63 protein-coding genes and 2 tRNA genes (1 of these 65 running past the window's edge) are annotated in these 54881 nt (G+C 64.2%); 44 read left to right on the forward strand and 21 right to left on the reverse strand.

The genetic code is table 11. From position 1 onward, the window contains the following. The first annotated feature begins 62 nt into the window (after window positions 1-62). The 8 genes from IE122_RS03755 to IE122_RS03790 all read left to right on the forward strand — a co-directional run bounded on the left by IE122_RS03755 (window position 63) and on the right by IE122_RS03790 (window position 6471). Entirely contained in the window at window positions 63-1136 is a 1074-nt protein-coding gene (locus IE122_RS03755; RefSeq protein WP_268249006.1) for a type ISP restriction/modification enzyme, read from the forward strand. Between the two features lie 11 nt (window positions 1137-1147). After that, entirely contained in the window at window positions 1148-1948 is an 801-nt protein-coding gene (locus IE122_RS03760) for a hypothetical protein (RefSeq protein ID WP_189619784.1), read from the forward strand. Between the two features lie 100 nt (window positions 1949-2048). Then, on the forward strand, window positions 2049-2237 hold the full coding sequence (locus tag IE122_RS03765) for a helix-turn-helix domain-containing protein (RefSeq protein WP_189619785.1): 189 nt from the start codon (window positions 2049-2051) through the stop codon (window positions 2235-2237). Between the two features lie 5 nt (window positions 2238-2242). Further along, complete coding sequence (locus IE122_RS03770) at window positions 2243-2722, forward strand: helix-turn-helix domain-containing protein (protein ID WP_189619786.1); 480 nt, start codon at window positions 2243-2245, stop codon at window positions 2720-2722. A 3-nt stretch (window positions 2723-2725) separates the two neighbouring features. Beyond that, complete coding sequence (locus IE122_RS03775) at window positions 2726-3847, forward strand: tyrosine-type recombinase/integrase (RefSeq protein WP_189619787.1); 1122 nt, start codon at window positions 2726-2728, stop codon at window positions 3845-3847. A 39-nt stretch (window positions 3848-3886) separates the two neighbouring features. After that, window positions 3887-4498 (forward strand): SOS response-associated peptidase family protein, encoded by a 612-nt coding sequence (locus IE122_RS03780; protein WP_229813734.1) that lies wholly within the window; start codon window positions 3887-3889, stop codon window positions 4496-4498. A 402-nt stretch (window positions 4499-4900) separates the two neighbouring features. Next, window positions 4901-5650, forward strand: coding sequence for a phosphatidylserine decarboxylase (locus tag IE122_RS03785; RefSeq protein ID WP_189619788.1), 750 nt, complete (start codon window positions 4901-4903; stop codon window positions 5648-5650). Window positions 5651-5682: 32 nt separating this feature from the next. Next, window positions 5683-6471 carry a CDP-alcohol phosphatidyltransferase family protein gene (locus tag IE122_RS03790; protein ID WP_189619789.1) on the forward strand — a complete coding sequence of 263 codons (789 nt, stop codon included), beginning with the start codon at window positions 5683-5685 and terminating at the stop codon, window positions 6469-6471. A 419-nt stretch (window positions 6472-6890) separates the two neighbouring features. Here IE122_RS03790 and IE122_RS03795 read toward each other — a convergent pair whose 3' ends face one another. Beyond that, window positions 6891-7184, reverse strand: a complete 294-nt coding sequence (locus IE122_RS03795; RefSeq protein WP_189619790.1) for a hypothetical protein — start codon at window positions 7182-7184, stop codon at window positions 6891-6893. Window positions 7185-7601: 417 nt separating this feature from the next. On the opposite strand from IE122_RS03795, the gene rpsB reads away from it, so the two are divergent. Next, on the forward strand, window positions 7602-8357 hold the full coding sequence (rpsB, locus tag IE122_RS03800; protein ID WP_189619791.1) for a 30S ribosomal protein S2: 756 nt from the start codon (window positions 7602-7604) through the stop codon (window positions 8355-8357). A gap of 123 nt (window positions 8358-8480) precedes the next feature. Next, a complete protein-coding gene (gene tsf, locus IE122_RS03805; protein WP_189619792.1) occupies window positions 8481-9404 on the forward strand; it encodes a translation elongation factor Ts in 924 nt (307 codons plus the stop codon). Between the two features lie 73 nt (window positions 9405-9477). On the opposite strand, the gene IE122_RS03810 is transcribed toward tsf, so the two are convergent. Further along, on the reverse strand, window positions 9478-9873 hold the full coding sequence (locus tag IE122_RS03810; protein ID WP_189619793.1) for a hypothetical protein: 396 nt from the start codon (window positions 9871-9873) through the stop codon (window positions 9478-9480). A gap of 172 nt (window positions 9874-10045) precedes the next feature. On the opposite strand from IE122_RS03810, the gene pyrH reads away from it, so the two are divergent. From pyrH to rpmE, 10 genes are all read left to right on the forward strand, one after another. Beyond that, window positions 10046-10768, forward strand: a complete 723-nt coding sequence (gene pyrH / locus IE122_RS03815; RefSeq protein WP_189619794.1) for a UMP kinase — start codon at window positions 10046-10048, stop codon at window positions 10766-10768. A gap of 3 nt (window positions 10769-10771) precedes the next feature. Further along, on the forward strand, window positions 10772-11329 hold the full coding sequence (gene frr / locus IE122_RS03820; RefSeq protein ID WP_189619795.1) for a ribosome recycling factor: 558 nt from the start codon (window positions 10772-10774) through the stop codon (window positions 11327-11329). A 34-nt stretch (window positions 11330-11363) separates the two neighbouring features. Then, window positions 11364-12053 carry a polyprenyl diphosphate synthase gene (gene uppS / locus IE122_RS03825; RefSeq protein ID WP_189619796.1) on the forward strand — a complete coding sequence of 230 codons (690 nt, stop codon included), beginning with the start codon at window positions 11364-11366 and terminating at the stop codon, window positions 12051-12053. Further along, the gene (locus tag IE122_RS03830; RefSeq protein WP_189619797.1) at window positions 12040-12759 is read left to right on the forward strand and encodes a phosphatidate cytidylyltransferase; all 720 of its coding nucleotides are present in this window, start codon (window positions 12040-12042) and stop codon (window positions 12757-12759) included. The genes uppS and IE122_RS03830 overlap by 14 nt, the downstream gene beginning before the upstream one ends. Further along, window positions 12759-13913, forward strand: a complete 1155-nt coding sequence (locus IE122_RS03835; RefSeq protein WP_189619798.1) for a 1-deoxy-D-xylulose-5-phosphate reductoisomerase — start codon at window positions 12759-12761, stop codon at window positions 13911-13913. Before IE122_RS03830 ends, IE122_RS03835 begins: the two co-directional genes overlap by 1 nt. Before the next feature lie 30 nt (window positions 13914-13943). Next, on the forward strand, window positions 13944-15326 hold the full coding sequence (gene rseP, locus IE122_RS03840; RefSeq protein WP_189619799.1) for an RIP metalloprotease RseP: 1383 nt from the start codon (window positions 13944-13946) through the stop codon (window positions 15324-15326). Between the two features lie 215 nt (window positions 15327-15541). Continuing rightward, window positions 15542-18232, forward strand: a complete 2691-nt coding sequence (gene bamA / locus IE122_RS03845; RefSeq protein WP_373299106.1) for an outer membrane protein assembly factor BamA — start codon at window positions 15542-15544, stop codon at window positions 18230-18232. Then, window positions 18232-18942 carry an OmpH family outer membrane protein gene (locus tag IE122_RS03850; RefSeq protein ID WP_189619801.1) on the forward strand — a complete coding sequence of 237 codons (711 nt, stop codon included), beginning with the start codon at window positions 18232-18234 and terminating at the stop codon, window positions 18940-18942. Before bamA ends, IE122_RS03850 begins: the two co-directional genes overlap by 1 nt. A 17-nt stretch (window positions 18943-18959) precedes the next feature. Continuing rightward, the gene (gene fabZ, locus IE122_RS03855) at window positions 18960-19409 is read left to right on the forward strand and encodes a 3-hydroxyacyl-ACP dehydratase FabZ (protein ID WP_189619802.1); all 450 of its coding nucleotides are present in this window, start codon (window positions 18960-18962) and stop codon (window positions 19407-19409) included. A 114-nt stretch (window positions 19410-19523) separates the two neighbouring features. Then, on the forward strand, window positions 19524-19751 hold the full coding sequence (rpmE, locus tag IE122_RS03860; RefSeq protein ID WP_189619803.1) for a 50S ribosomal protein L31: 228 nt from the start codon (window positions 19524-19526) through the stop codon (window positions 19749-19751). An 89-nt stretch (window positions 19752-19840) separates the two neighbouring features. Here rpmE and IE122_RS03865 read toward each other — a convergent pair whose 3' ends face one another. Beyond that, complete coding sequence (locus IE122_RS03865; RefSeq protein WP_189619804.1) at window positions 19841-20173, reverse strand: PilZ domain-containing protein; 333 nt, start codon at window positions 20171-20173, stop codon at window positions 19841-19843. A 291-nt stretch (window positions 20174-20464) separates the two neighbouring features. On the opposite strand from IE122_RS03865, the gene IE122_RS03870 reads away from it, so the two are divergent. Further along, window positions 20465-21022, forward strand: a complete 558-nt coding sequence (locus IE122_RS03870; protein WP_189619805.1) for a superoxide dismutase family protein — start codon at window positions 20465-20467, stop codon at window positions 21020-21022. Here IE122_RS03870 and IE122_RS03875 read toward each other — a convergent pair. Further along, on the reverse strand, window positions 21019-21663 hold the full coding sequence (locus tag IE122_RS03875) for a prolyl hydroxylase family protein (RefSeq protein WP_373299107.1): 645 nt from the start codon (window positions 21661-21663) through the stop codon (window positions 21019-21021). The two genes, IE122_RS03870 and IE122_RS03875, sit on opposite strands and share 4 nt — an antisense overlap. 198 nt (window positions 21664-21861) lie before the next feature. Between IE122_RS03875 and IE122_RS03880 the strand changes: the two genes are divergently transcribed. The 9 genes from IE122_RS03880 to IE122_RS03920 all read left to right on the forward strand — a co-directional run bounded on the left by IE122_RS03880 (window position 21862) and on the right by IE122_RS03920 (window position 29109). Continuing rightward, a tRNA-His gene (locus tag IE122_RS03880) sits at window positions 21862-21938 on the forward strand. A gap of 137 nt (window positions 21939-22075) precedes the next feature. Then, the gene (ccmC, locus tag IE122_RS03885; RefSeq protein WP_189619806.1) at window positions 22076-22807 is read left to right on the forward strand and encodes a heme ABC transporter permease CcmC; all 732 of its coding nucleotides are present in this window, start codon (window positions 22076-22078) and stop codon (window positions 22805-22807) included. A gap of 5 nt (window positions 22808-22812) precedes the next feature. After that, window positions 22813-22953: a hypothetical protein gene (locus IE122_RS03890; RefSeq protein ID WP_189619807.1), complete on the forward strand. Its 141-nt coding sequence runs from the start codon at window positions 22813-22815 to the stop codon at window positions 22951-22953. Continuing rightward, window positions 22953-23423: a cytochrome c maturation protein CcmE gene (ccmE, locus tag IE122_RS03895; RefSeq protein WP_189619808.1), complete on the forward strand. Its 471-nt coding sequence runs from the start codon at window positions 22953-22955 to the stop codon at window positions 23421-23423. The genes IE122_RS03890 and ccmE overlap by 1 nt, the downstream gene beginning before the upstream one ends. Next, window positions 23420-25390, forward strand: coding sequence for a heme lyase CcmF/NrfE family subunit (locus IE122_RS03900; protein ID WP_189619809.1), 1971 nt, complete (start codon window positions 23420-23422; stop codon window positions 25388-25390). Before ccmE ends, IE122_RS03900 begins: the two co-directional genes overlap by 4 nt. Then, on the forward strand, window positions 25387-25944 hold the full coding sequence (locus IE122_RS03905) for a DsbE family thiol:disulfide interchange protein (protein ID WP_189619810.1): 558 nt from the start codon (window positions 25387-25389) through the stop codon (window positions 25942-25944). Before IE122_RS03900 ends, IE122_RS03905 begins: the two co-directional genes overlap by 4 nt. Beyond that, the gene (locus IE122_RS03910) at window positions 25941-26375 is read left to right on the forward strand and encodes a cytochrome c-type biogenesis protein (RefSeq protein WP_189619811.1); all 435 of its coding nucleotides are present in this window, start codon (window positions 25941-25943) and stop codon (window positions 26373-26375) included. Before IE122_RS03905 ends, IE122_RS03910 begins: the two co-directional genes overlap by 4 nt. Further along, on the forward strand, window positions 26372-27004 hold the full coding sequence (locus tag IE122_RS03915) for a tetratricopeptide repeat protein (RefSeq protein WP_189619812.1): 633 nt from the start codon (window positions 26372-26374) through the stop codon (window positions 27002-27004). Before IE122_RS03910 ends, IE122_RS03915 begins: the two co-directional genes overlap by 4 nt. Before the next feature lie 134 nt (window positions 27005-27138). Next, a complete protein-coding gene (locus IE122_RS03920; protein WP_229813735.1) occupies window positions 27139-29109 on the forward strand; it encodes a potassium transporter Kup in 1971 nt (656 codons plus the stop codon). Between the two features lie 74 nt (window positions 29110-29183). Here IE122_RS03920 and IE122_RS03925 read toward each other — a convergent pair whose 3' ends face one another. The 7 genes from IE122_RS03925 to IE122_RS03955 form a co-directional block, all read right to left on the reverse strand. Beyond that, on the reverse strand, window positions 29184-29756 hold the full coding sequence (locus IE122_RS03925; protein WP_189619813.1) for a urate hydroxylase PuuD: 573 nt from the start codon (window positions 29754-29756) through the stop codon (window positions 29184-29186). Window positions 29757-29879: 123 nt separating this feature from the next. After that, window positions 29880-30533, reverse strand: coding sequence for an inner membrane-spanning protein YciB (locus IE122_RS03930; RefSeq protein ID WP_189619814.1), 654 nt, complete (start codon window positions 30531-30533; stop codon window positions 29880-29882). After that, a complete protein-coding gene (ftsY, locus tag IE122_RS03935) occupies window positions 30533-31510 on the reverse strand; it encodes a signal recognition particle-docking protein FtsY (protein ID WP_229813736.1) in 978 nt (325 codons plus the stop codon). The genes IE122_RS03930 and ftsY overlap by 1 nt, the downstream gene beginning before the upstream one ends. Further along, on the reverse strand, window positions 31507-32685 hold the full coding sequence (locus tag IE122_RS03940; RefSeq protein ID WP_189619815.1) for a MiaB/RimO family radical SAM methylthiotransferase: 1179 nt from the start codon (window positions 32683-32685) through the stop codon (window positions 31507-31509). The genes ftsY and IE122_RS03940 overlap by 4 nt, the downstream gene beginning before the upstream one ends. Continuing rightward, the gene (gene dapF / locus IE122_RS03945) at window positions 32682-33503 is read right to left on the reverse strand and encodes a diaminopimelate epimerase (RefSeq protein ID WP_189619816.1); all 822 of its coding nucleotides are present in this window, start codon (window positions 33501-33503) and stop codon (window positions 32682-32684) included. The genes IE122_RS03940 and dapF overlap by 4 nt, the downstream gene beginning before the upstream one ends. Before the next feature lie 55 nt (window positions 33504-33558). Beyond that, window positions 33559-35265, reverse strand: coding sequence for a putative bifunctional diguanylate cyclase/phosphodiesterase (locus tag IE122_RS03950; protein WP_229813738.1), 1707 nt, complete (start codon window positions 35263-35265; stop codon window positions 33559-33561). 107 nt (window positions 35266-35372) lie between these two features. Beyond that, window positions 35373-36308: an isopenicillin N synthase family dioxygenase gene (locus IE122_RS03955; RefSeq protein WP_189619817.1), complete on the reverse strand. Its 936-nt coding sequence runs from the start codon at window positions 36306-36308 to the stop codon at window positions 35373-35375. A gap of 64 nt (window positions 36309-36372) precedes the next feature. Between IE122_RS03955 and IE122_RS03960 the strand changes: the two genes are divergently transcribed. From IE122_RS03960 to IE122_RS03970, 3 genes are all read left to right on the forward strand, one after another. Beyond that, window positions 36373-36786: an EVE domain-containing protein gene (locus IE122_RS03960; RefSeq protein WP_189619818.1), complete on the forward strand. Its 414-nt coding sequence runs from the start codon at window positions 36373-36375 to the stop codon at window positions 36784-36786. A gap of 85 nt (window positions 36787-36871) precedes the next feature. Next, on the forward strand, window positions 36872-37054 hold the full coding sequence (locus IE122_RS03965) for a CsbD family protein (protein WP_189619819.1): 183 nt from the start codon (window positions 36872-36874) through the stop codon (window positions 37052-37054). Between the two features lie 129 nt (window positions 37055-37183). After that, entirely contained in the window at window positions 37184-37399 is a 216-nt protein-coding gene (locus IE122_RS03970) for a hypothetical protein (protein WP_189619820.1), read from the forward strand. 12 nt (window positions 37400-37411) lie between these two features. Here the strand turns inward: IE122_RS03970 and IE122_RS03975 are convergent, their stop codons facing one another. After that, complete coding sequence (locus IE122_RS03975; protein ID WP_189619821.1) at window positions 37412-38725, reverse strand: MFS transporter; 1314 nt, start codon at window positions 38723-38725, stop codon at window positions 37412-37414. Window positions 38726-38846: 121 nt separating this feature from the next. On the opposite strand from IE122_RS03975, the gene pgsA reads away from it, so the two are divergent. Further along, window positions 38847-39440 carry a CDP-diacylglycerol--glycerol-3-phosphate 3-phosphatidyltransferase gene (pgsA, locus tag IE122_RS03980; RefSeq protein WP_189619822.1) on the forward strand — a complete coding sequence of 198 codons (594 nt, stop codon included), beginning with the start codon at window positions 38847-38849 and terminating at the stop codon, window positions 39438-39440. Between the two features lie 588 nt (window positions 39441-40028). On the opposite strand, the gene IE122_RS03985 is transcribed toward pgsA, so the two are convergent. The 3 genes from IE122_RS03985 to IE122_RS03995 form a co-directional block, all read right to left on the reverse strand. Further along, window positions 40029-40925: a hydrogen peroxide-inducible genes activator gene (locus IE122_RS03985; RefSeq protein ID WP_189619823.1), complete on the reverse strand. Its 897-nt coding sequence runs from the start codon at window positions 40923-40925 to the stop codon at window positions 40029-40031. 58 nt (window positions 40926-40983) lie between these two features. Next, on the reverse strand, window positions 40984-42162 hold the full coding sequence (gene rnd, locus IE122_RS03990) for a ribonuclease D (protein ID WP_189619824.1): 1179 nt from the start codon (window positions 42160-42162) through the stop codon (window positions 40984-40986). 83 nt (window positions 42163-42245) lie between these two features. Continuing rightward, a complete protein-coding gene (locus IE122_RS03995; RefSeq protein ID WP_189619825.1) occupies window positions 42246-42533 on the reverse strand; it encodes a hypothetical protein in 288 nt (95 codons plus the stop codon). A 216-nt stretch (window positions 42534-42749) separates the two neighbouring features. Here IE122_RS03995 and aspS point away from each other — a divergent pair, with 216 nt between their 5' ends. From aspS to mltG, 5 genes are all read left to right on the forward strand, one after another. Next, on the forward strand, window positions 42750-44540 hold the full coding sequence (gene aspS, locus IE122_RS04000) for an aspartate--tRNA ligase (RefSeq protein WP_189619826.1): 1791 nt from the start codon (window positions 42750-42752) through the stop codon (window positions 44538-44540). Window positions 44541-44634: 94 nt separating this feature from the next. Then, window positions 44635-45054: a VOC family protein gene (locus IE122_RS04005; protein ID WP_189619827.1), complete on the forward strand. Its 420-nt coding sequence runs from the start codon at window positions 44635-44637 to the stop codon at window positions 45052-45054. A gap of 101 nt (window positions 45055-45155) precedes the next feature. Then, the gene (locus IE122_RS04010; RefSeq protein WP_007013838.1) at window positions 45156-45392 is read left to right on the forward strand and encodes an acyl carrier protein; all 237 of its coding nucleotides are present in this window, start codon (window positions 45156-45158) and stop codon (window positions 45390-45392) included. Between the two features lie 166 nt (window positions 45393-45558). After that, window positions 45559-46821, forward strand: a complete 1263-nt coding sequence (gene fabF / locus IE122_RS04015; RefSeq protein ID WP_189619828.1) for a beta-ketoacyl-ACP synthase II — start codon at window positions 45559-45561, stop codon at window positions 46819-46821. 13 nt (window positions 46822-46834) lie between these two features. Continuing rightward, window positions 46835-47809, forward strand: coding sequence for an endolytic transglycosylase MltG (gene mltG, locus IE122_RS04020; protein ID WP_189619829.1), 975 nt, complete (start codon window positions 46835-46837; stop codon window positions 47807-47809). Between the two features lies 1 nt (window position 47810). On the opposite strand, the gene IE122_RS04025 is transcribed toward mltG, so the two are convergent. Beyond that, entirely contained in the window at window positions 47811-48143 is a 333-nt protein-coding gene (locus IE122_RS04025) for a sugar transporter (protein WP_189619830.1), read from the reverse strand. Between the two features lie 94 nt (window positions 48144-48237). Between IE122_RS04025 and IE122_RS18530 the strand changes: the two genes are divergently transcribed. Beyond that, on the forward strand, window positions 48238-48432 hold the full coding sequence (locus IE122_RS18530; protein WP_189619831.1) for a KTSC domain-containing protein: 195 nt from the start codon (window positions 48238-48240) through the stop codon (window positions 48430-48432). Between the two features lie 204 nt (window positions 48433-48636). Here the strand turns inward: IE122_RS18530 and IE122_RS04035 are convergent, their stop codons facing one another. The 5 genes from IE122_RS04035 to IE122_RS04055 all read right to left on the reverse strand — a co-directional run bounded on the left by IE122_RS04035 (window position 48637) and on the right by IE122_RS04055 (window position 50889). Then, the gene (locus IE122_RS04035; protein WP_229813740.1) at window positions 48637-48789 is read right to left on the reverse strand and encodes a hypothetical protein; all 153 of its coding nucleotides are present in this window, start codon (window positions 48787-48789) and stop codon (window positions 48637-48639) included. Continuing rightward, window positions 48773-49090 (reverse strand): hypothetical protein, encoded by a 318-nt coding sequence (locus IE122_RS04040; RefSeq protein ID WP_189619832.1) that lies wholly within the window; start codon window positions 49088-49090, stop codon window positions 48773-48775. The genes IE122_RS04035 and IE122_RS04040 overlap by 17 nt, the downstream gene beginning before the upstream one ends. Window positions 49091-49108: 18 nt before the next feature. Beyond that, a complete protein-coding gene (locus tag IE122_RS04045) occupies window positions 49109-49639 on the reverse strand; it encodes a Panacea domain-containing protein (RefSeq protein WP_189619833.1) in 531 nt (176 codons plus the stop codon). Between the two features lie 101 nt (window positions 49640-49740). Continuing rightward, window positions 49741-50673: an IS1595 family transposase gene (locus IE122_RS04050; protein WP_189619834.1), complete on the reverse strand. Its 933-nt coding sequence runs from the start codon at window positions 50671-50673 to the stop codon at window positions 49741-49743. Window positions 50674-50733: 60 nt separating this feature from the next. Then, window positions 50734-50889 (reverse strand): hypothetical protein, encoded by a 156-nt coding sequence (locus IE122_RS04055; protein WP_189619835.1) that lies wholly within the window; start codon window positions 50887-50889, stop codon window positions 50734-50736. Here IE122_RS04055 and IE122_RS04060 point away from each other — a divergent pair. The 4 genes from IE122_RS04060 to IE122_RS04075 form a co-directional block, all read left to right on the forward strand. Next, the gene (locus tag IE122_RS04060) at window positions 50882-51436 is read left to right on the forward strand and encodes a 2'-5' RNA ligase family protein (RefSeq protein WP_189619836.1); all 555 of its coding nucleotides are present in this window, start codon (window positions 50882-50884) and stop codon (window positions 51434-51436) included. The genes IE122_RS04055 and IE122_RS04060 overlap by 8 nt on opposite strands. Window positions 51437-51558: 122 nt before the next feature. Beyond that, window positions 51559-51635, forward strand: a tRNA-Met gene (locus IE122_RS04065). 299 nt (window positions 51636-51934) lie between these two features. Further along, window positions 51935-53443: a flavin-containing monooxygenase gene (locus IE122_RS04070; protein WP_189619837.1), complete on the forward strand. Its 1509-nt coding sequence runs from the start codon at window positions 51935-51937 to the stop codon at window positions 53441-53443. Between the two features lie 49 nt (window positions 53444-53492). After that, window positions 53493-54881, forward strand: partial view of a PQQ-dependent dehydrogenase, methanol/ethanol family gene (locus IE122_RS04075; protein ID WP_229813742.1) — the 5' portion only. 756 nt of this gene lie beyond the right edge of the window; 1389 of the gene's 2145 nt are visible here — the first part of the coding sequence; the start codon lies at window positions 53493-53495; its stop codon lies off the right edge, out of view.

A 54881-nucleotide genomic window follows, 5' to 3' on the forward strand; every position in this document is an offset into this window, starting at 1 on the left:
TGAACGGCTTCAGCCCCTCCGCATGATCCTACCGGCGTCAGCCGGTATGTCATTCAGTAGGCATCGTGACCGCCCGCGATGAACTGACGATCGACATGGATCGCGGCGCACTGTGGCTGCGTGTGCAGGACTTCACCAAGCTTGCCGCAGAGGCCCTGCGCGATAAGTATAAGTTGGGCGAGGACGCACGGGATTGGACCGTCGAAGGGGCTAAGGCCGATGTAACGGTGAACTTTGGTCAAAACTATCTAATGCCAATTGCCTACCGCCCGTTCGATACGCGCTGGACCTATTACACTGGCAATTCGCGTGGTTTTCTCTGCTATCCGCGTGAAGAAGTCATGCGCCATTTGGCAGACCACGAGAACATCTCAATGATGTTGCCGAAGCAGACCAAGGACGGTCTGGGTGCATTGGTATGCGCCCACATTGCCGGACACAAAGCTTTCAGCGGATTCGATATTACATCAAATCTCCCGCTTTACCTCTACCCCCACCCTAATTACCCAAGATATACTGATACCGGCCATTTGGACGAATCCATCCACGTTAATTTCGATCTCGAGCTATATGCCCAAATCCGCAAGGCGGCTGGCCTCACATCCCCGCTGACCAAACCCGATGGCACCGATACCTTCCGCAAGGCCACCGGCAATGCCCGCCCCGATGAGGTCAAGGTATTCGATTACATCTATGGCGTGCTGCACAGCCCCGCCTATCGCGCGCGCTATGCCGAGTTCCTGAAGATCGGCTTCCCCCGCATCCCTTTCCCGGCCAGCCCGGAGAGCTTCCGCGCGATCAGCGAAAAGGGCGAGGCGCTGCGCCGCCTGCATCTAATGGAAGATGCCGCCATCGGCGCAACGCCCTATCCCTTCCACGGCGATGGCGACAGCGTGCTGGACAAGCCGCGCCATGAAAACGGCCAAGTCTGGATCAATGCGGACCAGTATTTTGACGGCGTGCCCGCGATTGCGTGGGACTTCCACATCGGCGGCTATCAGCCCGCGCAAAAGTGGCTGAAAGACCGCAAGGGCCGCGCCCTGACCTATGACGACATCCGCCACTATCAGCGAATTATCAAAATTTTGGCCGAAACCGACCGCATCATGCGCACCATTGAAGTGCCACTGGATTGAGCGGCAGCGCCATGGATAAGCGCGCCGAAGCCGCCACTGCCGCACTGGACATCATGCGCGAATGGGACTGGCAACACTGGTATGATGATGCTTGCGATTACAACGCCCCAAAGAGCTTGAGCTTGATAGTAAACCGGCTGGCTTTGGAAGGCATCGTCAGGCCCGCCGAGGCAGTCCTGACGCTGTTGTGCAGAGGCGAGCTTACGGCATGGGGAGACTACCAGTGGCGGAAATATCAACATGGCGATTTCTATCATCTTGAAGGCACTCAAGAGATTTTGAAGCCACTGCGCTGGCAAGCCCTCGCTGACTCAATCGCCGAGGAATTTCGGAGTTTGGCGGGGAATGAGTGGCCGAGCCACACAGTGGACCTAGAGCGACTCGGCATAAAGGCGTGCGCCCGTTATGAATGGGAGTTTGGCGATAATCGCTTCAGTATCGCCGTTTGTCCGCCGGACACGGACACGTGGTCATCGAATTATCTGGAAGAGTGGTACTCGGCTTGGAATATCGATGTCCGTCTGAGCAATCCGAAGCCGATTCTAAGCGAGAATTTGCCAGAGCCGGAAACCGTCCAGTTCACGCCCAACACTAATAAGGGCGGACGTCCACCCGCTGCCGATTGGGAATTGGCGGCACTGGAAATGGCCGGCCGCTACTATCGCGGCGACTTTAAACCCCATACTATTGCCGACGTGGGCCGCGAGCTTGCCTCATGGCTTGCCAGTCAGGACTTGCACCCGTCTGATTCCGTTGTCCGGACCCACGCCAAGCGCATTTTCGATGCCTTTCGGGCTTGGGAGAAGGAGTAATAAAAACCCGGTTTCAGGCAGTTTTTGCGGGTAACCGGCGGACCAGCCGTCCGCATCCAGAGCAGGTTAGCCCCGTTCGCAAATGAACGGAGACTTTCCCATGAATACCGCAAGCCCGACGATTGAACCGCTGGCCTATTCCGTCCGCGAAGCCTGCCGCATTTCGTCGCTAGGCCGTACCCGGTTGTACCAGTTGATCGGCGAAGGGCGGCTGGAAGCGCGCAAGATCGGCAGGCGCACCCTGATCCCCGCCGCCAGCCTGCGCGCGCTGATTGAAGGGCAGAGCTGATCGCCATGGCCCCGCAACGGGCCAAGCTGCACCGGGTCAAGCTCCACCGCATCTACAGTGCGGCGGAACTGGCAACCTGCCTTGGCGTCCACAAGAACACCGTGCTGCACTGGCAGGCCAACGGGCTGGTCCCTGTCAGCAAGGGCCGCCCCACGCTGTTTGACGGGGCGACGGTTCGCGCTTTCCTTGCCAAGCGTAAAGCCAGCCGCAAGCGGCCCTGTCCACCCGGCACGCTCTATTGCTTCAAGTGCCGCCAGCCGCGCGCGCCAGCTATGGGCATGGTCGAAGCCACCCGCCAGAATGCCACCACGGGCAACCTGATCGCCCTTTGCGAGGCCTGCGGCACCATGATGCACCGCCGCACCCGATTGGCCGCAATTCCGGCGATCATGCCCGATTTGGACGTCCAAATCAGGGAGGCAGGCCCACGCATATGTGAGCGCACCGAACCTTCCCTGAATTGTGACAACCGAAAGGACCGTTAGACCATGGCAAAACACAATGCCGCGAACGCCCGGATCAAGCGCGAATACTTCATCTATCTGAAGGAGGCGCAGCGCCGCGACGAAGGATCGATCGATGCCGTTGCCAAGGCGCTGGCGCGTTTTGAAGAGGCGAACGGGCATAGGGACTTCAAGACCTTTCACCGGGCGCAGGCGGTGGCCTTCAAGAGCAAGCTGGACAAGGAAACCGCTGTCCGCACCGGCAAGCCGCTGAGCCGGGCGACGGTTCATTCCACGCTGTCCGCCCTGCGCGCGTTCTTCGTCTGGCTGGCGGGCCAGCCCGGTTACAAGTCCCGCCTGTCCTATGCCGATGCCGACTATTTCAACCTGGCCGAAAAGGACGTGCGGATTGCCAAAGCGGCGCGGCACAAGGCGTTTCCGACGCTGGAACAGGTCCACCACGTCATCGCCACCATGCCGACCGGCGATTCCATCGAACTGCGCAACCGGGCGCTGGTGGCTTTTGCCCTGCTGACAGGCGCACGCGACGGGGCGCTGGCTTCGTTCCGGTTGAAGCATGTCGATCTGGTGCAAGGTCGCGTCGATCAGGACGCGCGCGACGTGCGGACGAAGGCCAGCAAGACCTTTGCGACATGGTTCTTCCCGGTTGGCGGTGACGCGCTCCAGATAGTGCGGGACTGGTGCGATCACCTGCGCAGCACCATGCTTTGGGGCGACGATGACCCGCTGTTCCCGCCCACGCAAATGGGGCTGGGCGAAAATGGCGGCTTTGCCCCGGTTGGCCTGCGCCGGGGAGAGTGCTGGCAGGGGGCCGGGCCGATCCGGGACATTTTCCGCAAAGCCTTTACGGCCGCTGGCCTACCCTATTTCAACCCGCATTCGCTGCGCGATACGCTGGTGCAGCTTGGCGAACAGGTCTGCACCACGCCGGAGCAATTCAAGGCATGGTCCCAAAACCTTGGGCACGAGCGGGTGATGACGACGCTTACGAGCTATGGAACCGTTGCCCCACACCGGCAGGCGGAATTGATCCGGGGCTTGGGAGCTGCGAAAGGCGCGGCTGGCAGGTTTGCATCCGGAGTTGATCCAGCCTTTGCCGCGCAATTCATGGCGATGATGCAAAATGTTGTCGGCGGGCAAAGTTAGAAGTCAGCTTGGCGTCCAGCCGCTCACTGCCTTTGCTCGATGATCGCAAGCCGCTATCATTTCTTGATGTGCAATCACTACCGCAACAATCCTGAAGCAATTTCGACCTGGCGCGAGTATATCGGCTGGGATTTGTATGATGGATTGCCGGAACCGGACCTCTGGCCGAAACGGCAGGCGCTGGTTGCCCGGACGGTGGAAGGCCGGAAGGCTTTGGATAAGATGGCGTGGGGGGTGCCGCTGGCGCTTGCCGGTAAACGCCCCGGCACCACGATAACCAAGCACGTTACCAATGTTCGCAATCTGGCCAGTCCGTTCTGGAAGGCGATCTTGGCGGAACCATTGCAGCGCTGCCTTGTGCCGTTCTCATCCTTTGCAGAACCACAAACCGGAGCGGGCAGGGCCGAACACTGGTTTACGGTAAACGACGCGCTGTTGTCTGCGTTCGCGGGGATTTGGCGGGCGAGCGATTCGGGCAACGTGTTCGCCTTCCTGACGTGCGAACCCAACCCGCTTGTTGCAGCGCTGCATCCCAAGGCGATGCCGGTGATCCTACATACGGATGATTATGACGAATGGCTTTCGGCTGACTACGCCGGGGCCTGTGAACTGGCAGTCCCTTATCCATCGCAAATGATGAAGGTGGAATGACGCTTCGCGCCCCTTAGCGTCCAGCCATAAGCTGCTGTTCCTTATGGCGGTCAAGCGCGATGCGGCTGGCCGTGGTGTGATAGAACAAATCCTGCACAAGATCGGTTTGGGCGGTTAGCGGGGGCTGGGGAATGTGGGGGCAGTCAACATTCCGTCGCGGCTATCTCGATCTTGTCGCTTTCGGCCTGTCCTCGCCCCAATAGTGTGGGGGAGAATGTGGGGGCGGAATTTTCCAGTCAATAAATTCACAAATAAATCAATTGATTGTGTCGGTAGTTCGATACAAGCCCTGGCCCTTCAACCCGACATCGCGGTTGCGGCCCGATCGACAGGGCCGGGCCACTGCCGGGGAATTTGGCCGGTGCCATTGCCCTCATGCCGGGCGGGGCCTAGATGGACCCGATGACGGACGATATTTTCAACAATCAGGGGCGCGGCGAAGCGTCGTGGAGCTGGCCTTCGGTGCATCCCGAAGGACGCAAGTTCGGGGCCATCGCCGGGGCGGTCGCGCTGGCGGGGTGGCTGGTGTTCGGCCCCTGGGTGGGCTGGCCGCTGACGGTGCTGACCTATTGCGTCTGTGCGTTCTTTCGCGATCCGGTGCGGGTCACCCCGCGCGACGACCGCGCGATCGTGGCCCCGGCCGACGGGCTGGTGACGCTGATCCGCAAGGTTGCCCCTCCGCGCGAACTGCTGGTCGATGACGGCAGCGGCCATGCGCCGATGAACCCCGAGCCGCTCACGCGCGTTTCGATCTTCATGAGCGTGTTCGATGTCCACATCAACCGTGCCCCGATCGGCGGATCGGTGCGGCGCGTGGTCTATATCCCCGGCAAGTTCGTCAACGCCGACCTCGACAAGGCGAGCGAGGAGAACGAGCGCCAGCATATCCTGATCGAGCGGGGCGATGGCCTGCGTGTCTGCTTCACGCAGATCGCCGGGCTGGTCGCGCGCCGCATCGTGCCGTTCGTCAAGCCGGGCGATATCGTTGCCGGAGGGCAGCGCATCGGGCTGATCCGCTTCGGCAGCCGGGTTGACGTCTATCTTCCCGCCGGGACCGAACCGCGCGTGCTGATGGGCCAGCGGATCATCGCCGGCGAAACCGTGCTCGGCATGGTCGGCGATGCGCCGGTGATCGAGGGCATCGCCCAGTGAGGCCGCGGCCGCGCCTTGCGTCCAGTCTGTCGATGCGCGCGGTCGTTCCCAACGCCATCACCGCCGCCGCGCTCTGTTCGGGGCTGACCGGCATCCGCTTTGCCATCGGCGGCGATTTCGACCGGGCGGTGCAGGCCGTGATCCTGGCGGGGGTGCTCGACGGGCTGGACGGCCGCGCCGCGCGCCTGCTCAAGGCACAGACGCGGTTCGGTGCCGAGCTGGACAGTCTGGCCGATGCGATCTCGTTCGGCGTTGCACCTGCGCTGATCGTCTATCTGTGGACCCTGCACCAGTTGCCCAGCCTGGGCTGGATCGCGGCGCTGGCTTTCGCGATTTGCTGCGTGCTGCGGCTGGCGCGGTTCAATTCGCGGCTCGACATCTTCGATCAGCCGCACAAGGCCGCCGGCTTCCTGACCGGGGTTCCCGCGCCGCTGGGGGCGGGCATGGCGTTTCTGCCGATGTACCTTTGGATCGCCAGCGGCCGACCCGAATTCGCGCAGCCGCTGATCGTGGCCGCCTGGGTTGCGCTGGTGGCGGTGCTTATGATTTCGAGCGTTCCGACCTTGAGCTGGCAACGGCTGCGTCCGCCACCGGGAATGCGCATCGCCGTGATCGCACTGGCCGGGCTGGTGGTCGCTGCGCTGCTGACCGAGCCCTGGCTGACGCTGGTGGCAGTCACGCTGGTCTATATCGCCTTGATCCCGGTCGGCCTTGCCACTTATGCCAGGGTCAAGCCGCGCATGAGGGCTGCGGCCACGCCAGCATCGGCCGATCCATATGGCGACGTCCTTCCGGCAAGCGACGAGCCGACACAGCCCTGAGCGAGGCGAGAGGAGCGGCACCGATCCGCTCGACTACGGCCCATTCTACCGTCAGCTCTCCGGAACAGCCTGCAAGCTGGTGGCGCAGGGCCAAGGCTTCACGTCCGCTTGCTGTCCAGGCCCGGATGATCGTGGCCAGCGCGGCGATAGCGGCAAGAGCGAACAGGGTGCTGGCGAACACGGTCATCGGGCTACCTCGCGAAAGGGATTGCCCGCCCCAAGGGGCAAGGCTGTTGACGGGCTGTGGACAACTTGTGGGAAACGCCGATTTGTTCTATCGATGTTCCTCTGCTCCATCTGTTCGCTGTTTGTTCTGTCGCTGTCAAGCGCGAATTTGCGCTTGGCATATGTGTAGCAAGAAGAGACCGCGCTCGCGTTCATCCATAACATCGGAAATGCGCCCGTTGCCCGCGTGACGTTCAGGCAAAGTGGACCACCTGATTCTGGCGTACCGCCGCGCGCATTGGCTTCGTCGCAAGGCTGCGCTGGGTCGCAATAGCAGGAAACGGGCCGAAGCTGCGCTTGCGGATCGGCGGCAGCGTCAGCCGGGTGCGGACCGGCAGGGTTTCCGGCACACCGTCAAGTTCGGCGCGCAGGGCGCGGTAGGCGGGGATGAGGGCGGTCCAGCAGCGCCACAGGATCATGATTGCCGTGGTCAGCGCGGCCATGAACAGGGCCGTGAACAGCAAGTTGGGCAGGGTCATGATGCTCATGCTTCGTCGCTCCGGTTGTCGTGCCCCCTTTGCTGACTTTGTGTGCCGGCTGTGCCGATCCTGATGTGGCGCGCCGCTGAACAGTCTTGTCTGTTGATCGGCTTAACCTATCGCAAAATGCGCCGCGCTGGACGCTGGTTCCGCCCTATCTGGTCCGTTTCGACGCAAACGCCGCGCTGTCCGGCGAAACTTCCCGCAAATCGGCGATGCAACCTTGCGCCAAAATGCTGGATTTCGCGGCGGAGGGGGGCTAAGGGCACCGGCGCAGGCGAATCGCAGGCTCCATGCGGGGCCGGCGGCGCGTCGATACAAATCCACATGGAAAGCACACATCCCGGTGCCGATCGTGGCCGGAGCTTTCGGGCTCTTGCGCGCGGTTCCAGCTTTCCAGAGGTCGAACCGGAAAGGAATTGAATTATGGCGGCTCCCGTCGTCACCATGTCGCAGCTTATCGAAGTCGGCGCTCACTTCGGCCACCAGACGCATCGCTGGAACCCGCGGATGAAGCCCTACATCTTCGGTGCCCGCAACGGCATCCACATCATCGATCTGTCGCAGACCGTGCCGCTGATGGCCCGCGCGCTCGACTTCATCGCGTCGACCGTCCAGGCCGGTGGCAAGGTGCTGTTCGTCGGCACCAAGCGCCAGGCGCAGGAGCCGATCGCCGAAGCCGCCCGTTCGTGCGGCCAGCACTTCGTCAACCACCGCTGGCTGGGCGGCATGCTCACCAACTGGAAGACCATCTCGGGCTCGATCAAGCGCTTCAAGTCGCTCGAAGAGCAGCTTTCGGGCGACATGTCGGGTTTCACCAAGAAGGAAATCCTGCAGATGACCCGCGAGCGCGACAAGCTTGAGCTGTCGCTGGGCGGCATCCGCGACATGGGCGGCATCCCGGACGTGATGTTCGTGATCGACGCCAACAAGGAAGACCTCGCCATCAAGGAAGCGAACGTGCTGGGTATCCCGGTCGTCGCCATCCTCGATTCGAACGTCTCGCCCGATGGCATCGCTTTCCCGATCCCGGCCAACGACGACGCCAGCCGCGCCGTGCGCCTCTATTGCGAAGCCGTTGCCCAGGCAGCGACCAAGGGCGGCCGCGAAGCGGTCATCACCAGCGGTGCCGATCTCGGCGCCATGGACGAGCCCGTCGCCGAGGCTGCTGTCGAAGCCTGAGCGCCCCGGCGCTGACGACACTTTCGTCATGGAATTGTCGCGCGCCGGGTCCAATGGGCCTGGCGCGCACCCATTTTGAGCATCCCTGCCAAGGGGGCTTTTCTAGCCAGAAGGATTTGAGCGATGGCTTACACCGCCGCTGACGTGAAGAACCTGCGCGAGCGCACCGGCGCCGGCATGATGGACTGCAAGAAGGCGCTGACCGAAACCAACGGCGATCTCGAAGCCGCGGTCGACGCGCTGCGCGCCAAGGGCTTGGCCGCCGCTGCCAAGAAGTCGAGCCGCACCGCGGCAGAGGGCCTGGTCGGCGTGGCCGTGACCGGAACCCGGGGCGTTGCCGTCGAGGTCAACTCGGAAACCGATTTCGTCGCCAAGAACGATCAGTTCCAGGATTTCGTGCGCAACACCACCGAAGTCGCCCTCAGCGTTTCGGGCGATGACGTCGAAGCGCTCAAGGCCGCTGCCTACCCCGCCGGCGGCACCGTCGGCGAGGCGCTGACCAACAATGTCGCCACCATCGGCGAAAACCAGCAGGTCCGCCGCCTCAAGACCGTCGAAGTCTCGGAAGGTCTCGTGGTGCCTTACATGCACAACGCCGCCGCCCCGAACCTCGGCAAGATCGGCGTGCTCGTCGCGCTCGAATCGGCCGCTCCCGCTGCCGCCCTTGAAGCGCTCGGCAAGCAGATCGCGATGCACATCGCCGCCGCTTTCCCGCTGGCGCTGACCGCTGACGACCTCGACGCCGAGCTGATCGAGCGCGAACGCAAGATCGCGCAGGAAAAGGCTGCCGAATCGGGCAAGCCCGAAGCGGTCCAGGCCAAGATGGTCGATGGCGCGATCGCCAAGTACGCCAAGGAAAACGCACTGCTCTCGCAGGTCTTCGTGATGGACAACAAGACCCCGATCCAGCAGGTCGTCGACGCTGCCGGCAAGGAAGCCGGCGCGAAGATCGTCCTCAAGGACTACGTGCGCTTCCAGCTTGGCGAAGGCATCGAAAAGGAAGTCACCGACTTCGCGGCCGAAGTGGCTGCGGCGGTCGCCGGCTGATTTCCAGCCGGTTCCTTCGGGAACGGAACAACAAGGGCCCGGGAAGTGCATTCGCTTCCCGGGCCCTTGTTGTTCACATCACATCGAAGATCACGAATAGCAGTCCGATCACGCCCCATTGGAAGGCTATCCCGATCAGGAGGCATATCCAGGCTTCTCGACTTTTTCGTCGGTAACCGCGCGCGCCAAGTATAATCGCCGGCCAGAAACTGAACGGGCCGATTACTATCAAGACGATGCGCGCTAGCGTGCTAAGCGGCAGATCGGGCCGAAGGGCTTCCGCACGGTCTCGTAACTCTTCATGCTCAAGTGCGGTGGTGACAAAATCTTCCGCCAGCCCGCGTCGCGCGATCTCGTTACGGGCGGCCGCCATTGCAGCCTGCTCGTAATCGTCTGTATCGCCATGAGCGATCAGCACCAGTTCGTCGTCGGTCAGCCCCTGCATCGTCGATTCAAAGCTGTCGGTCACAGTTACCCCTGTCAGTCCGAACTGTTTGAGGCAGCCGGTTCGGCTACCTGAGCGAACTTTCGCATTCCATCATCACGCGTAAGACTTGCTTCGGTCAATACCAACCCCTTGGCAATCCGCGCCTGTCACCCTAAAGCCGCACCCGACCCCAGTCCCCAGGAGATCGTGCGGCATGTCGACCACCCTCTACAAGCGCGTCCTGCTCAAGCTTTCGGGCGAAGTCTTGATGGGGAACCAGGCATTCGGCATCGATCCCGATTTCGTCGCCGAGATGGCGCAGGAGATCAAGGAAGCGCGCGATAGCGGGCTGGAGATCTGCCTGGTCATCGGCGGGGGCAATATCTTTCGCGGCATGGCCGGGGCGGCCAAAGGCATGGACCGCGCGCAGGCTGATTACATGGGCATGCTGGCGACCGTGATGAACGCGCTGGCGATGCAGAACGCACTGGAAAAGCTGGGCGTGCACACCCGCGTGCAATCCGCGATCGAGATGGACAAGGTTTGCGAACCGGTGATCCGCCGCCGGGCCGAGCGGCATCTGGAAAAGGGCAGGGTGGTGATCTTCGCCGCCGGTGTCGGCGCGCCTTATTTCACCACCGATAGCGGCGCGGCGCTGCGGGCTGCGGAAATGCGCTGCGATGCATTGCTCAAGGGCACCAGTGTGGATGGCGTCTATGACAGCGATCCCAAGACGAATGCCGATGCAAAGCGTTATGAAACAGTCAATTATGATACGGTCCTCGCCGATAATCTGAAGGTGATGGACGCTTCCGCCGTGGCCCTGTGCCGCGATAACGCGATCCCGATCGTCGTCTTCTCGATCCGCGAGAAGGGCAATCTTGCCCGGATCCTGGCGGGCGAGGGGACCAAGACGATCGTCCAGAAAGGAGCCTGACCCATGGCCAAGTACGACAAGGCCGATCTTGAGCGCCGGATGAAGGGGGCGGTCGAATCGCTGCGGCATGATCTGTCGGGCCTGCGCACCGGGCGGGCCAACACGGCGCTGCTCGAACCGATCCAAGTCGAGGTCTACGGCGCGATGATGCCGATCGTCCAGGTGGCGACGATTTCCGCCCCGGAACCGCGCATGCTTTCGGTGCAGGTGTGGGACAAATCGAACATCAGCCCGGTCGAAAAGGCGATCCGCTCTGCCGGTCTGGGGCTCAACCCGATCAACGATGGCAACACCCTGCGCCTGCCGATCCCGGACCTGACCGAGGAACGCCGCAAGGAACTGGCCAAGCTGGCCGGGCAGTATGCGGAAAAGGCCCGTGTCGCCATTCGCAACGTCCGCCGCGACGGCATGGAAAACCTCAAGACCGACGAGAACAAGAAGGAAATCTCGGAAGACGACCGCAAGCGCGGCGAGACCGAGGTGCAGAAGCTGACCGACGAGACGATCAAGTCGGTCGATGAGGTGTTCGCGTCGAAGGAAAAGGAAATCCTCGGCAAGTGACCCGGCTGCGGGGCACTTGCGGGGGCAGGACGGGATGAGCAAGCCGGAACCGGGGCGCGTGCGGCACGTCGCCATCATCATGGACGGCAACGGCCGCTGGGCCAAGAAACGCCTGCTGCCCCGCGCGCTGGGGCACCAGAAGGGCGTGGAGGCGGTGCGCCGCGTGGTCCGCGGCGCGCGCGAGCTGGGGCTGGAAGCGCTGACGCTCTACGCCTTTTCGACCGAGAACTGGGGCCGGCCCGAGGACGAGGTTGCCGACCTGATGGGGCTGATGAAGCGCTTCATCCTGTCCGACCTGGAAGAGTTCGCGCAGGCTGGTGTGCGGCTCAAGATCATCGGCGATTACAAGGCCTTCAAGCCCGATGTTGTCGAACTGATCGAAGGCGCGCTGGCGCGCACGGCGGCCAATACCGGCACGACCATGGTGGTCGCCCTCAACTATGGCAGCCATGACGAGATTGCCCGCGCCGCCCGCTCTGCTGCCGCGAAAGGCGCGATCACGCCCGAGACGATCGCGGCCGAACTGGACACCGCCGACCTGCCGCCGCTCGACCTCCTGATCCGCACTTCGGGCGAGGTGCGGCTGTCGAACTTCCTGCTGTGGCAGGCGGCCTACGCCGAGATGCTGTTCACCGATGTGCTGTGGCCCGATTTCACCGTGGACCACTTGCGCGACGCCATCGCCGAATTCGGCCGCAGGGACCGGCGCTATGGCGGACGCTGAGGCACCCGCCCCGAAGCGCTCGGACCTCGGCCCGCGCACCGCCTCGGCGGTGGTGATGATCGCGGTTGCCGGCACCGCGCTGTGGCTGGGGAGCATGGTCTGGACGCTGTTCGTCGCGCTGGTCAGTGCCGGGGTGATGTGGGAATGGATCCGCATCGCCCGCGCGGGAACGCCTCACCCGGTGGCGCGCGGCCTGTGGAACGCGGGCGGGATCGTCTATGTCGGCATCGCCGGGCTGACGCTGGTCGAACTGCGCGGCGCTGACGGGGGGCTGCATCTGGTTCTGACCGTGGTCGGCGCGGTGATCGCTACCGACATCGGTGCCTATTTCGCCGGCCGGACGTTCGGTGGCCCGAAGATTGCCCCGCGCATCAGCCCGTCGAAAACCTGGTCCGGGCTGCTGGGCGGCATGACTGCAGCTTCAGCCGTGCTGGCCGGCCTCACTTTATACGCGGCGCGCGTGCCCGGGCTGGCAGGGATCGAACGCATGGCCTGGATACCGGCGCTTTACGGCGCACTGCTGGCGGTGGTCGCGCAAGTGGGGGACTTCTTCGAAAGCTGGATGAAGCGGCGCGCCGGGGTGAAGGACTCATCTCGTCTCATTCCCGGTCACGGCGGGCTGTTCGACCGGGTGGATGGTCTGCTATCGGTCTGCTTCGTGCTGGGCCTGTTCTACATCGCGCTGAAAGCGCAAGGCTACACCTGATGGTGCGCAGCCTGTCCGTGCTCGGAGCCACCGGTTCGATCGGGGCGTCGACGCTCGATCTCGTGCGCCGCAACCGTGCCGACTGGCGGGTGGTCGCGCTCACCGCGAACTCCAGCGTGCTCGACCTTGCCCGGCTCGCGCGCGAATTTTCCGCCGAACTCGCCGTCGTTGCCGACGAAACGCAGCTTCCCGCCCTGCGCGAGGCGCTGGCCGGCAGCGGCATTGCGGTTGCGGGCGGCCCGCAGGCGGTGGTCGAGGCCGCGGCCCGTGGGGCTGACGTCACCGTGGCGGCGATTGTCGGCTGCGCCGGGCTTGCGCCGACGATGGCGGCGATCGAGCAGGGCGGCGTGATCGCGCTGGCCAACAAGGAAGCGCTGGTGTCCGCCGGCGAGGTGATGACGGCGGCGGTGACCCGGCATGGGGCCACGCTGTTGCCGATCGATTCCGAACACAATGCCATCTTCCAGTGCCTGTCCGGCAACGATCTCGATCACGTCCGCTCGATTACCCTCACGGCCAGCGGCGGGCCGTTTCGTGACTGGTCGGCCGAGCGGCTGAGCGCCGCCACCCCCGCCGAAGCGGTCCGCCATCCCAACTGGGACATGGGGGCCAAGATCAGCGTCGACAGCGCGACGATGTTCAACAAGGGCCTTGAACTGATCGAGGCGCATTACCTGTTCCCGGTCGGCCTCGATCGGCTGCGGATCATCGTCCATCCGCAGTCAGTGGTGCATTCGATGGTCGAGTATCGCGACGGGTCGACGCTGGCGCAGCTTGGCCCATCGGACATGCGCGTGCCGATCGCATCGGCGCTGGCCTGGCCGGGGCGGATGGACACGCCGTGCGCGCCGCTCGATCTGGCGGCGATCGGCGAGCTGACCTTTCGCGCGCCCGATGAAGAGCGCTTCCCCGCCACCCGCCTGGCGCGGCAGGCGGCAGAGGCGGGCGGGGCCATCCCCGCCGTGCTCAATGCGGCCAACGAAGTGGCGGTGGCGGCGTTCCTTGCCGGTCAGATTGCGTTCACCCGGATTGCCGCACAGGTGGACCATGTGCTCGGCTGCTTCGCGCCCGCGCCGCCCGCGAGCCTGGCGGACGTGCTGGCCGTTGACGCCGAAGCCAGGGCGCGGACGCGCGAGCTTGCCGCCAGTGCCTGACCCTCTTTCCTTTCGGGGAGTTTTCCCAAGTTGACCGCATCACCCGGCCTGATCACCACGCTGTTCGCTTTCCTGCTGGTGCTGGGGCCGCTGGTGCTGATCCATGAACTCGGCCACTATCTGGTCGGCCGCCTGTTCGGGGTAAAGGCCAACGCCTTCTCGATCGGCTTCGGCAAGGAACTGTTCGGGTGGACCGACCGGCGCGGCACCCGCTGGAAGATTTCCGCCGTGCCACTGGGCGGCTACGTCCAGTTCGCGGGCGACATGAACCCGGCCAGTGCCGCCGCCGATGACAGCAACCTGACCCCGCAAGAGCGGTCGGAGACGTTCCACGTCAAGCCGCTGTGGCAGCGCGCGCTGATCGTGCTGGCGGGGCCGCTGACCAACCTGATCCTCGCGATCCTTATCTTCGCGGCGTTCAGCTTCGCCTATGGCAAGATCGTTGCCGATCCGATCGTCTATGGTTTTGCCGAAACCTCCGATGCGCGCGATGCCGGGCTGCGGGTGCAGGATCGCATCGTCGCGGTCGATGGCAACAACGTAGAGACGCCTTACGATATCGGCCAGTACGTGACCCCTTATCCCGGCCGTACCGTCGCGCTGGCGGTCGATCGCGATGGCCGGCGCGTCGTCGTTCCGGTGCGGTTGCACGATCGCACCGTGCGCGACCAGTTCGGCAACGAAGGGCGGATCGCCGATCTCGGCATCGATTTCGCCCCGGCGGTGATCGGCCACTTTGCGGTCGATTCCCCGGCGCACAAAGCCGGGCTCAAGATCGGTGACCGGCTGCTGGCGGTGGACGGCAAGGCGGTCAACGGCTTTGCAGCGCTGGCTGAAACCATCGCGACGATGCCGGGCCGGACGGTCGTCGTCACTGTGGCGCGGGGTGACGAGCGGCTGACGGTGCCGGTCACGCTGGCAGCGGTGCCCACGGTCGGCCCGGACGGCAAGCCCACTACCATCGGCAGGCTGGGCGTGCGCAACTCGCGCGGGCTGATCGAACCGGTCGGCGTGGGCGAGGCGCTGCAGCTTGGCGTGACGCAAAGCTGGAGCACCATGCGCATGATGGGGGCTGGAATCGGCCAGATCTTCAGCGGCGAACGGTCGGTCAAGGAACTGGGCGGCCCGATCAAGATCGCCAAGTATTCGGGCGAGCAGTTCAGCCTTGGCTGGGAAGAATTCGTGGCCTTCGTCGGGCTCATCTCGATTAACTTGGCATTCATCAACCTCCTGCCAATTCCGGGCCTCGACGGCGGGCATCTGGCTTTCTACGCAGCCGAATGCATCCGTCGCAAACCGCTGGGTCTGCGCAGCCAGGAATGGGCGATCCGGACAGGTGTGGCGCTGGTTCTGGCGCTCATGCTGTTCGTCACCGTCAACGATCTGGTGTCGCTGCCGATATTCGGCGGGTGAGGGGGCGTTCATCACCTTTTTCGGGGGATAGCGCCAAGGAAAATGCGGGGAACGGGCCGCGTCCGGGATTGGCTGCTTGATCGCATCCGCTCCATCGGGCAGATGGCTGCGATTGTCCGCCCGTGCGCCGGCTTCATGCCGGTTGCGCGGGCATTCATCAGGGTCTTGCGTGCCAGCCGGGCTGCCGCAAGTGCGCTAACAGGATTTTGCGTAGAATGACGGGACGGGAAATGGTTGGCAGCACGAAAGCGCGCCCGGTGACGAAGCTTGCCGCGGCATTGCTGGCAACCACGATCATCGGTGGGATGCCTGCCGTCGCTGCGGCGCAGGACGCCGCCGCTGCCGCCACGGCAGCACCCCCGCCCGCCGCCGCGCCGGCAGTTGTCCAGCGAATCGATTCCATCCAGGTCACCGGTGCCGAACGGCTCGAACCGCAGACGGTGATGTCGTACATCGATCTGCGCGTCGGCCAGCCCTATACGGCCGCCGCTGCCGACAAGGCGCTCAAGGACCTTTACGCGACCGAGTTGTTCACCAACGTCCAGGTCACGAACGATGCCGGCAAGGTGACCATCCAGGTTCAGGAAAACCCGGTCGTCAACCGCATCATCCTTGAAGGCAACAAGCGCATCAAGGACGACAAGATCCTGCCGGAGATCAAGGTCGCCGCGCGCCAGATCTTCACCCGGTCCAAGGTCCGCGCCGATGTTGCCCGCATCATCGAGCTGTACAAGCGCCAGGGTCGCTACGCCGCCACGGTTGAACCCAAGATGGTCATGCTCGACCAGAACCGGGTCGATATCGTGTTCGAGATCACCGAGGGCGACAAGTCCAAGGTCCGCCAGATCAACATCATCGGCAACGACAAGTTTTCGGACGGCAAGCTGCGCGGCGAGATGGTCACCAAGGAGGCTGGGCTCACCAAGATCTTCAGCTCCGCCACCAGCTATGATCCCGATCGCATGGCGTTCGACCAGCAGAAGCTGCGCCAGTTCTACCTGACCGAGGGTTATGCCGATTTCCGCGTCGTTTCGGCCGTGGCCGAACTGACGCCGGACAAGAAGGACTTCATCATCACTTACGTGGTGGAGGAAGGGAAGCGCTACAAGTTCGGCGATGTCAAGGTGGACAGCCAGTTGCGCGATTTCGATGGCGACAAGCTGGCCTCCGGTCTGCCGATGAAGAAGGGCGACTGGTACAACGCCAAGATGGTCGAAGACACCATCGACCGCCTGAACGAGACCGCCGGCGCGTTCGGCTATGCCTTCGCCGATGTGCGCCCGCAGTACGATCGCAACAAGGAAGACCTCACCATGGGTCTGACCTTCGTGATCGCCGAGGCCCCGCGCGTCTATGTCGAGCGGATCGACATCAACGGCAACACGCTGACCCAGGACAAGGTGGTACGCCGCGAATTCCGTCTGGCCGAAGGCGATGCGTTCAACTCGCTGCAGGTCAAGCGTTCGACCAACCGCATCAAGTCGCTGGGCTATTTCCAGGAAAAGTTCGAAGTCGAACAAAAGCCGGGATCGGCACCCGATCGCATCATCCTCGAAGCCAACGTGGAAGAAAAGCCGACCGGCGAACTCCAGCTTTCTGCCGGCTTCTCCAGCCTTGAAAGCTTCATCTTCCAGGCCTCGATCCAGCAGCGCAACTTCCGCGGGCGCGGGCAGACGATCGGCCTTTCCGGCAGCTATTCGCGCTATTCCAAGAGCGTGCAGACCAGCTTCGTCGAACCCTACCTGTTCGACAAGAACGTGTCGCTCGGCGTCGATATCTACCGCCGCGATTACAACAGCTTCAACTATGCGAACTCCGATCGCAACACGACTTACCAGCAATCGACCACCGGTTTCCAGGTTCGCGCCGGCGTCCCGCTGACCGAATATCTGACCACGGTCGGTCGTTATACGCTCAACTACGACGACGTGACGCTCGACAAGGGCACCTATTACTCGATCGATTCCAGCGGCAAGCTGTCATGCGATCCGTTGCGCGCCGGCCGTTACCTGTGCGATGCGATCGGCAAGCGGCTGAGTTCGATTGCCGGGCTGTCGCTGATCTACGACACGCTCGACAACCGGGTGCGTCCGACGCGCGGCATCACCGCTTCGGTCAATGTCGATGTCGCGGGGCTGGGCGGCGATGTCCACTACATCCGCGGGCGGCTGAATGCCTCGAAGTTCTTCCCGCTCTACAAGGGCTTCATCTTCTCGCTCTCGGGTGAAGGCGGTGCCATCAAGGGCTGGGGGGGTGACGATATCCGCCTGACCGACCGTTTCTACCTGGGAGAGCCGCAGTTGCGCGGTTTCGGCATCCGCGGCGTGGGTCCGCGCGTGATCCGCCAGTATTACAGCAAGACGACGACGGGGACGCCGCCGGTCACCACGGTTGAAGAGACGACCGACACCGACGACGCGCTGGGTGGCCGTTTCTACTATCAGGCACGCGCCGAACTGGAGATTCCGCTGGGATCGGGTGCCAAGGAACTGGGCCTTCGTCCGTCCATTTTCGCGGATGCCGGCGCGGTCTGGAGCATCAAGAGCCCCAATCTTTCGCAATGCGATCCCAATCAGCCGGACAAGCCGGAATGCTTCTTCGGGTCGCGTAACAGCTCGGGCCAGCAACTCTACTATCCGGTGAAGGCCGACGGCACTTTTGACACCACCACAACCACAACCGATCCGACGAATGCCAGCGGGGTCGCCAACCAGGCTATCGGCTCGCGGCAGTACTTCACCGAAACCTATGTCGGCGATTCGTGGAAGCCGCGCCTTGCCGTGGGTATCGGCGTGAACTGGAACTCGCCCTTCGGGCCGTTCCGCATCGATTTCTCGAAGGTTATCCTCAAAGAGAAGGGTGATAACCCCAAGACCTTCACTTTCAACGTGGGAACCCAATTCTGATGCGTAACTCGTTCAAGACGGCGCTTCTCGCCGCAACCACCCTGCTCGTCCTCGCCGGCACGCAGCCCGCGCTCGCCAAGGACAAGGACAAGGCGGCTCCCGCCGCTGCTCCGGCCGCCACTGGAACCATCGCCCAAGGCATCGGCATCGCCGATATCGAAGCGATCGTCGCCAATTCGTCGGCGCAGCAGACCGCCGCGACCCAGCGTCAGACCACGTACAAGGCCCAGTTCGACGCGGCCAAGGCCAAGGAAGATCAGCTCAACGCCCAGCTCAAGCCGCTGGTCGACAAGTTCAACGCCGATCGCGCCGCCGCCAAGCCCAACAATGCGCTGCTGCAGCAGGAACTGGAACAGCTCCAGGGCATCCAGAACCAGGGCAAGCAGGACATCCAGAAGATCCTGATGCCGGTCGGCATGTCGCAGGCCTATGTCCAGGAACAGATCGAGGGCAAGCTGAACGACGCGATCAAGAACGCGATGACCAAGAAGGGCGTCTCGCTCCTGCTTGCGCCGGATTCGGTGATCGCGGCCAATGGCGGCGCTTACTACCTCAATCAGGACATCCTGAACGAACTGAACGCGCTGATCCCGGCCGCGCAGCTTGTGCCGCCCGCCGGCTGGGAACCGCGCCAGGTCCGTGAAGCCAAGGCTCAGCAGGCTGCGGCCCAGGGTCAGCAGCCCGCCGCGCCCGCCACCGGTGGCCGCTGAGCCAGGCTGATCCGTCCATGAGCGAGCTTGCCGAGCCTTACGATACCGCAAAGATCCTGGCGGCGCTTCCGCACCGCTATCCGATGTTGCTGGTCGACCGTGTCGTCTCGATTTCCGACGAGGAGATCGAGGCGGTCAAGGCGGTCAGCTTCAACGAAGGGTTCTTTCAGGGCCATTTCCCCGGCCGTCCGATCATGCCCGGCGTCCTCCAGATTGAGGCGCTGGCGCAGGCGGCGGGGATTCTGGCGATCGAAAGCCTCGGCCTCGCCGGGACCGGCAAGCTGGTCTATTTCATGGCGATCGAGGAAGCCAAGTTCCGCGCTCCGGTCACCCCCGGCAACCTGCTGACCCTGCGTGCCGGCTTCGTCCAGAAGCGCGCACGGGTTTGCAAGTTCTGGGGCAAGGCGTCGATCGAGGACAAGGTGACTTGCGACGTCAATTTCACGGCGATGATCGCGGACGGTTGACGGCATCCGGGGGCAGGGCCACTCGCGCCTTGCTTTTTGCCCGATCCGGCGCTATGCGCGCCGCTTTCCGAAAGCAGGCCGGTCGGAACCGGCCACATGCGAAAGAGTAAGACCATGAAGGCCGATACCCATCCCGATTACCACATGATCACGGTCCAGATGACCGATGGCAGCACGTTCCAGACCCGTTCGACCTGGGGTTCGGAAGGTGATACGCTGGTGCTCGACATCGATCCCACCTCGCACCCGGCCTGGACCGGCGGCAAGGCGCAGTTGCAGGATGGTGGCCGCGTGGCCCAGTTCAACAAGCGTTTCGGCGGTCTCTCGCTCAACAAGAAGTAAGCGAACCACCGGTGCCGCCCGCATCGCGGGTGGTCGATATGCAAACGGGCGGTCCCTGCGGGCCGCCCGTTTTCGTTTGGGGAGCGCCTTTACAGCCCGAAGCCGCTATCCATCAGGTCGTGCCATTCACGGCGTTCGACCGGCACCGGGTGGAGGAACTCCATCCCGGCGGTATCATCGCGCACCCAGCGCACGATCGCGTCGAGCATCGGGTGGTCGTTCAGGCCGATCGACAGGATGCGGCCCTGATGCAGGCGATCGCTGTCGCCGCGAATGCAGCAGCCGTGCAGCGATACGTCGGTAAGCTGGACGGAAGTGCGGCTGCCCGAGGCGAACTGCAGCATGACCGTGACCGCCGAATTGTGGCGCGTTTCGCGGCGGCGCTCGAACGGATCGTCGTCGATCTCGGACTGAAACCTCATCAGCGGCATGTTCACGCGATCACGTCCTGTTCTCGTACCGCTCCGGGTATCCGGAGGCACTGTTATCGATTGCAACCCGGCTGATCGGCGCTGCCGGCGTCACCTGCATCTTGGCGGATTTGCCTTACTGCCCGGTAAACGCCATAGAAGGGGGACAGGCGGGGGAGATGCCGCAAACGGCATCCGGGTGAAACCAAGCCGCGAACGACCGGGCTGAGGAGCCGGGCCGGGCGCGGCGTCTGCACCAAACGGGCCCGGCCGATCGCGGCGGGTCCGCAACCGGAGGATTTCATGACCAGCCTTATCCGCCTTGCCGCCGCCGGGAGCATGCTGCTCGCCGGCTGTGTCGCTCATGCCGATGCCCCGCCCGCACCGCCGCCCGCCGCCGCGCCGCTTACCGTCAAGGCCAGCGTGATCGGCCTCGACGGCGCGACGCTCGGCACGGTGACCCTGACCGACGCGCCGACCGGGGTGCTGATCAGCACGGATCTCGCCGGTCTGCCCGCCGGCGATCACGGCTTTCACTTCCACGAAACCGGGCTGTGCGATGCCGCTACCAAGTTCGCCTCGGCCGGGGCCCATTTCGCGGCGGGCGGCATGGCGCACGGGCTGATGGCGATGGGCGGGCCGCATGGCGGTGACATGCCGAACCAGCATGTCGGCTCGGACGGCAAGCTCGTCAGCCAGGTGTTCAATTCCGGCGTCACGCTGCGGGCAGGGCCGCATTCGCTGCTTGATGCCGATGGCTCGGCGCTGGTGATCCATGCCGTGGCGGATGATTATACCAGCCAGCCGGCCGGAGCCGCCGGTGCCCGCATCGCCTGCGCGGTCATCAAGCCCGCGAGCTAACCCCAGGGCCGCTCGCGGTACCAGCGGGTGATGACGTACTTGCGCCCCCGGCGAACCTTCATCGCGTGATGGAGGGTCGCCGGATTGGGCCGACCATCAGGGCGGCGATTGTTCCAGGCGACGAGCTTGCCGGTTTCGGGCTGGATGATCTTGTCGATCGCCTTGAACCGCGTCGCCCCGCCGGCGGCCACGTCGTTGAGATAGACCATGAAGGTCCAGGTGCGCTGCCCGGCGATGGCGCAGTATTTCTGGAAGTCCGGGTTGCCCGGCTCGAAATAGTCGGTGTGGGCCTTGAACTCCTGCCCCACTTCGTAGCGCTGCCCCTGCAAGGGTTCGCCATATTGCGGGTCGATGCCCGAAATCTGCGTAAACCTCGCGGTCAGCGCGGCGACCAGCGGCTCATCGAAGCTCAGATCGCAGGTCGAACTGGTGCGGAAGGCGGAATCGCCGTTGCTGTCGGCCACGGTAGAGGGGCGATGCTGGCGCTCGATCAGGTCGATCAGCCCGGCACACATCTCCGGATCGAGAAACCCGCGCTGGACGAACATCTCGACCCGGCCATCGGGCACGCGCTGCATATCGGCGTGCGCCATCAGGAAGGCGGGGAACGATTCGCCATCGAAAGTCGCATCGGGATTCATGCCGGCCTTTTATCGCGCCGCCTGCCGCATGAGAATGTCCCGGTTGCAGCACCGTCCGCTTTTTTGGGTGCCCGGCGTTTTTTCCTTGGCAACCCGACGTGCCTCGTGCAAAGGCCCGCTCCCACGCCGGTCGCTTCGTGAAGCGGCTCCGTGCGGCGTTTCCGCGAGGTCTGACGACCGCGGGAATGGCAGAATATGGCGATCGTAGCTCAGTTGGTTAGAGCGCCGGTTTGTGGTACCGGAGGTCGTGGGTTCGAACCCCATCGATCGCCCCATTCTTCCCCTTTGCCGCCGCCAAGGCCTAATGTCCTACCAAGGTCTCCCTGCCTGACGCTGAAAGGCGTTGGTAAGCAGGCGTTGTTGATCGCGGTCACTTGCGTCCACCGCACAGGATACTAGAAGCGCGCCTGTCATGCACGGCTTTGCCAACCCCGCCCGTTTCCTGCGCATCGCCCGCTGGCTGATGCCGCTGTGCATGGGCGTGGGAATCGTGCTCACCGCCGTCGCGCTGGGCTGGGGGCTGTTCGTGGTCCCGCCCGAACGGTTGCAGGGTGAAACGGTGCGCATCCTGTTCCTCCACGTCCCCGCCGCTTGGCTGGGCATGGCGGGGTGGATGGGCATTGCCGCCGCTTCGTTCACCGAAGTGGTCTGGCGTCATCCGCTGGCTGCCATCGCCGCGCGGGCCTGCGCGGTGCCGGGCGCGCTGTTCACGGCGATCTGCCTCGTTACCGGTTCGCTGTGGGGCCGTCCCGCCTGGGGCACCTGGTGGGTATGGGACGGACGGCTGACCAGCATGCTGGTGCTGCTGTTTCTCTATTTTGGCTGGCTGGCGCTGGCCCGCGCCAGCGAAGGCGTGGAAGGCGGCGCGGCGCGCGCTCCGGCCATTTTCGGGCTGGTTGGCGCGGTCAATATCCCGATCATCCATTATTCCGTGATCTGGTGGAAAGTCCAGCACCAGCCCCCCAGCATCACCATGGGCAAATCGGCGATCGACGGCGCGTTCCTGTGGCCGCTGCTGGCGGCAACGCTGGGTTTTACCCTGATCTTTGCCGGTGTCGTGCTGGCGCGGATGCGTGCCTTGCTGGCCAGCCAGCAGGCCGAGGCACGGCTGCGCCGCAAGGCCATGGCCGAAGTGGAGTTCTGACCGCCATGCGCGAGGCGATGGACGCCTGGACATTTGTGATCGCGTCCTACGCCATCGGTGTCGGCGCGACGGCGGTGATGATCGCATGGTCGCTCATCACCATGAAACGCGCGGAACGCCGCCGCGACGAGACGAGGGCGCGCTGATGGCTGCAGCAGGCGGAACCGGGCTCAAGGCCAAGCACCAGCGGCTTATCCTGCTGGCGGTGGCGATGGTGGTGCTGATCGGCGCGGCAATCCTTGCGATCTGGGGCCTGCGCAATCAGGCCAGCTACTTCTACGTCCCGAGCGACATCATGGCCAACCGGCCCGATCCGGACCGCGCGGTGCGGCTGGGCGGCATGGTGGAACGCGGCTCGATCCGGACCGAGGCGGACGGCGTCACCGTCCATTTCGTGGTGCAGGACGGCAAGGCCACGGTTCCGGTGAAGTTCGCCGGGATTGTCCCGTCGCTGTTCGTCGAAGGTTCGGGTGTGGTCGCCGAGGGCAAGCTGGGCGCTGACGGCACGTTCGTGGCCGACAACCTGCTCGCCAAGCATGACGAGAATTACGTGCCGCGCCAGATGCAGGACATGACCAAGGACGATGCCCGCAAGGTGGTGGCCGAAACCCGATGATGGCTGAACTCGGCCTTGCCGCGCTCTGGCTCGCCGCCGCGCTTGCCGGGCTGCAACTTGTTGCTGGGGCACTGGCGCTGACGACGCGGGGCGCTTCGCTCGGCGCGATCGTGCGGCCGGTGGCTTTCGTGCAGGGGCTGCTGGCGCTGCTGGCGTTCTTATGCCTGATCTGGGTCTTTGCCCAGACTGACCTTTCGGTGAAGCTGGTCGCGCTCAACTCGCACTCGCTCAAGCCGCTGATCTTCAAGATCGCCGGAGCCTGGGGCAATCACGAAGGCTCGATGCTGCTGTGGGTGACGGTGATGGGCCTTGCCGGCGGCTTCGTCGCTCTGGTCGAGCGGCGGCTGCCCGAGCCGACCATGCTGGCGACTCTGGCCGGGCAGGCTTTCGTCAGCCTGGGGTTCTATGCCTTCCTGCTGATGGCGTCGAACCCGTTCGAGCGGCTGAACCCGGTGCCGGTCGAAGGCAATGGGCTCAACCCGCTGTTGCAGGACCTTGGCCTCGCCTTCCACCCGCCCACGCTTTACCTTGGCTATGTCGGCCTTTCGATCGCCTTTTCGTTCGCGATCGGCGCGCTGGTTACGCGGCAGGTCGGGCCCGAATTCGCCCGCGCCATGCGCCCTTGGGTACTGGGGGCCTGGATATTCCTGACGCTGGGGATCACTGCCGGATCGTACTGGGCCTATTACGAGCTGGGCTGGGGCGGCTGGTGGTTCTGGGACCCGGTGGAAAATGCCAGCCTGATGCCGTGGCTGGCGGCCACCGCGCTGCTCCATTCGGCCGGTGTCCTGGCCGCCCGTGATGCCTTGCGCGCCTGGACGGTGATGCTGGGCGTGGTGGCATTCTCGATGTCGATGATCGGGACGTTCCTCGTCCGCTCGGGCATTCTCACCAGCGTGCATGCCTTTGCCGTCGATCCGCAGCGCGGCAGTTTCATCCTGGCGCTGCTGGCGATCAACATCGGCGGCGCATTGACCCTGTTCGCCCTGCGCGCTGCCACGGTAACCGAAGGCCAGCGCTTTGCCGTTGTCAGCCGCGAGGGTGCGCTGGTGGTCAACAACGTGATGCTGACCGCGATCCTGGGCATCGTCCTGTTCGGCACGCTCTATCCGCTGTTCGCCGAAGCGATGGGGGCCAAGGTCTCGGTCGGGCCGCCCTATTTCAACCCGATGGGCGCGCTGTTCGCGGTGCCGATGCTGGTGGTGATGGCGGTGGGCCCCGTGCTGCGCTGGCGGCGCGATACGCTGGAGCGCAACGGCAAGGCACTGGCGTTGCCGGCTATGGTCGCGGTTGTCGGCATCGGCGCGCTGGTGCTGATCGGCGGGGTGCCGCTGCTGCCGTTGCTCGGCCTGTCGCTGGGCGTGGCGCTCATCCCTGCCAGCGTCCTGCCGCTGCGCGATCGTGATCTGCGCCGCACGCCGCTGCCGATCTGGGGCATGGTGCTGGCCCATCTTGGCGTGGGCGTCGCTTTGATCGGGATGGGGAGCGAAAGTGCTTTCTCCGTCGAAAAGCTGGTGGCGGTGCACAAGGGCGAGACGACGCATGTCGGGCCGTGGTCGGTCACGCTGGCCGATATCGAGCCGGTCGCCGGGCCTAACTGGACCGCGCTGGAAGGAGTGCTTCAGGTCAGCAGGGGCAAGGCTGACCCGGTCATCCTGCGGCCCCAGTCGCGCAATTTCTGGGCCCCGCCGCAGCAGACTGCCGAATCGGCGCTGCTGACCCGGTGGAACGGTCAGCTTTATGCCGTGCTCGGCGGGGAAGCGCCGGGTGCCATTGCGGGCGGGCCGGGCGATGGCCGGTGGCAGTTGCGGCTGTGGTGGAAGCCGTTCGTGCCGCTTATCTGGCTGGGCGGCGTGCTGATCGCGCTGGGCGGCGTGCTGGCGCTGTTGGGGCGGGTTGCCGCCGATCTGCGCCGCATCATCCTGCGCGACAAGATCGCCTATCGCCGCGAAAGGCAGGGCCGATGACCCCGCCGCAGGACAGCCCGCAAGTGGGCCGTTGGGCGATCTGGCTGCCGCTGGCGCTGTTCGTGGGCTTCGCTGCGCTGGCCGCATTCATGCTGCGCCATCCGGCCGACAACACCGTGGACAGCAAGCTGGTCGGCCAGCCGGTGCCGCAGTTCGATCTCCCGCCCGCGCTTCCCGGCCGTCCGGGCCTCGACAGCCGGGTGCTCGGCAACGGCAAGGTTCACCTCGTCAACATCTTCGCAAGCTGGTGCGTCCCCTGCGGCGTCGAAGCGCCGCAGTTGCAGGCGCTGGCCCGGGCCGGGGTGCCGATCGAAGGCATCTCCGTGCGTGATACCACCGAGGCGCTGAACCAGTTTCTCGATCGCAACGGCGACCCGTATCAACGCATCGGGGCCGATGATGACGGCAAGGTGCAGCTCGCGCTGGGTTCCTCGGGCGTGCCCGAAACCTTCGTCGTCGATGGCGAGGGCATCATTCGCTACCAGCATATCGGCGAAATCCGGCCCGAACAGCTCGACATGATCCTGGCCAAAGTCCGCGAGGCGCAGCAGTGAACCGGCTGCTCACCTGCCTTGCCGCAGCCTCGCTGCTGGCCGCGCCGGCGCTGGCGCAGCAGGAAGAAAGCACCGCGCCTTACGCTTACCGTCAGCTTGATGATCCGGCGGCCGAGGCCAAGGCGCAAGGGCTGATGGAAACGCTGCGCTGCCTGCAGTGTCAGGGCCAGTCGATCGCCGATTCCGATGCGCCGATCGCCGGATCCATGCGCAGCCTGGTGCGGGAGCGGATCGCCGCCGGAGAGAGCCCGGAAGCGATCCGGGGCTGGCTGATCCGGCGCTATGGCGATTACGTCAGCTATGCGCCGCGCGTCACCTCGCTCACCTGGCCGCTGTTCGCGGTGCCGGCGGCGCTGATGCTGCTGGCGTTCCTGCTGCTGCGCAAGCGCTTCCGCCGGGGCACGGCGGATATGGCCGGAGATGACGCATGATCTGGCTGTTCGTCATCCTGCTCGCACTGGCCGCTTTCGGGGTCATGCTGGTGGCCTTCAAGCTGCCCGCCGGTGGCCGTGAGGCGGTGGCGGCGGCACTGCTGCTGGGTATCGCCGGATATGCCCTGCAAGGGCACCCTGACGAGCCTTCCGCCCCGAAAGCCGGGCGCGAGGCTGACGGCATGGACGGTACCGCCGTGGTCGGTGCCCGGCTGGCCTTGCGCGACAGTTCGATCCCGCCCACCGATCGCTGGATCGTGGTGGCGGACGGGCTCGCGCGCAACGGGCAGTTCAGCGATGCCGCCGAGACGCTGCGCATCGCCCTGCGCACCGATCCGAAAAATGCCGAAGCCTGGGTGGCGATGGGCAACGCCCTGATCGCCCATGCGCAGGGCCAGCCGACCCCGGCCGCGCTTTATGCTTATCGGCAGGCGATGGCGGCAGACCCCAAGAATTCGGCCGCGCCGTTCTTCCTCGGTATGACGCTGGCGCAGACCGGCGATTACCGGCAGGCACGCGATCTCCTGGCCGGGATGCTGAAAAACGCACCCGATGATGCCCCATGGCGCGGGCTGGTGACGGAACGAATTGCCCAACTGGACCGTTTGCTGGCCGGGGCCGCGCAATGATGGCGTTTTTCCGCCGGTGATCCATCGGCGAACGGCGCGCTAAGTGACATTGCTTGGCACTGACGGTGCTGCTAACGGCCGAGGCCTTGCGGCACAGCCATTTGGCCATGCCCGAGTCCAGCAGGGGCGCAGGAATGAGTGAGGCACCGCCGGCAACGGCAGAGGGACCGGATTCAGGCCAGGGAGCGGCGGGCGGCGCTGTTCCGGTGGTCCATGCGTCGGCCGGGCATCACCGCACCGGCAACCTCACCAAACTGGCTTTCGGCGCGATCGGCGTCGTCTTCGGCGATATCGGCACCAGCCCGATCTACGCCTTTCGCGAAACCTTTGTCGGCCCGCACCCGCTGGCGATCGACGAATTGCACGTTCTCGGCGTCGTCAGCCTGATCTTCTGGTCGATGACGCTGGTGGTGGCGGTGCAGTACGTCGGCATCCTGATGCGCGCGGACAACAAGGGGCAGGGCGGAAGCCTTGCCCTCGTCGCATTGATCTCGGGCCATATCAGCAAGTCGCGCTATGGCGGCCTTGTGGTGCTGCTGGGCGTGTTCGCGACATCGCTGTTCTACGGCGATTCGATGATTACCCCGGCGGTGTCGGTGTTGTCCGCCGTCGAAGGCCTGACCGTCGTCGAATCGCGGCTGCAACCGCTGGTCCTGCCGATCGCGCTGTTGCTGCTGGTCGGCCTGTTCGTCCTGCAACAGCGCGGTACCGCCAAGGTCGGGGCGATCTTCGCGCCGGTCATGGTCCTCTATTTCGTCGTGCTGGCGGTGCTGGGCATCTATCATCTGGTGCAGATGCCGCAGGTGCTGGTGGCGCTGAACCCGTGGTATGCGGTGCAGTTCTTCCTGACCGACAAGATCCTCGGTTTCCTGGCGCTCGGCTCGGTCGTGCTGGCGGTGACGGGGGCGGAGGCGCTCTATTCCGATATGGGGCATTTCGGCCGGGGGCCGATGCGGGTTTCCTGGTTCTCGTTCGTCATGCCGTGCCTGCTGATCAACTATTTCGGCCAGGCGGCGATGATCCTGGGGCTGGACGATGCCGCCGCCGCGCAGGCGATGGAGAGCCCGTTCTTCAACCTTGCCCCGGACAGCCTGCGCCTTCCGCTGGTGATCCTGGCGACCTGCGCCACCTTCATCGCCAGCCAGGCGGTGATTTCGGGGGCGTTCTCGATCACTCACCAGGCCATGCAACTGGGCTTCATCCCCCGCATCTCCACCCGCCACACCAGCGAGCATGAGGTGGGCCAGATCTACATCCCCTTCGTCAACTGGGCGCTGATGACCGGGGTGATCGTGCTGGTGCTGGTGTTCCAGAACTCGTCCAACCTGGCATCGGCCTATGGCATCGCGGTGACCGGGGCGATGCTGATCGATACCTGCCTGATGACCGTGCTGCTGGTGGTGATGTGGCGCTGGAAACTGTGGCTGGCGATCCCGATCATCGTCACCTTCTTCATCGTCGACGGGGCCTACTTCGCCGCTAACGCCACCAAGGTTGCCGATGGCGGCTGGTTCCCGCTACTGATCGGCGGGATCGCCTTCACCTTGCTGACGACGTGGAACAAGGGCCGCCGCCTGATGCGCCAGCGGATGACCGAATCGGCGCTGCCGCTCAACGTCTTCGCCAAGAGCGCGCACGGCAGCGCGGCGCGCGTGCCCGGTACGGCGGTGTTCATGGCCTCCAGCAACGCTGGCGTGCCTTCGGCGCTGCTCCACAACATCAAGCACAACAAGGTGCTGCACGAACGGGTGGTGGTGCTGACCGCCGATGTGCAGGACGTGCCCTATGTCGAGCCGGGCGAGCGTTCGTCCGTGGTCGATCTGGGGCAGGGCTTCTATCGCATGACCCTGCGCTATGGCTTCATGGAAGAGACCGACATCCCGCTGGCGCTGTGCAGCACCAACCTGTGCGGCGCGCCGTTCGAGATGATGAAGACCAGCTTCTTCCTCTCGCGCCAGACCCTGGTGCCTTCGGAAAAGCCCGGCATGGCCCTGTGGCGCGAAAAGCTGTTCGCCTGGATGATGCGCAACGCCGCCAGCGCGATGGAGTTCTTCCGCCTGCCGACCAACCGGGTGGTGGAACTGGGCAGCCAGCTCGAAATCTGATCGGCCGGGAAAGCGCTCACGAAAAAGGCGGGCCGCCGTTGCCGGCGGGCCCGCCCTTTTCCTGTCTGCGGCGATCAGCCCAGGTTGGCGCTGACCATGCAATAGAGCATCGCGATCGATAGCAGCGTGTTGGTGCGGCTGGCGAACAGGGCGCGCGGCGCGGCGGCGGCCTTTTCCTCTGCAGTGGCTTCGACGATGCCGAGGATCTTCTTCTGGGCGGGCCAGATGATGAACCACACGTTGAACGCCATCACCAGCGCCAGCCACATGCCGACGCCGATCAGCGCGATCGAGCCGGTGCCCGCGAAGGTCAACGCCTGCACCAGATAGCCGTTGACCCAGGCGATCGTGAGCCCGGTCAGCACGGTCAGCAGCGCCGCATAGCGGAAGTAGAAGAACACCTTGGGGGCGATGTGTCCGGTGATCGCGCCTTTCTGTTCGGCAGGGATCGCCGGCATCGTCGGCACCTGCACGAAGTTCAGGTAATAGAGCAGCCCGATCCACAGGATGCCGAAGAACACGTGCAGCCAGCGGAACACCGAATTGACATCGACCGGCAAGGTCGGCGCGAAGGCCAGCATCACCGCGATCGCCAGGGCAAAGCCCACGCCGACCACAAGATTCAGATTTCCAAAGAATTTTGCCATTTGCATCCCCCGTCAGATTTTTGCGCGCAGGCCCTGTTGCATGCAGTCCGGCCGGCGAGAAACGCACTATCGCGTTTCTGCCACGGGTTGTCACATCAAATCGCGCAAAAAGAGGGGAGGCGGTCAGTCGTGCGGCGGGGTGTCGACGAATTCCTCGGTCTCATCCTCGCCCATGCCGTGCTTGAGGACCATGGGGATCTGCGAGAAGGTGAACAGGAACGACAGGCCGGTGAATAGCCACAGCTTGGCCTGCAGCCAGCCGCCGAAGGTCAGCACCTGGCGCAGCACCTCGTTCAGCCCGGCCAGGAACAGGAAGAACAGGCCCCAGTTGCGCGAAAGCTTCAGCCAGCCTTCCTGCGTCAGCCCTTCGAAGGCCGATTGGAGTAGTATCTGCAGCATGGCCTTGCCGCGCAGCAACCCGCCCAGCAGCAACGCCGCGAAGACGAGATAGACGGCGGTGGGCTTGATCTGAATCCAGAACGGATCGTGGAAGAACACGGTCAGCGTGCCGAAACCCAGGATCAGCGTGGTGGACAGCCACAGCATCGGCGAAATCCTGCCCAGCTTCCACTTCGACAGGATCAACGCGAGCACGGTGGCGATCATGAACGCCGCCGTGCTCTTGGTCACCGCGACAACCACGCCCAGCCCGTTCTGGGCATCGGCGGGGGCGAAGTGCTTGTAGACCACGAAGAACACCGCCAGCGGGCCGAAATCGACCAGCAGGTTCACCCAACTGCTCTTGGCGGCGGGCTTTTCGGGGGGCTGCTCGGCCATCAGGCGATCCCCGCGATCACGCGGGCCAGCAGGTCCGGGTTGAACGGGCGCAGATCGTCGATCTTCTCGCCCACGCCGATCGCGTGGATCGGCAGGCCATACTGCTCTGCCGCCGCCACCAGCACGCCGCCGCGGGCGGTGCCGTCCAGCTTGGTCATGATGAGGCCGGACACCCCGGCCACTTCCTTGAAAATCTCTATCTGCGACAGCGCGTTCTGGCCGTTGGTGGCGTCCAGCACCAGCACCACGTCGTGCGGCGCTTCGGGGTTGAGCCGGCCCAGCACGCGGTGGATCTTGGCCAGTTCGTCCATCAGCTCGCGCTTGTTCTGCAGGCGCCCGGCGGTGTCGACGATCAGCGCATCGATGCCCTGATCGGTCGCCGCCTTGACCGCGTCGAACACGACCGAGGCCGGGTCTCCGCCTTCGGGACCGCGCACGATCGGGATCGACAGACGATCGGCCCAGACGGCGAGCTGGCCGATGGCGGCGGCGCGGAAGGTATCGCCGGCGGCCAGCATCACCGAATAGTCCTGTTCCTGGAACAGGTGCGCCAGCTTGGCGATGGTGGTGGTCTTGCCGGAACCGTTGACGCCGATCACCAGGACCACTTGGGGGCGCGGGAAGGCGACGACATCAAGCGGCTTGGCCACCGGGCGAAGAATTTCGGCGATCTCGCGAGCGACCACCTCCATGATCGCGCGCTCATCCGCACCGCGCTCGAAGCGCTCCTCGGCCAGCCGGTCGCGGATGCGGGCGGCGGCGCGGGGGCCAAGGTCGGACATGATGAGTGCATCTTCCAGCGCATCGAGCTGCGCGCTGTCGAGCCGGCCACCGCCGACGATGCCGGAGAGATTGCCGGTCAGCCGCTCGGAGGTGCGGCGAAAGCCGCCGAACAGCCGGTCGGACCAGTCGCCTTCGGTTTCGGAGGGGCCGGTTTCGGGAACGGTCGGAGCGGCCGGCAGGCCGTCAGTGCTCATGCTTCCAGTATTCCTTCACAGACCCTTGCGGGCGTAATCCGCAGCAAGGTCCCGGGTTGCGTGCCGGGGGGCAGCCGCACGGGCGCGAAATTTTCCGCGTGGCCGGTGCCGCCCTTTTCGGCAAGGACCTTTAGCGGCTTGCCGGTTTCGGCTTCAAGCCATCCATTGCGCACCTGCGCGATCGCTTCGCGCAACTGGCCGGCGCGGGCGCGTACCGTCGCCGCCGGGACTTGCGGCATCCGCGCCGCCGGGGTGCCGGGGCGGGGCGAGAACGGAAAGACATGGCCGTGGACCACGCCCAGCGCGGTGATGATCGACAGGTTATCGGCGTGCGCGGCCTCATCCTCGGTGGGGAAGCCGGCGATCAGGTCCGCGCCGATCGCCAGATCGGGCCGTCGCGCGCGCAATCCTTCCACCAGCGCCAGCGCCTGCGCGCGGGTATGGCGGCGCTTCATCCGCTTGAGGATAAGGTCGTTTCCGTGCTGGAGCGAGAGATGGAGGTGCGGCATCAGCCGAGGCTCTGCCGCGATCAGGTCGAACAGCGCCGCATCGATCTCCGCCCCGTCCACGGATGACAGCCGCAGACGCGGCAGCGCGGGGAACGCGGCAAGGATCGCCTCGCACAGGGCTCCCAGGCGCGGCGCGCCAGGCAGATCGCTGCCCCACGAGGTCAGATCGACCCCGGTCAGCACGATCTCGTTCACCCCGGCGTCCAGATGCAGGCGCACATCGGCCAGCGCCTGTTCCACCGTGCGCGAGCGGCCGGGGCCGCGCCCCTGCGGGATCACGCAAAAGGTGCAGGCGTGATCGCAGCCGTTCTGCACCTGCACAAAGCCCCGGGTATATCCGCGCCGCAGTGGCCGTACAGCCGGAGCAGGGACGTTCCAGGCACGCGGATCGAGCTTGACCGCGTTAGCGACAAGGCCGTCCACCTCGGGCATCGCCGCCAGCATGGTGCGCTCCACCTCGGCGGCGCAGCCGGTGACGATCAGCCGGGCATCGGGCCGGGCGCGCCGGGCGCGGCGGATGGTCTGGCGGGTCTGGCGCAGCGCCTCGGCGGTGACCGCGCAGGAATTGACGACGACCAGTTCCTCCGCCCCATCCAGCAGGCCGCGCAGTTCCTCGCTCTCGGACAGGTTGAGGCGGCAGCCGAGGGTGTGGACTTCCACCGTCAAGCGGAGATCATGCCATAGGCAGCGGCGTCGAAACTGCCCCGGAACGATTGGGTGGCCGGGCCGGTCATCAGGATTTCACCATCCTCGCGCCAGCATATCTCCAGCGGGCCGCCGGGCAGGGTGACAGTGACGCGGCGATCGACCAGCCCGCGCTTCATCGCGCCGATGGCGGTGGCGCAGGCCCCGGTGCCGCAAGCGAGCGTCAACCCCGCGCCGCGTTCCCATACCCGCAGCGTGATCGCATCGCGCGCGGTTACGGCGGCGACGTTGACGTTGATCCGGGCGGGGAAGATCGCGTCGTTCTCGATCAGCGGCCCCAGCCGCGCCATGTCGATCGCATATGGATCATCGACGAAGAAAATCGCATGCGGATTGCCGACGTTGACGGCGATGGGGTTGGCGAGCTCCTCCCAGGCCACCGGCATCGCCTGGGTATCCATGGCGAAGGCGAGCGGGATCACGTCCCAATCGAACCGGGGCTTGCCCATTTCCACGGTAATGCCGCTTTCGGCGGGAGAGGCGTGGATGATGCCGGCCAGTGTCTCGATCGAAGCGGCGGTGCCGATCAGCAGGCCGACCGCGCGGGTGGCGTTGCCGCAGGCTTCCACTTCGCTGCCATCGGCGTTGAATATCCGCATGCGCAAGTCCGCGAAGGTGGAGGGTTCGAGCACCACCAACTGGTCACAGCCGATGCCGGTGTGGCGGTCCGCCAGCGCGGCGGCGCTGGTTGCATCGATGGCGGGCAGCGCGGTGGCGCGCCCGTCGAGCACGACAAAGTCGTTGCCCAGTCCGTGCATTTTGGTGAAATCGATCCGCATGACCGCTGCGCTCTATGCGCTGCGACGGGCGAGGTCCAGAGGCTGAAGGGCGCGATCAGGCCTGACGCACGCGCCTTGTGCCTTCGCGCGACGGTGTGGCGGCGACAGCTTCGGGTTCTGCCACGGCCTCGGGCGCAATCGCGACATCGCCCGTAACCGCGCTCAGGCTCTTGCCGTGGCGGTCGAGCCAGTCCTGCAGGTCGGCGGCGGGCACCGGGCGGCCATAGAAGAAACCCTGGCCCTTGATTTCGCCATACTGGCGCAAGTGATCGAGGATCGCGCCGCTTTCGATGCCTTCGGCGGTGATCGGCAGGTTCAGACCCCGGCCCAGCAGGGCGATGGCGTGGACGATGGCGGCGCTGTCGGTGCTGTCGACCAGGTTGGTCACGAAACTGCGGTCAATCTTGATGCGGTCGAACGGCAGGGTGCGCAACTGCGCCAGCGAGCTGTAGCCGGTGCCGAAATCATCCAGGCTGATCTTGATGCCCTGGTTCTTCAGGCTGGCGATCAGCGAGCGGACCTGGGCGACGTTCTGGTGCAGGCAGCTTTCGGTGATCTCGATTTCCAGCCGGTGCCCAGGAAAGCTGGCTTCGACCAGCAGCTTGAGCAGCTTTTGCGCAAACCAGGGATCGCGCAACTGCAGCGGCGAGATGTTGACCGCCAGCGTCAGCGACGGGTCCCAGCCCTTGGCATCTTCCAGCGCGCGGCCGATGACCTGTTCCGACAGGTCGCTGATCGCGCCGATTTCTTCGGCGATGGGAATGAATACTTCGGGCGAGACGAGGCCGAGCGTGGGGGACTGCCACCGCGCCAGCATCTCGAACCCGGTAACCTCGCCGGTCTGGAGATCGACCTGCTGTTCGTAATAGGGCACGAACTCTCCGTTAGCGATGCCCTGGCGGATGCCCGATTCCAGTTGCGCGCGGTAGCGCATCTCGCTGGCCATCGGCTCCTCGAACCACGACCAGTTGTTCCGGCCCTGCCGCTTGACGTGGTACATCGCGATATCGGCCATATCGAGCAGGCTGCGCGCATCGGCGCTCTTGCCTTCGGCCAGTGCCGCGTCGGCGCGGGCGATGCCGACCGATGCGGTGATCTTGAGTTCCAGACCGTTGATCGGCACGCTGCGGTTGAATGTCGCGACCAGGCTGGTGGCGATTTGCGCGACCTTTTCCGGCCGGCCCGGCTCGAAAGTGAAGGCCACCGCGAACTCGTCGCCGCCGATGCGGCCCAGCGCCGCGTCCTGCGGCACGCAGCCGCGGATGCGGCGGGCCGCTTCGAGGAGCAACTGGTCGCCGGTCTGGTGGCCGTTGTAGTCGTTGATCTGCTTGAAATTGTCGATGTCGATCATCATCAGCGCGACGGTGCGGCCGCGTTGCGGCGCTTCCTCCAGCCGCGCGCCAACCATCTCGTTGAACGAACGGCGGTTCAGGAAGCCGGTCAGCGGATCGGTTTCGGCCAGCCGCCGGGCCTTGGTTTCGGCCACCGTGCAGGCGTGGATTTCGCGGCACAGATCGCGATAGCGGCTCCAGCCGAAGATGATGATGGCGATGTTGAGGAGAAAGGCGTTGAGGATGAACGGGTCCGGCCCGGCCGTTCCGTGGCGCAGCGAGGCGATCACGTCAGGCCCGATCTCGGCCCCGATCGCGACGAACATCAGGATCGCGGCGGCAACGATGCCCAGCGCGATGACATCGACCTCACGCCGCACGGACGCCAGATCGTCTTCCAATGTTGATGCCTGGCCTTCGGTCCCGCTCACGGATTCCCCCTGCTGGTCCCCGCCGTAGGTAGTAACCCTTTGCCGTAAAATAACTGTTAAGCGATAGGGAGTTGTGCGGGGTTAGCGGCCACCGATCGTTGCAGCCGTCACATTTTCAGGCCGATTTCGCGCAAGCGCTGCTGCAGGTATTCGTCAGCGGTGATCGCGTCGGGATAGCCATCGGGGCTATCGGGGGCGATGCATTGCGGCAGGGTGCGGATCGCGAAATCGCTGCGCAGGTGGAGGAAGAACGGCATCGAATAGCGGCTGAAACCGGCGCGTGCGCCTTCGGGGTTGCGCACGCGGTGCGTGGTGGAGGGCAGGACATGGTTCGTCAGCCGTTGCAGCATGTCGCCGATGTTGACGACCATCGCACCGGGCGGCGGTGCCACCGCGCGCCAGATGCCATCGGCATCGAGCAGTTCGAGCCCCGCTTCTTCGGCGCCCAGCAGCAGGGTGATAAGGTTGATATCCTCGTGCGCCCCGGCGCGCACCGCGCCGCCGGGCTCGTCCGTCACCGGCGGATAGTGCAGCAGTCGCAGCACGGAGTTGCCGTCCGCCACCGCCGGTTCGAACCAGTCGGGTGCCAGATCGAGATCGACGGCGATGGCGCGCAGCAGTCTCGCGCCCGCCTGATCGAACGCCGCGAACAGTTCGGTGAACGTCTCGCGAAAACCGGGCAGGAGGTCGGGCCACACGTTGGGCGGCATCATCGCCGCCAACGGCGATCCCGCCGGAAGATCGCGGCCGATGTGCCAGAACTCCTTCAGGTCATGCGCGCTGGCACCCTTGGCGATCTCGGCGCGGAACGGCGTATAGCCGCGCGCGCCGGCGATTCCGGGAACATGCCAGCCGCGCTTGATCGGTTCGGGCAGAGCGAACAGCGCGCGGGTCAGCTCCCAGCCCCGCGCGATCAGCGCGTCCGGGATGCCATGGTCGCGCACCATCGCGAAACCGTGCGTGCGAAACGACGCGCCGATCTGCTCCGCCAGCGCCGGGCCTTCGTCGGCAAGGCTGAGAACGGGGATATCGGCAATGTCCATGGTGGCGAGGTCCGGCGTGACTCGGTAACGAGGGCCGGCAATAGACGATGAGGACGGATCACGCATGCCCAAGCGCTACTGGCTGATGAAATCGGAGCCCGATGCCTATAGCTGGGACGATCTCGTCGCAGAGGGCGAGGGGACCTGGGACGGGGTGCGCAACCACCGTGCCGCCAACAACATGCGGGCGATGCAGGTGGGCGATGAAGCGTTCTTCTACCACTCCAACATCGGCAAGGAAGTGGTCGGCGTGATCTCGATCAGCGTGACCGGGATCACCGATCCGTCCGATCCGGACGGCAAGTGGGCAGCGGTCAAGGTCAGGCCGGTGCGCAAGCTGGCGCGGCCGGTGACCCTAGCCGAAATCAAGGCCGATCCCGCGCTTGAAGGCATAGAACTGGTCCGGCTCTCGCGCCTTTCGGTGGCCGAACTCACCGAACCCGAGTGGAAGCACATCCTGTCGCTATCGGACGGCTGAACGGGAACCGATCGCCGTCGTGGCTGGTTGTCCTGGGTGAAGCTGGCGGCGTTGTCGCTGCCTGCACCATTACAGGAGAATTTTCATGGGTCAGCTCAAGGACACCGTCAAAGGTATCGCCAACGAAGTCGCCGGCAATGTCAAGCAGGCTGCGGGCCGGGCCACCAACGATCCTGCCAAGGTCGGCGAAGGTGTCGCGCAGGAACGCAAGGGCGAAGTCCAGCAGGGCGTCGGCAAGATAAAGGGGGCGGTCGGCAATCGCGTCTGATCCCGCGCGATCGTCACAAACCCTCTGGAAGGGCCGCCTGCGGGCGGCCCTTTTTCGTTGCGTACCAATTCGGGATGCCCGCCGAACGGCGCTTGGCAATATGGTAAACAAATCCTTAATGCTTGATCCATGCACACGATCAAGCGTCGCGCTCTGGTTCTCACCCAGGAAGGTGCCGGACATCCGTTCCGGCGCAGCCTGCCGTCGCATGTGTTCACGCGGCCGTGCGATGGCGAAGCACCGGCGGAACCGGTATCGCGCTGGAAACTGTCGGGCGCGGACTGGCGCGGGTTCTTTTCGGCCTATTGCCTGGCGTTCGTGGCAGTGAGCCTGTTCATCGCCTGAGCGCGCCGCCGGTCAGGCGGCGTCCGTGACGCTTTCCGCGCGATAGAGCAGGTGCCCGAGCCACGCCGCCACGAGGCATGAAGCCGCCACCACCAGCATCTGCTTGGCGGTGGCGACGCCCAGCAGGGTCATCGCGCCGGTCATCAGCGACCCTGCCACCATCGCGCCCGAATTGACGATGTTGTTGGCTGCGATCGTGCGTGCGGTCTGCGATTTGTCGACGAAGGTGGTCAGGAAGGCATAGAGCGGCACCACGAACATGCCGCCGCACACCGCTATGCCCAGCAGCGTGCCCACCAGCGGTAGCGCCAGCGGTTGGGCGGCGAAATCGGCGACGTTCATCAGCCCTTTGCTTGGGCCGCCGGCAGCCCACGCCCCGCATACCGCTTCGAACGCGATCAGGAACGCCCCCATGCCGATGACCGAAACCGGTGCGTAGCGGGCCGACACCTTGCCTTTCAGCAGCGCGTTGATCGCCATCGAGCCGATCGCGACCCCGACCGAGAAGATCACCAGAAACAGGCTGGCCACTTCCTTCGAGGCATTGAGGAGGTTCTTGGCGAGCGGCGGGAACTGGATGAACAGCACCGTGCCGATCGCCCAGAAAAAGCTGATCGCGCAGATCGCCAGGAACACCCGCCGGTCCGCCATGGTCGTGCGCACCAGCCGGGCAGACGCGCGCACGATGTGGAAATCGAGCGGCTCGCACACGCCGAGCGGCGGGGCGGACGGCACTTGCCGCCCGGCGGCGAAGCCGATCAGCGCCAGCACCACCACCGCGACCGCCGCCTTGTCGACGCTGATCCAGCCGGCAACGATGGTGCCGGCCAGTACGGCTAGATAAGTCCCCGCCTCGACCAGCCCGGTGCCGGCCAGCACTTCGTCCTTGCCCAGATGCTGGGGCAGGATGGCGTACTTGATCGGCCCGAAGAAGGTGGAATGGACGCCCATCGCGAACAGCGCCAGCAGCATCAGCGGCATCGCCAGCGTTGTCAGAGCGACCCCCTGCCAGGCCAGCGCCAGGCCCGCGCCGCCCACCAGCATGATGAGGATCTCGCAGAACTTCACCCAGCGGATGATCTTCGCCTTGTCGCGCATATCGGCAAGCTGCCCGGCCAGCGCCGAGAGCAGGAAGAACGGAATGATGAAAATCGCCGAGGCCAGCGCGCTGAACCGGGCCTCCTGCGCCTCCGAATGGTAGACGTTGTACACCACGAAAAGCACCATGGCGTTCTTGAACAGGTTATCGTTGAACGCGCCGAGCAACTGCGTGATGAATAGCGGCAGGAAGCGGCGAGCCCTGATGAGCTGGGTCGTCGTGGTCATATCGGGATCGAACGCGCTCTCGTTGCTCCGGGCTGCGGCACACTTAATGCCGGGCCGGCAAGGCACAACCCCTGATCGGCACTTTATCCGGGAGGGCATTCCCGGCTAAGAGGGCAGCGTCATGCTGACCCTGCCCAATATCCTGACGCTCTCGCGCATTCTCACTGTGCCGCTGCTCGCCTTCCTGCTGTGGTGGCCGGACTGGGAATTCGGCTATGGTCTGGCCTTCGGGCTCTATTGCCTGATGGGCATCACCGACTATTTCGACGGCTATCTGGCCCGGTCCAGCGGCACCGTATCGAAGCTGGGCGTGTTCCTCGATCCGATCGCGGACAAGATCATGGTGGCTGCGGTGATCCTGGTGCTGACCGCGCAAGGCATCCTCAAAGGGCCTTATGTGGGCGACATGCACGTGATCGCCGGCCTGGTGATCCTGATCCGCGAAATCGCGGTATCTGGCCTGCGCGAATTCCTCGGACCGTTGCAGGTCTCGATTCCGGTCAGCAAGCTGGCGAAGTGGAAGACGACCTTCCAGATGATCTCGCTCGGCGCACTGATTCTCGGCAACGCGACGCCGTGGTGGACGGTCGATCTCGATGCGATCGTGATCAACCTGCCGCACACCGTGGGGCTGACAACGCTATGGGGCGCGGCTGCGCTGACGCTGGTGACGGGGTGGGATTACTTGCGCGTCGGTTTGAAGCATATGGATTGAGGTGCGTGACGATGTGATGTGGTGGATTTTGCCCGCAGGGCAATCGCATCCCATTGGCCCGAAGAAGGAAAAATGGTTCACGCAGAGGCGCGAAGGCGCAGAGACGTCCTGCTTGCCGAAACCCGGCCTTCCTCTCCGCCGCTGCGTTTGTCGCGTCGTCGGAAAGGATGAGAAGGGCTGCGTCGTTGCCCGACACTTCTGCGCCTTCGCGCCTCTGCGTGAATCCGTCTATTTTCGCTATCCAAGGGGAAAAGCCGATGTTGCTTGGCCCCCGTTCGCTTGCGGGAGGGGCAGCGAGAGTTGCTGAGCCGCAGGCGAATCCGACCGCAGCGCGGTGGGCTCGACGCGATGTCCGCAAGGGTGGCGCGCCCGGTTTTCCTACATCACCTGCCTTTGATACCGTGCAACCGTGCGGGGGCTGCTCTGCCTCCGCGGGGCACGGATCGCGAAATTCTTCCGCGCAGTGTAACTTTCGTGGGTTTGAATCAAATATATGATTTCACGAAGTAAAATCAGGAATTCGAAAGTTACACTGTGTAACCTTTGTAACCTTCGCCGACCGCCTCGGGGGGCGATTGCGGGGTTGTGTCAACCAGCCCGCAATTCATCCGCAAGCATGCGGAATTCTTCCGCGCGGGGGGAGTTCTTGCGCCACACCAGCGCGATCTCGCGGTTGGCGTTCGGGGAGATCAGCGGCCGGGCGACCACATTGGTGCCGTTGAGGATGCCGGCGTCCAGCGCCATTTCCGGCAGCATCGTCAGGCCAAGCCCGTTGTCGACCATCTGCACCAGCGTATGCAGGCTCGTGCCGATCATCGTCGCGCTGGCGCGCAGTTCGGGGCGGTTGCAGGCGGCGAGCGCGTGGTCTTTGAGGCAATGCCCGTCTTCCAGCAGCAGCAGCCGGTGTTCGTCGATCACGTCCGGGCTGACTTCGGCGGGCGGATCGCGCGGATCGTCCTTGGGGAAGGCGACGAAGAAGGCATCGAGTTCGATAGTCTCCTTCTCCACCTCGCCCGTTGCATAGGGCAGGGCCAGCAGCACGCAATCGGCGCGGCCGTGATGCAGCGATTCGATTGCCGCCGCGCTCGGCTCCTCGCGCAGGAACAGCTTGAGATTGGGCCGCTCGCGGCGCAGGCGGGGCAACATGCGCGGTAGCAGGAACGGCGCGATGGTGGGGATCACGCTCATCCGCACTTCGCCCGAAAGCGGCTTGCCGCTGGAGTGGATGAGGTCGGACAGCTCTTCGGTCTCGCGCAGGATACGGTGCGCCTTGGCCACCACGGCATTGCCCAGCGGCGTGAACCGCACCGCTCGCTTGGTCCGCTCCACCAGCACCACGCCGAGGAGCTGCTCGAGATCGCGCAAGCCCGCCGACAGCGTGGATTGCGAGACGAAGCAACTCTCGGCGGCGCGGCCGAAATGCTCGTGCTCGTGCAGGGCGACCAGATACTGAAGCTGTTTGAGGGTGGGCTGATAGACTGTCATCGCTCGCAGCTATGCCGGACACGGCGGCAAACGCCAAGGCTGCTCCCGCCCGGGCCTTCTACTCGACGGCGTCGTCCACCCGCGTCATCTTGAGCTTGCCGTTCTCCACCGCGAAGGCCAGCTTGCCTTCCACCAGGTCGAGCGCGTCCTTGCCGAATACGCCGAAGCGCCAGCCTTCGAGCACCGCGAGGTTCTTGCGCACCCCGGCCGCCAGCAGTTCGAGATCGTCAGTGCGGGCCAGCAGGCGGGCGGCGGCGTCGATCTCGCGGGCGCGGATCTTGAGCAGCAGCTTGAGGAGGTCCGCCACCAGCGATCCTTCCTTGCCCAGCGGCGCTCCGCGCGGCGCGCGGGGGGGCAGTTCGTCTTCGGACAGCGGCTCGGCGGTGGTGATCGCGGTCATCAGCCGGCGGCCGATCTCGTTGTCCTTCCACCCTTGCGAAAGCCCGCGCACTTTGGCGAGATCGGCCTGCTGGCGGGGCGGGTGGCTGGCCAGATCGGCCAGTGTCTCGTCGCGGGCGATGCGGCCGCGCGGCAGGTTTTTGCCTTGCGCTTCGATCTCGCGCCACTCGGCGATGGCTTTCAGCCGGCCGAGCACGGCCGGGTTGCGCCCGGATGCCTTGATCCTCTTCCACACCTGGCCGGGATCGTTGCGGTAGTTTTCCGGATCGGCCAGCTTTTCCATTTCCTGATCCAGCCACTCGCCGCGCCCGGTCTTCATCAGGCGCTTGAGGATCTTCGGGAAAATCTTGGCAAGATGGGTAACATCGCCGATGGCGTATTCGATCTGCCGATCGGTCAGCGGGCGGCGCGACCAGTCGGTAAACCGCGCGCCCTTGTCGATCGTCAGGCCCAGCCAGCTTTCGACAAGGTTCGAATAGCCGATCTGCTCCGACTGGCTGATCGCCATCATCGCGATCTGCGTATCGAAGATCGGGTGCGGGGTGCGGCCGGTGGCGTTGAACACTATTTCCACGTCCTGCCCGCCGGCATGAAAAACCTTCAGCACATCCTCGTTATCGACCAAAAGGTCGTACAACGGGGTCATGTCGAGACCCGGGGCCATCGGATCGACAGCGGCCGCTTCCTCGGTATTGGCGATCTGCACGAGGCACAGTTCGGGCCAATACGTGTTCTCGCGCATGAACTCGGTATCGACGGTCACGAATTCGGATTTCGCGAGACGCGCGCACAAGTCGGCCAAGTCTTCGGTTTTGGTAATAAGCGGGTGAATATGCATGGCCGCTCGCGTTACGCCGTTAATGGGGCGCGATCAACGGCGCTGACGCCGGTTTGCGCGGATAGCTGGCTGCCGGGGGCTATTTAGCGCCGGACCAGAGAGTCCCGGATCTTTGCGGTGATCCGCTGCAGCAGGCTTTGCGGCGGCTGGGGTTCCTCCGCCAGGCTCTCGGGCGTGATGAGACGGCGGCGCAGTTCGGCACCGGACGGATGCAGGCCGTGGCCCGGATCGGCATAGTCTGACCAGCCTAGGTCCATTTCCATTTCGAGCATATGGTCGTGCGGCGCGGAGACGTCCTCTGCCGGGCCGACCGGAAAATCACGGTCCGGCGGCACATCGCCCGGCCCGGTATCAACGCTGTTCGCGTTCATCTTGCAACTCCTTGCAGCACCCTCCCGGGTGTTGCTGCAATCGTTTGATAGCATTCCTCTGGTTTATGCAAGGTTACGCAAGCGGTCTCTTTGTCGCATGGCAAGGCCACGCTGCCGCCGCGTCGCCCGCGGCAATGTCCATCTGGCAATCTGTCGGTCGCCGGGCTAGGGGCTCGGCTTGACTGTTCATCACCAGCGAAGAAGCGCGACCACGCCATGACCCATCCCTATCGCTCCCACACTTGCGGTGCCCTGACTTCTGCCGAGGTCGGCGAGACCGTGCGCCTTTCGGGCTGGGTTCATCGCAAGCGCGATCATGGCGGGGTGCTGTTCGTCGATCTGCGCGATCACTACGGGCTGACCCAGGTGGTGTGCGACGGTGATAGCGCCGCGTTCGGCACGCTCGATTCGCTGCGGCTGGAATCGGTGGTCACGATCGAAGGCACGGTGAAGGCGCGCACCGAGGCGACGGTGAACCCGAACCTGTCCACCGGCGCGATCGAAGTCTATGCCCGCGCCGCGACGGTGCTGTCCAAGGCCGAGGAACTGCCGATGCCGGTGGCGGGCGAGCAGGAGTATCCCGAAGACATCCGCCTGCGCTACCGCTTCCTCGATCTGCGACGCGAGACGTTGCACGCCAACATCGTCAAACGCACCCGGATCATCCGCGATATCCGTAACCGCATGGAAGATATCGGCTTCACCGAATATTCGACGCCGATCCTCACTGCTTCCAGCCCCGAAGGCGCGCGCGACTTTCTGGTGCCGAGCCGCATCCATGCCGGCAAGTTCTATGCGCTGCCGCAAGCGCCGCAGCAGTACAAGCAGCTCCTGATGGTGGCCGGGTTCGATCGCTATTTCCAGATCGCCCCATGCTTCCGCGACGAAGACCCGCGCGCCGACCGCCTGCCCGGCGAATTCTACCAGCTCGATCTGGAGATGAGCTTCGTCACTCAGGAAGAAATCTGGGAAACGATGGAGCCGGTAATCCAGGGCGTCTTCGCCCAGTTCGCCGGTGACAAGCCGGTGACCCCGGCGGGCAGCTTCCGCCGCATTCCCCACGCGCAGTCCATGCTTGATTACGGTTCGGACAAGCCGGACCTGCGCAACCCGCTGATCATCAAGGATGTGACCGCGCACTTCGAAGGTTCGGGCTTCGGCATCTTCGCCGGCATCGTCGGGAATGGCGGGACGATCCGCGCGATCCCGGCACCGGGCGCGGGCGCGGGCAGCCGCAAGTTCTTCGATGAAATGAACAACTGGGCGCGCGGCGAGGGCTTTTCGGGCCTCGGCTACATCAACATCAAGGACGGCGTCCCCGGCGGCCCGATCGCCAAGAACCATGGCGACGAACAGACGGCGGCGCTGATCGCCGCGCTGGGTCTTGGTCCGAACGACGGCGTGTTCTTCGCCGCGGGCAAGGAAGAGCAGGCGGCGAAGCTCGCGGGCCTCGCGCGCACCCGTGTCGGCGAACAGCTTGACCTGATCGACAAGGACCGTTTCGAGCTGGCCTGGATCGTCGATTTCCCGTTCTTTGAATGGGACGAGGAAAACAAGAAGGTCGATTTCGCGCACAACCCCTTCTCGATGCCGCAGGGCGGGATGGAAGCGCTGGCCGGGCAGGACCCGCTGAGCATCAAGGCTTTCCAGTACGATCTCGTCTGCAACGGCTTCGAGATCGCCTCGGGCTCGATCCGCAACCAGCACCCCGATCTGATGGTCGCCGCGTTCGAAAAGGTCGGCCTGTCCCAACAGGATGTGGAAGACCGCTTCGGCGGCCTGTACCGCGCCTTCCAGTACGGTGCCCCGCCGCATGGCGGCATGGCGGCCGGTATCGATCGCATCGTGATGCTGCTGTGCGGGGCGCAGAACCTGCGCGAAATCACGCTGTTCCCGATGAACCAGCGCGCGGAAGACCTGCTGATGGCCGCGCCGAGCCCGGCCGAGCCCAAGCAGTTGCGCGAACTTCACCTGCGCGTGGTGGAGCCGCAAAAGCAGGGCGCCTGATGATCCCTGTCTGCCGGCAATAAACGGGCAGGGCGGCAAGTGGCGAGCGTGGCTGCGCGTTCGACGGTCAAATAGTACGGAAGAGGCCCTGACCATGCAGCAGCAAATATCGCTTATCACTCTGGGCGTGGCCGATGTGGCGCGGGCCAGGGCGTTCTATCGCGACGGTTTCGGCTGGGAGCCCGTCTTTGAAATGGACGACATCGCCTTCTTCCAGATGAACGGGCTGGTGTTCGGGCTCTGGGAAAAGGCGCAGCTTGAGGGGGACATGCAACGCCCCTGCGCGGCGGCGGGCAGTTTCGCGCTGGCGCACAATGTCGGGAGCGCGGCTGAAGTGGACTCGGTGATCGCCCGTCTGGTGGCAGCCGGTGCCACCCTGTTGCGACCCGCCGATGCGCCGCCGCACGGTGGTTATCGCGGTTATATCGCCGATCCGGACGGCAACGCCTGGGAGATCGCGTGGAACCCCGCCTGGACGGTGGACGAAAGCGGCCACGTTTCGTTCGCCGTCTGAGCCGTTTGCATCCTAACTGTGTCGAGCCACTTGCCAGCGCGCGCGCCAGTCATTAGGGCGGCTGGCGAGATACCATCCTCCGCTTATGAAGGGGTCAAAGAATGAGCGATACCGCCGATCGGGTTAAGAAGATCGTTGTCGAGCACCTGGGTGTGGAAGCCGACAAGGTCACCGAAGAAGCAAGCTTCATCGACGATCTGGGTGCGGACTCGCTCGACATCGTCGAGCTGGTCATGGCCTTCGAGGAAGAATTCGGCGTCGAGATTCCCGACGATGCCGCCGAGAAGATCAGCACGGTTTCCGATGCCATCAAGTACATCGAGGAAAACAAGGGCTGAGCCGTCTCGCCGGACGGGAGAGCGCAGTGTCTCGTGGCATCCTTGCCGCTGCTGCGCCCCGGTCCGGACCAGAAGACACCCTACCCGCAGGCTCGCCCTTACAGGGTTGAGCCTGTTGGCTTTTCGGCCATATGGCTTTTTGCCCATGGCTATGCGGAGAGTGTGAATGCGTCGCGTCGTCGTCACCGGACTTGGACTTGTCACCCCGCTCGGGGCTGATGTGGAAACCACCTGGGCCAACATCCTTGCCGGCAAGTCCGGCGCGGGGCCCATCACCAAGTTCGACGCTTCGAACCAGAAGTGCCGCATCGCCTGCGAAGTGAAACCCGCCGATCACGAATACGGCTTCGATGCCAACCAGCGGGTGGACCACAAGGTCCAGCGCCAGGTCGATCCGTTCATCGTCTTCGGTATCGATGCCGCCGGCCAGGCCATCGAGGATGCCGGCCTCGAAAACATGGACGAAGCGATGCGCCTGCGCGCCGGCTGCTCGATCGGCTCGGGCATCGGCGGGCTTCCCGGCATCGAAAGCGAATCGCTGGTCCTGGCAGAAAAGGGCCCGGGTCGCGTCAGCCCGCACTTCGTGCACGGTCGCCTCATCAATCTCATTTCCGGGCAGGTCTCGATCAAGTACGGCCTGATGGGCCCGAACCACGCGGTTGTGACGGCTTGCTCCACCGGCGCGCACTCGATCGGCGATGCCGCGCGGATGATCCGCGACGATGATGCCGACATCATGCTGGCAGGCGGCGCGGAATCGACCATCTGCCCGATCGGCATCGCCGGCTTCGCGCAGGCCCGCGCGCTATCGACCGCATTCAACGACGAGCCGACCCGCGCCAGCCGCCCTTACGATCAGGCCCGCGACGGCTTCGTGATGGGCGAAGGTGCGGGCGTCGTGGTCCTTGAGGAATACGAGCACGCCAAGGCGCGCGGTGCCAAGATCTATGCCGAAGTGGTGGGCTATGGCCTGTCGGGCGATGCCTATCACGTCACCGCGCCGCACCCCGAAGGCTCGGGCGCGTTCCGCTCGATGGAGATGGCGCTGCGCAAGGCCGGCCTCGCCCCCGCCGATATCGACTATATCAACGCGCACGGCACCTCGACCCCGCTGGGCGACGAGCTGGAACTGGGCGCGGTGCGTCGCCTGTTCGGCGATGCCATCGAAACCGTCTCGATGAGCAGCACCAAATCGGCCATCGGCCACTTGCTCGGCGGTGCCGGCGCGGTCGAATCGATCTTCTGCATTCTTGCCCTGCGCGATCAGATCGTGCCGCCCACGCTCAACCTCGATAATCCGAGCGATAGCTGCCAGGGCGTCGATCTGGTGCCCTACACCGCCAAGAAGCGCGAAGTGCGCGCGGTGCTCAACAACAGCTTCGGGTTTGGCGGCACGAACGCCAGCCTGGTCATGAAGAAGATCGACTGAGGCCCGCCGGCCGATGATCCGCTGGCGTGGGTGGCTGGTGCCGGCCGCCGTTGCCGTGGCCCTGTTGCTGGGCGTTGGGGCGCTGCTGTCCGGCTGGTACGGCTCTGGCCCGCTGGCGAAGGACGTGACCTTTATCGTGCCCAATGGTGCCAGCCTGGGCACCGTGGCGCAGCGCCTTGAAGACAAGGGCATCGTACCCTCGGCGCAAGGCTTTTCGCTGCGCGCGCGGGTGTTCGGCGGCGGCGGGGCGATCAAGGCAGGTGAATTCGCCATCCCCGCCCATGCCAGCGCCGCGCGGGTGCTGTCGATCATCTCCAGCGACGATGTGATCCGCCGCTTCGTCACCATTCCCGAAGGCATGCCTTCGATCATGGTGCAGGAAAGGCTGATGGCGCAGCCGCAGCTTACCGGTGAAGTCGCCCGCCCGGAGGAGGGCAGCGTGCTGCCGGACAGCTACGCCTTCGACAACGGCGAAAGCCGCGAGGATGTGCTGCGCCGGATGCAGGCGGCGATGAGCCGCACGGTGTCCGAACTGTGGGCCAAGCGCGGCTCCGGCCTTGCCGTCAAGACGCCGGAGGAAGCGGTGATCCTCGCTTCGATCGTGGAAAAGGAGACCGGCAAGCCGCAGGAGCGCCGGATGGTGGCCGGGCTCTATTCCAACCGGCTCAAAAAGGGCATGCTGCTGCAGGCCGATCCGACGATCATCTATCCGATCACGCTGGGCAAGCCGCTGGGCCGGCGCATCCTCCAGTCCGAGATTCAGGCGGTCAACGGTTACAATACCTATGCGATGGTCGGCCTGCCGACCGGGCCGATCACGAACCCCGGCCGCGCCTCGATCGAAGCGGTGCTGCACCCGGCATCGACCGATGCGCTCTACATGGTGGCCGACGGCACCGGCGGCCACGCCTTCGCGGCGACGCTGGAGGCGCATAACCGCAACGTCCAGAAATGGTTCGCCATCCGCCGCGCGCGCGGCGAGCTGTAGCCTAGCGCCGCAGCGTGCCGTCCAGCGCGCGGGCGCGGGCATAGGCCAGCGACGCGGCGGTGATGGCCACGATTACCAGCGGAAAGATCCCGGTTGACGCACCCTTGCGCGCGATCAGCCCGAACCCCAGGAACGTCCAGCCGAACTGGGCAATCTCGGCCGCCAGCGACACCACGAACAGCGGCACCGCCACCCGCCGGCCCAGCAGCAGCGCGATCGCGCCAAGCGTCCCCGCGCCCAACGCCAGGCCATAGGCACCCCACACCCAGCCCGGCATGGCGGCAAACGCTTGCGCACTGACGGGGTCGGTCTTCGCCAGTTCCGCGAGGTCCATCCGTGATTGCGCCGCAAAAAAAAGGCGATTGTATAGATTGCAAACACGCGGCTCGGAAGGCATCATTCTCCCAATAGCTTGAGTCGGTGGTGATATGCCTATTTTCAATTCGAGTGCTATCAAGCGCGCAGAGTATGACGCGCCTTCCATGCGCTTGAAGCTGTGGTTTCCAGACGGTGGCCCCTACGACTTTTGCCGGGTCCCCCAGCATATATGGGACGGCCTGCTTAGTGCGAGATCCAAGGGCACATACTATAACGATCACATTCGCGACCGCTATCAATGCTAGTCCTCGTTCACCGTTAGCCAGCAAACACCTTTGATGGTGATCGTCTCACTGATTCCTGACGGAATGAAGCGGGCATCCACGCCAGGGCGGCCAACTAAGGCATTTTGCAACGCATAGGTAGGAACAGCCCGGAGCGTCAATTTCCAGATTGGTTCAAGCCAATTTCGCATAGCGGTGCCATAATACCACAGGTAAAATGATACCTCAAGAGTCTGTGGGTTTCTCCGGTGCAGGCTTGTGCTTCACCACCTTCTTCAGTCGCACTTCCCATCGGGCTTCATCTTCGTCGGCTTCAAGTTCGCGGGCAGCTTCCTTGAACTTGTCGAGTTGGGGTTGCTCGCTATTCGGCTTCTTCATCATATGCGACCTCAGAGAACCTCACAGCCACGATTTCCACGACCTCATCACCGATCTTGAAAAGCGACCATATGCTCGGGGTTCCTGCAAGATGATCCCCCTCTTGAACATAAAGGCGCAAGCCATCGTGTCCGACAGAGGGAGCAAGTCCCAAGGTTCCTGCCCGTCTTGCGAGCAGCCAATGGAACGCCTGCCACGCATCTTCGAAGCGCGGGAACTTGTCCCGCGCTTCGTCTGCCGCAGTAGCGGTTTCCTCTGATTCAATGATAGTCTTAAGGCGACTGAAAAACGGAACGGTCACATTGCCCCCAAGGAGGTTTTAGGCTGCTAGCTTGCCAACCACCTCGTTGGCCCACGCACGAACGTCATCTGTGATGGCACCGGCCTGGGATGCGAAAATTGCGTAAAGAGGAATTTCTTCTCCCTCATCAGCCGCTTCCCATACTTGGTCATGCGACGCATCACTAATCGCTGCCGCCGTGAATCTCTCACAAATCACTTCAGCGTAACCTTTGAGAAGATCGCGGTCAGCTTCGCTGAGGCCGTGCGTGTCCGGATTCGTGCGTGAGATAAACTCGCGATACGTTTTCCGTGTTGAATAGGGAACCTCGCGCACAACGACCTTCCCTTCGCCCTCCAAATCTCGGAGGGCGGCGAGAACGTGCTTCGGCACGGGGCCAAATTTGCGCTTCAAATAGGTGTCGCCAGTGATACTCACGCCGTTCTCGCGAAAGGCATGGCAGTCGGCAAACCACAGTATCTTGTTGAGACGGATTGCCCCCAAGCGACTCGCGTCGGGGCAATTCTCAATCACATAATGAAGCGCCTCCTTCAGCTTTTCATGAGGCACAATCGTTCTCCATTCGTTTCAAATTTGCTCTTGACATATAGATTCTAGCTGCGTTTCACAAGCCCATTTTGAGAACAAATGTGGAACGAACGGCCGAATTTTCATGCCTTCACGAGTGGCCGATATGAAACCCTCTTTCCTACTATGCCGTTAAGGGCGCATTCTGAGCGATACGTGTCATTGTATCCCAGCTTCTCGCGGTTGTTGTAACGGAACTCGAACTCGGCGAGGTAGCGGTGCAGGTGCTGCTCACCACAGTGCTGATAGATGCCCTTCATGCCGCGCTTGAAGATGCTGAAATAGCCTTCAACGGTGTTGCTGTGGATCGTGCGATCCTGAAGGTTCACGTATTCGCCCTTGCCGTGGCTGGTGGTGCCATGACCGGCGAACCACTTGCCAGCGTCACGATAGCCGCTGTGCTCGTCGGTCATTATGCGGGCTTCGCGCGACACGTTGGCGATCACAATAGGCATCAGGGTTTCAGCCTTCACGTTGTCGATTACCATCGTGCGAGCCTTTCCGCTGTCACGGTCAACCAGTGCGAGAACCTTCATCTTGTGATGGAAGGCGCGCTTCTTTTCGACGCCCTTCAGCTTACCGATGAAAGTCTCATCAACTTCGACAATACCGCCGTTGCCGCCGAATGCAGACAGATCGCCGTCACGCATGGCTTCGCGGATACGGTGGGCGAGAAACCATGCCGACTTGTAGGTAATCTCAAGAACGCGGTGCAACTGGTGGGCGCTGATGCCCTTCTTGCTGCTGGTCATAAGATAGACGGCCTGCAAAGCCTTGTGGAGCGGAAGGCGCATGTGTTCGAACACAGTGCCCACCTTCACGGTGAACTGCTTCTTGCAGTCACCACAGCGCCACAGACCTTCACGGATACGCTTTACAGGGTTCGCCTTGACTTTGGTGATACGATCAACGCCGCCGCAGTGCGGGCAAGTCGTTCCATCAGCCCAGACGATGCCTTCCAGATAGGTGAAGGCAGCTTCTTCGTTATGGAAATAGGGCTTCGAGAGGACGGACACTGGCTTAACTCCTTACCCTTGCGGGTATAACAGATTCAGCCGTGTTTGCAAAGTATATAATCACCAAAGAAAAGGCACCCGATCGCATTCCACGCCAGGATTGCCCCGGCGATCATCTTCGTTCTGGTCATCGCCCACCCCTTCGCTTTCGCGGCCCTCAGCCGCAACGATCTTGCCACATTGGCGGTGCAGGGCAAGGATGAAGATGATGACCACCCCGAGATCCGAAACCGGCTTGCTCGATCCCGCCCAGCGCAAGGCCGGGGCACCGCTGCTGCTGACCGCAGAATTGCCGCCCGATGTGTTGGCCTGGGCCGATGGGCTGCGGCGCGCGCACTATCCGCCGGATCGCAACCGGCTGCGTGCGCACGTGACGCTGTTCCACGCGCTGCCGCCCTCGGTGGAGGAAGAACTGATCGGCGTGCTGGCGGACCTTGCCCGCGCACCGCCGCCCGAGGCCCGCATCGATGGCCTGATGAAGCTGGGGACGGGGACGGCGCTGGCGGTGGACTCGCCCGCGATGATCGCCATCCACGCGGCGATTGCCGAGCGGATGCATGGCCTCCTGACCCGACAGGACGCGCAGCCGCTGCGCCTGCATGTGACGATCCAGAACAAGGTCACCGCACAGGCCGCGCGCGCCCTCCAGACCGCGCTCGCCCCGGACCTCCGTCCGCGTCCGTTCCGCTTTCGCGGGCTGGGCCTCTATGCCTGGCAGGACGGGCTCTGGTGCCCGATCCGGATGGTCCCGTTTCGCGGATGAAGCCGTCCCCGCATCGGCCGCGATTTCACTGTTGACCCGCCGCCGCCGCATCCCTAAAGGCAGCGGCCTGCACCGCATGGCCGGCGCATAACCGGGCCGCCATCGGCGGCCGGCCATGGTATGGCGGAGTAGCTCAGTCGGTTAGAGCAGCGGAATCATAATCCGCGTGTCGGGGGTTCGAGTCCCTCCTCCGCTACCACTATTCATCTGAAATTGTTCGGGAAATTCCGGGCGTCGGCACTGTTCGCGGGCGGTCGGTGGGGCTGGTTTACAAAGTGCTGTAAACTTCAGGCCGAAAGGCTGTCTGCCAGGATGATGATTGTGCGGGCTTCATCGACGTAGCGGGCGCGGATTTCCGCAATGGCGGTCGCTGCCGGATTCTTGGCGCGACGGGACATGGCGATCGTGGCTTTGTTTGCGCACAACGATAAGCGGCGGGGTTGCTGAGCGCACCGCCGGATCAAGGCCGCCGGGAGTGCGGTGCGAGAGGAGTTGGCCGTGGACGAGGTTCTCGAAGCGCAGGCGCGTGGCGGGGTGCAGCCCGATATCGACGTGGATGTGGTCATCGTCGGGGCGGGTATCTCGGGGATCGGCAGCGCCTATCACCTCAAGACCCAGCTTCCCGGCAAGAGCTTCGTCATCCTGGAAGCGCAGGACTCGTTCGGCGGCACGTGGAAGACGCACAAGTACCCTGGCGTGCGCTCGGATTCCGATCTCTACACCTTCGGCTATCGCTTCAAGCCGTGGGTTGGCCCGCCGATCGCGACCGGCGCGGAAATCCAGAAGTACCTGGGCGGAGTGATCGCCGAAAACGGGCTGGACGAGAACCTCCGCTACCAGACCCGCATCGCGCGCTGTTCCTGGTCTAGCGAGGCGCAGGCCTGGACGGTGGAGACGCGAGCGGCGGACGGTGAGCCGGGTCCGACCTATCGCTGCACCTTCCTGTGGATGTGCCAGGGATACTATGACCACAATACCCCCTACCTGCCCGACTGGAAGGGCATGGACGATTTCAGGGGCGAGTTGATCCATGCGCAGAAATGGCGCGAGGATACCGATTATGCCGGCAAGAACGTGGTCGTCATCGGATCGGGGGCCACGGCCGCGACGGTGATCCCGGCGATCGCCAGGAAGGCGGCGCATGTCACCATGCTGCAGCGTTCGCCCACCTATTTCCTGTGCTACCCCAACCGCAGCGATCTGGCTGACCGGCTGCGCCTGATCGGCGTGGACGAGGAAACCGTCCATCGCTGTGCACGGCTCGATTATCTCAACAATCTCAAGACCCTCGACTATCGCTCGAAAGCCGAGCCGGACGCGGTGTTCGATGAACTGAAGCAGGCGGTGCGGGCCTATGCCGGCGACGATTTCGAGTTCGCGCCGCACTTCACACCGCGGTATCGGCCGTGGCAGCAGCGGGTGGCGTTCATCCCGGATGGCGACATGTTCGTGGCGATCAGGGAGGGCAAGGTCTCGGTCCGCACCGATCAGATCGATCACTTCACCGCCGATGGCATCGCGCTGGGTTCCGGCGAGGAGCTGGCGGCGGACATGGTGGTCGCCGCCACCGGGTTCAACCTGTCGGTGATGGGCGGGATCGAGTTCGTGGTCGACGGCCGGACGGTCGATTGGGGCGAGACGGCGACATATCGCGGGATGATGTTCACCGGGGTGCCGAACCTTGTGTGGGTATTCGGGTACTTCCGCGCGGCATGGACGCTGCGCGTCGATCTGCTGGGGGATTTCGTCTGCCGGCTGCTGGCGCACATGGACGAAAAGGGCGCGCGGCAGGTAGATCTGGTGGTTCCAGAAGGGGCTGAGGACGATGCGCTGATGCCGTGGATCGAAGGTGACAACTTCAACCCCGGCTATCTCATGCGCGAGATCGACAAGCTGCCCAAGCGGCTGGGCGAGCGGCCGGAATGGCGGCACACCCAGGATTACTGGCGCGAGGCCGAGGATATTCCGGCGATCGATCTGGCCGGGTCCGAATTCGCTTACCGCTAGCAATGCATTTCGGGCCACCGCGAACCGGCGGGGCCCTGGAGGGGACAGGATGGGAAAACCGCGCCTGACGGCCATGGCCACCGTGTTGATGGCGGTCGCTCTATACGGATGTTCCGCCGGCGACCTGACCGGCAACGGCAGCGGTGGCGGCTCCGCTGACGATGCGTGGACCGGTCTGCTGCACGCGACGAAGAACCCTGCCGACTGGGTGACGTATGGCGGGACTTTCGATGAGCAGCGGTTCAGCCGGCTCACCGCGATAAACGACAAGACAGTCGCCCGGCTGGGCACCGCGTGGTCGTTCGAATTCGACACCAACCGCGCGCAGGAGTCGACGCCGCTGGAATATCAGGGCGTCATCTATGTCACCACGGCCTGGTCGAAGGTCTATGCGCTGGACGCCAAGAGCGGGAAGCAGTTGTGGTTCTACGATCCGCAAGTGCCGGGCGAATATGGCGCGAAAGGGTGCTGCGATGTCGGCAACCGGGGCGCAGCGATCTATGACGGCAAGCTCTATTTCGGCACGTTCGACGGCCGCCTGATCGCGCTTGATCTGAAAAGCGGCAAACCCGCCTGGTCGGTCGTCACGGTGGACCAGTCCAAGACCTATACGATCACCGGCGCGCCGCGGATCGTGAAGGGCAAGGTGGTAATCGGCAATGGCGGCGCGGAACTGGGCGTGCGCGGCTATGTGACCGCTTATGATGCGCAGACCGGCAAGCAGGCGTGGCGGTTCTACACCGTGCCCGGCAACCCCGCCGATGGCCCCGACAATGCCGCGTCCGACCCGGCCCTGAAGGACAAGGCCGGCAAGACCTGGTTCGGGGAATACTGGAAGAACGGCGGCGGCGGCACCGTATGGGATTCCATCGTCTACGATGCCGAGCTGGATCAGCTCTATATCGGCGTCGGCAACGGTAGCCCGTGGAACCACAAAGTCCGCAGCCAGGGCAAGGGCGACAACCTGTTCCTGTCTTCGATCGTCGCGCTCGATCCCGATACCGGGGCATACCTGTGGCACTATCAGGGCACGCCCGGGGAAACCTGGGACTATACCCATACGCAGACGATCACGCTGGCCACGCTGCCGGTCGACGGCAAACCCCGCAAGGTGCTGATGCAGGCACCCAAGAACGGGTTCTTCTATGTCATTGATCGCCAGAGCGGAAAGCTGCTCTCGGCCAAGAACTACGTCGATGTGAACTGGGCCAGCGGGTACGATATCAAGACCGGGCGGCCGATCGAGAAGCCCGAGGCGCGCTATCCCAAGGGACCGGTGGTCGTCACCCCCGGCGCACTGGGGGCGCACAACTGGCAGCCGATGGCGTTCAGCCCGCAGACCGGGCTCGCCTATGTCCCGGGCAACCACGCGCTGTTCGGATATGAGAACGCCGGCGATTTCCAGCGTCGCGACGGGCGCTGGAACCTGGGCATCAAG

This window comes from Novosphingobium colocasiae (assembly GCF_014652555.1).
Classification (GTDB): domain Bacteria; phylum Pseudomonadota; class Alphaproteobacteria; order Sphingomonadales; family Sphingomonadaceae; genus Novosphingobium; species Novosphingobium colocasiae.

Bases quoted from the DNA above. Each gene is read 5' to 3' on its own strand.
- pyrH (WP_189619794.1), top strand. From the start codon at position 10,046: ATGTCGACCACCCTCTACAAGCGCGTCCTGCTCAAGCTTTCGGGCGAA.
- uppS (WP_189619796.1), top strand. From the start codon at position 11,364: ATGAGCAAGCCGGAACCGGGGCGCGTGCGGCACGTCGCCATCATCATG.
- IE122_RS04010 (WP_007013838.1), top strand. From the start codon at position 45,156: ATGAGCGATACCGCCGATCGGGTTAAGAAGATCGTTGTCGAGCACCTG.
- IE122_RS03875 (WP_373299107.1), bottom strand. From the start codon at position 21,663: ATGAATCCCGATGCGACTTTCGATGGCGAATCGTTCCCCGCCTTCCTG.
- IE122_RS03795 (WP_189619790.1), bottom strand. From the start codon at position 7,184: ATGAGCATCATGACCCTGCCCAACTTGCTGTTCACGGCCCTGTTCATG.
- IE122_RS03835 (WP_189619798.1), top strand. From the start codon at position 12,759: ATGGTGCGCAGCCTGTCCGTGCTCGGAGCCACCGGTTCGATCGGGGCG.
- IE122_RS03775 (WP_189619787.1), top strand. From the start codon at position 2,726: ATGGCAAAACACAATGCCGCGAACGCCCGGATCAAGCGCGAATACTTC.
- IE122_RS03970 (WP_189619820.1), top strand. From the start codon at position 37,184: ATGCACACGATCAAGCGTCGCGCTCTGGTTCTCACCCAGGAAGGTGCC.
- IE122_RS03760 (WP_189619784.1), top strand. From the start codon at position 1,148: ATGGATAAGCGCGCCGAAGCCGCCACTGCCGCACTGGACATCATGCGC.
- IE122_RS03920 (WP_229813735.1), top strand. From the start codon at position 27,139: ATGAGTGAGGCACCGCCGGCAACGGCAGAGGGACCGGATTCAGGCCAG.
- IE122_RS04060 (WP_189619836.1), top strand. From the start codon at position 50,882: ATGACCACCCCGAGATCCGAAACCGGCTTGCTCGATCCCGCCCAGCGC.
- IE122_RS04025 (WP_189619830.1), bottom strand. From the start codon at position 48,143: ATGGACCTCGCGGAACTGGCGAAGACCGACCCCGTCAGTGCGCAAGCG.
- IE122_RS03870 (WP_189619805.1), top strand. From the start codon at position 20,465: ATGACCAGCCTTATCCGCCTTGCCGCCGCCGGGAGCATGCTGCTCGCC.
- mltG (WP_189619829.1), top strand. From the start codon at position 46,835: ATGATCCGCTGGCGTGGGTGGCTGGTGCCGGCCGCCGTTGCCGTGGCC.
- IE122_RS03900 (WP_189619809.1), top strand. From the start codon at position 23,420: ATGATGGCTGAACTCGGCCTTGCCGCGCTCTGGCTCGCCGCCGCGCTT.
- IE122_RS03785 (WP_189619788.1), top strand. From the start codon at position 4,901: ATGACGGACGATATTTTCAACAATCAGGGGCGCGGCGAAGCGTCGTGG.
- IE122_RS03995 (WP_189619825.1), bottom strand. From the start codon at position 42,533: ATGAACGCGAACAGCGTTGATACCGGGCCGGGCGATGTGCCGCCGGAC.
- fabZ (WP_189619802.1), top strand. From the start codon at position 18,960: ATGAGCGAGCTTGCCGAGCCTTACGATACCGCAAAGATCCTGGCGGCG.
- IE122_RS03790 (WP_189619789.1), top strand. From the start codon at position 5,683: ATGCGCGCGGTCGTTCCCAACGCCATCACCGCCGCCGCGCTCTGTTCG.
- ftsY (WP_229813736.1), bottom strand. From the start codon at position 31,510: ATGAGCACTGACGGCCTGCCGGCCGCTCCGACCGTTCCCGAAACCGGC.
- IE122_RS03955 (WP_189619817.1), bottom strand. From the start codon at position 36,308: ATGGACATTGCCGATATCCCCGTTCTCAGCCTTGCCGACGAAGGCCCG.
- tsf (WP_189619792.1), top strand. From the start codon at position 8,481: ATGGCTTACACCGCCGCTGACGTGAAGAACCTGCGCGAGCGCACCGGC.
- IE122_RS04035 (WP_229813740.1), bottom strand. From the start codon at position 48,789: ATGAAGAAGCCGAATAGCGAGCAACCCCAACTCGACAAGTTCAAGGAA.
- IE122_RS03975 (WP_189619821.1), bottom strand. From the start codon at position 38,725: ATGACCACGACGACCCAGCTCATCAGGGCTCGCCGCTTCCTGCCGCTA.
- IE122_RS03960 (WP_189619818.1), top strand. From the start codon at position 36,373: ATGCCCAAGCGCTACTGGCTGATGAAATCGGAGCCCGATGCCTATAGC.
- IE122_RS03905 (WP_189619810.1), top strand. From the start codon at position 25,387: ATGACCCCGCCGCAGGACAGCCCGCAAGTGGGCCGTTGGGCGATCTGG.
- IE122_RS03780 (WP_229813734.1), top strand. From the start codon at position 3,887: ATGATCGCAAGCCGCTATCATTTCTTGATGTGCAATCACTACCGCAAC.
- rnd (WP_189619824.1), bottom strand. From the start codon at position 42,162: ATGCATATTCACCCGCTTATTACCAAAACCGAAGACTTGGCCGACTTG.
- IE122_RS03965 (WP_189619819.1), top strand. From the start codon at position 36,872: ATGGGTCAGCTCAAGGACACCGTCAAAGGTATCGCCAACGAAGTCGCC.
- frr (WP_189619795.1), top strand. From the start codon at position 10,772: ATGGCCAAGTACGACAAGGCCGATCTTGAGCGCCGGATGAAGGGGGCG.
- IE122_RS03930 (WP_189619814.1), bottom strand. From the start codon at position 30,533: ATGGCCGAGCAGCCCCCCGAAAAGCCCGCCGCCAAGAGCAGTTGGGTG.
- IE122_RS18530 (WP_189619831.1), top strand. From the start codon at position 48,238: ATGCCTATTTTCAATTCGAGTGCTATCAAGCGCGCAGAGTATGACGCG.
- bamA (WP_373299106.1), top strand. From the start codon at position 15,542: ATGACGGGACGGGAAATGGTTGGCAGCACGAAAGCGCGCCCGGTGACG.
- rpsB (WP_189619791.1), top strand. From the start codon at position 7,602: ATGGCGGCTCCCGTCGTCACCATGTCGCAGCTTATCGAAGTCGGCGCT.
- IE122_RS03830 (WP_189619797.1), top strand. From the start codon at position 12,040: ATGGCGGACGCTGAGGCACCCGCCCCGAAGCGCTCGGACCTCGGCCCG.
- dapF (WP_189619816.1), bottom strand. From the start codon at position 33,503: ATGCGGATCGATTTCACCAAAATGCACGGACTGGGCAACGACTTTGTC.
- IE122_RS03915 (WP_189619812.1), top strand. From the start codon at position 26,372: ATGATCTGGCTGTTCGTCATCCTGCTCGCACTGGCCGCTTTCGGGGTC.
- IE122_RS03925 (WP_189619813.1), bottom strand. From the start codon at position 29,756: ATGGCAAAATTCTTTGGAAATCTGAATCTTGTGGTCGGCGTGGGCTTT.
- aspS (WP_189619826.1), top strand. From the start codon at position 42,750: ATGACCCATCCCTATCGCTCCCACACTTGCGGTGCCCTGACTTCTGCC.
- IE122_RS04005 (WP_189619827.1), top strand. From the start codon at position 44,635: ATGCAGCAGCAAATATCGCTTATCACTCTGGGCGTGGCCGATGTGGCG.
- rpmE (WP_189619803.1), top strand. From the start codon at position 19,524: ATGAAGGCCGATACCCATCCCGATTACCACATGATCACGGTCCAGATG.
- IE122_RS03850 (WP_189619801.1), top strand. From the start codon at position 18,232: ATGCGTAACTCGTTCAAGACGGCGCTTCTCGCCGCAACCACCCTGCTC.
- IE122_RS03765 (WP_189619785.1), top strand. From the start codon at position 2,049: ATGAATACCGCAAGCCCGACGATTGAACCGCTGGCCTATTCCGTCCGC.
- pgsA (WP_189619822.1), top strand. From the start codon at position 38,847: ATGCTGACCCTGCCCAATATCCTGACGCTCTCGCGCATTCTCACTGTG.
- fabF (WP_189619828.1), top strand. From the start codon at position 45,559: ATGCGTCGCGTCGTCGTCACCGGACTTGGACTTGTCACCCCGCTCGGG.
- IE122_RS03770 (WP_189619786.1), top strand. From the start codon at position 2,243: ATGGCCCCGCAACGGGCCAAGCTGCACCGGGTCAAGCTCCACCGCATC.
- IE122_RS03865 (WP_189619804.1), bottom strand. From the start codon at position 20,173: ATGAGGTTTCAGTCCGAGATCGACGACGATCCGTTCGAGCGCCGCCGC.
- ccmC (WP_189619806.1), top strand. From the start codon at position 22,076: ATGCACGGCTTTGCCAACCCCGCCCGTTTCCTGCGCATCGCCCGCTGG.
- IE122_RS03985 (WP_189619823.1), bottom strand. From the start codon at position 40,925: ATGACAGTCTATCAGCCCACCCTCAAACAGCTTCAGTATCTGGTCGCC.
- IE122_RS03890 (WP_189619807.1), top strand. From the start codon at position 22,813: ATGCGCGAGGCGATGGACGCCTGGACATTTGTGATCGCGTCCTACGCC.
- ccmE (WP_189619808.1), top strand. From the start codon at position 22,953: ATGGCTGCAGCAGGCGGAACCGGGCTCAAGGCCAAGCACCAGCGGCTT.